This window comes from Curtobacterium sp. ODYSSEY 48 V2 (assembly GCF_023712625.1).
In the GTDB taxonomy this organism is placed as follows: Bacteria; Actinomycetota; Actinomycetes; order Actinomycetales; family Microbacteriaceae; genus Curtobacterium.
Genome location: NZ_JAMAXX010000002.1, coordinates 57,672 through 113,999, shown reverse-complemented (window position 1 = coordinate 113,999; position 56,328 = coordinate 57,672). Strand labels below are relative to the sequence as shown.

54 protein-coding genes (2 of these 54 running past the window's edge) are annotated in these 56,328 nt (G+C 73.0%); 25 read left to right on the top strand and 29 right to left on the bottom strand.

Going from position 1 to position 56,328, the window contains the following annotated elements; translation table 11 throughout:
- Positions 1-1,107, bottom strand: partial view of a serine--tRNA ligase gene (serS, locus tag M3666_RS03220; RefSeq protein WP_209685589.1) — the 5' portion only. Its footprint begins 162 nt before the window's first position; 1,107 of the gene's 1,269 nt are visible here — the first part of the coding sequence; the start codon lies at positions 1,105-1,107; its stop codon lies beyond the left edge, outside the window.
- Between the two features lie 74 nt (positions 1,108-1,181).
- On the bottom strand, positions 1,182-1,643 hold the full coding sequence (locus M3666_RS03215; RefSeq protein ID WP_251154484.1) for a MarR family winged helix-turn-helix transcriptional regulator: 462 nt from the start codon (positions 1,641-1,643) through the stop codon (positions 1,182-1,184).
- Between the two features lie 60 nt (positions 1,644-1,703).
- Here M3666_RS03215 and M3666_RS03210 point away from each other — a divergent pair, with 60 nt between their 5' ends.
- Entirely contained in the window at positions 1,704-2,069 is a 366-nt protein-coding gene (locus tag M3666_RS03210) for a VOC family protein (RefSeq protein ID WP_066655875.1), read from the top strand.
- A 148-nt stretch (positions 2,070-2,217) separates the two neighbouring features.
- Positions 2,218-3,300, top strand: coding sequence for a diacylglycerol kinase family protein (locus M3666_RS03205; protein WP_066658581.1), 1,083 nt, complete (start codon positions 2,218-2,220; stop codon positions 3,298-3,300).
- A gap of 222 nt (positions 3,301-3,522) precedes the next feature.
- Here the strand turns inward: M3666_RS03205 and pheA are convergent, their stop codons facing one another.
- From pheA to M3666_RS03180, 4 genes are all read right to left on the bottom strand, one after another.
- Entirely contained in the window at positions 3,523-4,497 is a 975-nt protein-coding gene (gene pheA / locus M3666_RS03200; RefSeq protein WP_209685585.1) for a prephenate dehydratase, read from the bottom strand.
- Positions 4,498-4,611: 114 nt separating this feature from the next.
- Entirely contained in the window at positions 4,612-5,637 is a 1,026-nt protein-coding gene (locus tag M3666_RS17000) for a bifunctional helix-turn-helix transcriptional regulator/GNAT family N-acetyltransferase (RefSeq protein ID WP_307810456.1), read from the bottom strand.
- A 9-nt stretch (positions 5,638-5,646) separates the two neighbouring features.
- Positions 5,647-6,102, bottom strand: coding sequence for a hypothetical protein (locus tag M3666_RS03185; protein ID WP_251154483.1), 456 nt, complete (start codon positions 6,100-6,102; stop codon positions 5,647-5,649).
- On the bottom strand, positions 6,099-7,583 hold the full coding sequence (locus M3666_RS03180) for a molybdopterin-dependent oxidoreductase (RefSeq protein ID WP_251154482.1): 1,485 nt from the start codon (positions 7,581-7,583) through the stop codon (positions 6,099-6,101). The genes M3666_RS03185 and M3666_RS03180 overlap by 4 nt, the downstream gene beginning before the upstream one ends.
- Before the next feature lie 21 nt (positions 7,584-7,604).
- On the opposite strand from M3666_RS03180, the gene M3666_RS03175 reads away from it, so the two are divergent.
- Genes M3666_RS03175 through M3666_RS03165 form a run of 3 tightly spaced genes read left to right on the top strand, consistent with a single transcriptional unit; the run spans position 7,605 to position 10,395 of the window.
- Positions 7,605-9,062 (top strand): glycosyltransferase family 87 protein, encoded by a 1,458-nt coding sequence (locus M3666_RS03175; protein ID WP_251154481.1) that lies wholly within the window; start codon positions 7,605-7,607, stop codon positions 9,060-9,062.
- A gap of 10 nt (positions 9,063-9,072) precedes the next feature.
- A complete protein-coding gene (gene moaA, locus M3666_RS03170; protein ID WP_251154480.1) occupies positions 9,073-10,152 on the top strand; it encodes a GTP 3',8-cyclase MoaA in 1,080 nt (359 codons plus the stop codon).
- 12 nt (positions 10,153-10,164) lie between these two features.
- On the top strand, positions 10,165-10,395 hold the full coding sequence (locus M3666_RS03165) for a MoaD/ThiS family protein (RefSeq protein ID WP_245172441.1): 231 nt from the start codon (positions 10,165-10,167) through the stop codon (positions 10,393-10,395).
- A gap of 7 nt (positions 10,396-10,402) precedes the next feature.
- Here the strand turns inward: M3666_RS03165 and M3666_RS03160 are convergent, their stop codons facing one another.
- Genes M3666_RS03160 through M3666_RS03140 form a run of 5 tightly spaced genes read right to left on the bottom strand, consistent with a single transcriptional unit; the run spans position 10,403 to position 14,696 of the window.
- Positions 10,403-11,425, bottom strand: coding sequence for an ABC transporter ATP-binding protein (locus M3666_RS03160; protein ID WP_251154479.1), 1,023 nt, complete (start codon positions 11,423-11,425; stop codon positions 10,403-10,405).
- Positions 11,422-12,231 (bottom strand): ABC transporter permease, encoded by an 810-nt coding sequence (locus tag M3666_RS03155; RefSeq protein ID WP_251154478.1) that lies wholly within the window; start codon positions 12,229-12,231, stop codon positions 11,422-11,424. The genes M3666_RS03160 and M3666_RS03155 overlap by 4 nt, the downstream gene beginning before the upstream one ends.
- Before the next feature lie 32 nt (positions 12,232-12,263).
- Positions 12,264-13,097, bottom strand: coding sequence for a molybdate ABC transporter substrate-binding protein (modA, locus tag M3666_RS03150; RefSeq protein WP_251154477.1), 834 nt, complete (start codon positions 13,095-13,097; stop codon positions 12,264-12,266).
- 25 nt (positions 13,098-13,122) lie between these two features.
- Positions 13,123-14,286: a ThiF family adenylyltransferase gene (locus M3666_RS16995; RefSeq protein ID WP_251154476.1), complete on the bottom strand. Its 1,164-nt coding sequence runs from the start codon at positions 14,284-14,286 to the stop codon at positions 13,123-13,125.
- On the bottom strand, positions 14,283-14,696 hold the full coding sequence (locus M3666_RS03140) for a molybdopterin-binding protein (protein WP_251154475.1): 414 nt from the start codon (positions 14,694-14,696) through the stop codon (positions 14,283-14,285). The genes M3666_RS16995 and M3666_RS03140 overlap by 4 nt, the downstream gene beginning before the upstream one ends.
- A gap of 90 nt (positions 14,697-14,786) precedes the next feature.
- Here M3666_RS03140 and M3666_RS03135 point away from each other — a divergent pair, with 90 nt between their 5' ends.
- Entirely contained in the window at positions 14,787-16,445 is a 1,659-nt protein-coding gene (locus tag M3666_RS03135; RefSeq protein ID WP_251154474.1) for a glycosyltransferase family 39 protein, read from the top strand.
- 52 nt (positions 16,446-16,497) lie between these two features.
- Here the strand turns inward: M3666_RS03135 and M3666_RS03130 are convergent, their stop codons facing one another.
- The 4 genes from M3666_RS03130 to M3666_RS03115 all read right to left on the bottom strand — a co-directional run bounded on the left by M3666_RS03130 (position 16,498) and on the right by M3666_RS03115 (position 20,932).
- Positions 16,498-17,430 (bottom strand): 4-(cytidine 5'-diphospho)-2-C-methyl-D-erythritol kinase, encoded by a 933-nt coding sequence (locus tag M3666_RS03130; protein WP_251154473.1) that lies wholly within the window; start codon positions 17,428-17,430, stop codon positions 16,498-16,500.
- A 35-nt stretch (positions 17,431-17,465) separates the two neighbouring features.
- Positions 17,466-18,773, bottom strand: coding sequence for an O-acetylhomoserine aminocarboxypropyltransferase/cysteine synthase family protein (locus M3666_RS03125; protein WP_251154472.1), 1,308 nt, complete (start codon positions 18,771-18,773; stop codon positions 17,466-17,468).
- Entirely contained in the window at positions 18,773-19,819 is a 1,047-nt protein-coding gene (locus tag M3666_RS03120) for an LLM class flavin-dependent oxidoreductase (RefSeq protein WP_251154471.1), read from the bottom strand. Before M3666_RS03120 ends, M3666_RS03125 begins: the two co-directional genes overlap by 1 nt.
- Positions 19,820-19,903: 84 nt before the next feature.
- Positions 19,904-20,932, bottom strand: coding sequence for an alpha-L-glutamate ligase (locus tag M3666_RS03115; RefSeq protein WP_251154470.1), 1,029 nt, complete (start codon positions 20,930-20,932; stop codon positions 19,904-19,906).
- 140 nt (positions 20,933-21,072) lie between these two features.
- Between M3666_RS03115 and M3666_RS03110 the strand changes: the two genes are divergently transcribed.
- Entirely contained in the window at positions 21,073-21,573 is a 501-nt protein-coding gene (locus M3666_RS03110; RefSeq protein ID WP_251154469.1) for a hypothetical protein, read from the top strand.
- A gap of 3 nt (positions 21,574-21,576) precedes the next feature.
- Here the strand turns inward: M3666_RS03110 and M3666_RS03105 are convergent, their stop codons facing one another.
- Entirely contained in the window at positions 21,577-22,434 is an 858-nt protein-coding gene (locus M3666_RS03105; RefSeq protein ID WP_209685564.1) for a helix-turn-helix transcriptional regulator, read from the bottom strand.
- Between the two features lie 101 nt (positions 22,435-22,535).
- On the opposite strand from M3666_RS03105, the gene M3666_RS03100 reads away from it, so the two are divergent.
- Positions 22,536-23,276: an SDR family oxidoreductase gene (locus M3666_RS03100; RefSeq protein ID WP_066655912.1), complete on the top strand. Its 741-nt coding sequence runs from the start codon at positions 22,536-22,538 to the stop codon at positions 23,274-23,276.
- 130 nt (positions 23,277-23,406) lie between these two features.
- On the opposite strand, the gene M3666_RS03095 is transcribed toward M3666_RS03100, so the two are convergent.
- The 5 genes from M3666_RS03095 to rsmI all read right to left on the bottom strand — a co-directional run bounded on the left by M3666_RS03095 (position 23,407) and on the right by rsmI (position 28,208).
- Positions 23,407-23,829, bottom strand: coding sequence for a hypothetical protein (locus M3666_RS03095; protein WP_066655914.1), 423 nt, complete (start codon positions 23,827-23,829; stop codon positions 23,407-23,409).
- 70 nt (positions 23,830-23,899) lie between these two features.
- Positions 23,900-24,748 carry a 16S rRNA (adenine(1518)-N(6)/adenine(1519)-N(6))-dimethyltransferase RsmA gene (gene rsmA, locus M3666_RS03090; RefSeq protein WP_251154468.1) on the bottom strand — a complete coding sequence of 283 codons (849 nt, stop codon included), beginning with the start codon at positions 24,746-24,748 and terminating at the stop codon, positions 23,900-23,902.
- Positions 24,749-24,750: 2 nt separating this feature from the next.
- Positions 24,751-25,689 carry a TatD family hydrolase gene (locus M3666_RS03085; protein ID WP_066655919.1) on the bottom strand — a complete coding sequence of 313 codons (939 nt, stop codon included), beginning with the start codon at positions 25,687-25,689 and terminating at the stop codon, positions 24,751-24,753.
- Positions 25,686-27,266, bottom strand: a complete 1,581-nt coding sequence (gene metG / locus M3666_RS03080; protein WP_251154467.1) for a methionine--tRNA ligase — start codon at positions 27,264-27,266, stop codon at positions 25,686-25,688. The genes M3666_RS03085 and metG overlap by 4 nt, the downstream gene beginning before the upstream one ends.
- 120 nt (positions 27,267-27,386) lie before the next feature.
- Entirely contained in the window at positions 27,387-28,208 is an 822-nt protein-coding gene (rsmI, locus tag M3666_RS03075; RefSeq protein WP_066655921.1) for a 16S rRNA (cytidine(1402)-2'-O)-methyltransferase, read from the bottom strand.
- Between the two features lie 53 nt (positions 28,209-28,261).
- Between rsmI and M3666_RS03070 the strand changes: the two genes are divergently transcribed.
- Positions 28,262-29,893 (top strand): dolichyl-phosphate-mannose--protein mannosyltransferase, encoded by a 1,632-nt coding sequence (locus tag M3666_RS03070; protein WP_251154466.1) that lies wholly within the window; start codon positions 28,262-28,264, stop codon positions 29,891-29,893.
- Between the two features lie 123 nt (positions 29,894-30,016).
- Here M3666_RS03070 and M3666_RS03065 read toward each other — a convergent pair whose 3' ends face one another.
- Positions 30,017-30,676, bottom strand: a complete 660-nt coding sequence (locus tag M3666_RS03065; RefSeq protein WP_066655923.1) for a TetR/AcrR family transcriptional regulator — start codon at positions 30,674-30,676, stop codon at positions 30,017-30,019.
- Between the two features lie 162 nt (positions 30,677-30,838).
- Here M3666_RS03065 and M3666_RS03060 point away from each other — a divergent pair, with 162 nt between their 5' ends.
- From M3666_RS03060 to hrpA, 6 genes are all read left to right on the top strand, one after another.
- Complete coding sequence (locus tag M3666_RS03060) at positions 30,839-32,416, top strand: MFS transporter (protein WP_209685553.1); 1,578 nt, start codon at positions 30,839-30,841, stop codon at positions 32,414-32,416.
- 260 nt (positions 32,417-32,676) lie between these two features.
- On the top strand, positions 32,677-33,537 hold the full coding sequence (locus M3666_RS03055; protein ID WP_251154465.1) for a sulfurtransferase: 861 nt from the start codon (positions 32,677-32,679) through the stop codon (positions 33,535-33,537).
- A gap of 135 nt (positions 33,538-33,672) precedes the next feature.
- Positions 33,673-34,740 (top strand): NAD(P)-dependent oxidoreductase, encoded by a 1,068-nt coding sequence (locus M3666_RS03050; protein ID WP_251154464.1) that lies wholly within the window; start codon positions 33,673-33,675, stop codon positions 34,738-34,740.
- A 4-nt stretch (positions 34,741-34,744) separates the two neighbouring features.
- On the top strand, positions 34,745-35,275 hold the full coding sequence (locus M3666_RS03045) for an AAA family ATPase (RefSeq protein WP_251154463.1): 531 nt from the start codon (positions 34,745-34,747) through the stop codon (positions 35,273-35,275).
- 117 nt (positions 35,276-35,392) lie between these two features.
- A complete protein-coding gene (locus M3666_RS03040) occupies positions 35,393-37,222 on the top strand; it encodes a thioredoxin domain-containing protein (RefSeq protein WP_251154462.1) in 1,830 nt (609 codons plus the stop codon).
- 37 nt (positions 37,223-37,259) lie between these two features.
- Complete coding sequence (gene hrpA, locus M3666_RS03035; protein WP_251154461.1) at positions 37,260-41,129, top strand: ATP-dependent RNA helicase HrpA; 3,870 nt, start codon at positions 37,260-37,262, stop codon at positions 41,127-41,129.
- A 6-nt stretch (positions 41,130-41,135) separates the two neighbouring features.
- Here the strand turns inward: hrpA and M3666_RS03030 are convergent, their stop codons facing one another.
- Together M3666_RS03030 and M3666_RS03025 are read right to left on the bottom strand one after the other, a co-directional pair.
- A complete protein-coding gene (locus tag M3666_RS03030) occupies positions 41,136-41,729 on the bottom strand; it encodes a YbaK/EbsC family protein (RefSeq protein WP_251154460.1) in 594 nt (197 codons plus the stop codon).
- Positions 41,730-41,772: 43 nt separating this feature from the next.
- Positions 41,773-42,444 carry a DUF2461 domain-containing protein gene (locus M3666_RS03025; protein ID WP_251154459.1) on the bottom strand — a complete coding sequence of 224 codons (672 nt, stop codon included), beginning with the start codon at positions 42,442-42,444 and terminating at the stop codon, positions 41,773-41,775.
- A gap of 61 nt (positions 42,445-42,505) precedes the next feature.
- On the opposite strand from M3666_RS03025, the gene M3666_RS03020 reads away from it, so the two are divergent.
- The 3 genes from M3666_RS03020 (at position 42,506) to M3666_RS03010 (ending at position 44,801) form a co-directional block, all read left to right on the top strand.
- Positions 42,506-43,156 carry a CatA-like O-acetyltransferase gene (locus M3666_RS03020; RefSeq protein WP_251154458.1) on the top strand — a complete coding sequence of 217 codons (651 nt, stop codon included), beginning with the start codon at positions 42,506-42,508 and terminating at the stop codon, positions 43,154-43,156.
- Between the two features lie 76 nt (positions 43,157-43,232).
- Positions 43,233-43,706 (top strand): nucleoside deaminase, encoded by a 474-nt coding sequence (locus M3666_RS03015; protein ID WP_209685539.1) that lies wholly within the window; start codon positions 43,233-43,235, stop codon positions 43,704-43,706.
- Positions 43,707-43,928: 222 nt separating this feature from the next.
- Positions 43,929-44,801: a PASTA domain-containing protein gene (locus M3666_RS03010; protein ID WP_251154457.1), complete on the top strand. Its 873-nt coding sequence runs from the start codon at positions 43,929-43,931 to the stop codon at positions 44,799-44,801.
- A 196-nt stretch (positions 44,802-44,997) separates the two neighbouring features.
- Here M3666_RS03010 and M3666_RS03005 read toward each other — a convergent pair whose 3' ends face one another.
- Positions 44,998-45,723: a response regulator gene (locus M3666_RS03005; RefSeq protein WP_235426364.1), complete on the bottom strand. Its 726-nt coding sequence runs from the start codon at positions 45,721-45,723 to the stop codon at positions 44,998-45,000.
- Positions 45,720-46,997 (bottom strand): ATP-binding protein, encoded by a 1,278-nt coding sequence (locus M3666_RS03000; protein WP_251154456.1) that lies wholly within the window; start codon positions 46,995-46,997, stop codon positions 45,720-45,722. The genes M3666_RS03005 and M3666_RS03000 overlap by 4 nt, the downstream gene beginning before the upstream one ends.
- Before the next feature lie 135 nt (positions 46,998-47,132).
- Between M3666_RS03000 and M3666_RS02995 the strand changes: the two genes are divergently transcribed.
- The 5 genes from M3666_RS02995 to M3666_RS02975 all read left to right on the top strand — a co-directional run bounded on the left by M3666_RS02995 (position 47,133) and on the right by M3666_RS02975 (position 52,025).
- Positions 47,133-48,203 carry a tripartite tricarboxylate transporter substrate binding protein gene (locus M3666_RS02995; protein WP_251154455.1) on the top strand — a complete coding sequence of 357 codons (1,071 nt, stop codon included), beginning with the start codon at positions 47,133-47,135 and terminating at the stop codon, positions 48,201-48,203.
- On the top strand, positions 48,200-48,841 hold the full coding sequence (locus tag M3666_RS02990) for a tripartite tricarboxylate transporter TctB family protein (protein WP_251154454.1): 642 nt from the start codon (positions 48,200-48,202) through the stop codon (positions 48,839-48,841). Before M3666_RS02995 ends, M3666_RS02990 begins: the two co-directional genes overlap by 4 nt.
- A 1-nt stretch (position 48,842) precedes the next feature.
- Complete coding sequence (locus M3666_RS02985; protein ID WP_209685533.1) at positions 48,843-50,363, top strand: tripartite tricarboxylate transporter permease; 1,521 nt, start codon at positions 48,843-48,845, stop codon at positions 50,361-50,363.
- 180 nt (positions 50,364-50,543) lie between these two features.
- Positions 50,544-51,551: a LacI family DNA-binding transcriptional regulator gene (locus M3666_RS02980; protein ID WP_251154453.1), complete on the top strand. Its 1,008-nt coding sequence runs from the start codon at positions 50,544-50,546 to the stop codon at positions 51,549-51,551.
- 84 nt (positions 51,552-51,635) lie between these two features.
- Positions 51,636-52,025, top strand: coding sequence for a VOC family protein (locus M3666_RS02975; protein ID WP_235426366.1), 390 nt, complete (start codon positions 51,636-51,638; stop codon positions 52,023-52,025).
- 125 nt (positions 52,026-52,150) lie between these two features.
- Here M3666_RS02975 and M3666_RS02970 read toward each other — a convergent pair whose 3' ends face one another.
- Both M3666_RS02970 and M3666_RS02965 read right to left on the bottom strand, forming a co-directional pair.
- On the bottom strand, positions 52,151-52,894 hold the full coding sequence (locus tag M3666_RS02970; protein WP_251154452.1) for a triacylglycerol lipase: 744 nt from the start codon (positions 52,892-52,894) through the stop codon (positions 52,151-52,153).
- Positions 52,891-53,709 carry an alpha/beta fold hydrolase gene (locus M3666_RS02965; RefSeq protein WP_251154451.1) on the bottom strand — a complete coding sequence of 273 codons (819 nt, stop codon included), beginning with the start codon at positions 53,707-53,709 and terminating at the stop codon, positions 52,891-52,893. Before M3666_RS02965 ends, M3666_RS02970 begins: the two co-directional genes overlap by 4 nt.
- Before the next feature lie 93 nt (positions 53,710-53,802).
- Here M3666_RS02965 and M3666_RS02960 point away from each other — a divergent pair, with 93 nt between their 5' ends.
- Together M3666_RS02960 and M3666_RS02955 are read left to right on the top strand one after the other, a co-directional pair.
- The gene (locus M3666_RS02960; RefSeq protein ID WP_209685528.1) at positions 53,803-54,351 is read left to right on the top strand and encodes a dihydrofolate reductase family protein; all 549 of its coding nucleotides are present in this window, start codon (positions 53,803-53,805) and stop codon (positions 54,349-54,351) included.
- Positions 54,352-54,452: 101 nt separating this feature from the next.
- The gene (locus M3666_RS02955) at positions 54,453-55,784 is read left to right on the top strand and encodes an NAD(P)/FAD-dependent oxidoreductase (RefSeq protein WP_235426368.1); all 1,332 of its coding nucleotides are present in this window, start codon (positions 54,453-54,455) and stop codon (positions 55,782-55,784) included.
- Between the two features lie 192 nt (positions 55,785-55,976).
- Here M3666_RS02955 and M3666_RS02950 read toward each other — a convergent pair whose 3' ends face one another.
- Positions 55,977-56,328 carry the end of an NAD-dependent epimerase/dehydratase family protein gene (locus tag M3666_RS02950; protein ID WP_251154450.1) on the bottom strand. It continues 554 nt past the right edge of the window, so only the last 352 of its 906 coding nucleotides appear in the window; the start codon falls outside the window, past its right edge; the stop codon is at positions 55,977-55,979.

Here is a 56,328-nt window from a genome sequence, read left to right as displayed (position 1 = left end):
CGACGTGCGGTAGCGGGTGTCGAGGCGACGGGCCTGGAACGTCGTGCAGTTCGAGGTCGACGTGAGCTCGCGGAAGGTGCCCTGCGTCGGGACCCACGCCTCGATGTCGTACTTGCGTGCGGCGCTCGTGCCGAGGTCACCGCCGGCGACGTCGATCACGCGGTAGTGCAGGCCGAGGTCCTGCATCATCGACTCCTGCATCGCGACCAGGCGCTGGTGCTCCGCCTCGGCCTGCTCCGGGAGCACGTACGAGAACATCTCGAGCTTGTTGAACTGGTGCACGCGGAGGATGCCCCGGTTGTCCTTGCCCGCGGACCCGGCCTCGCGCCGGTAGCAGGTCGACCAGCCGGCGTAGCGGATCGGGTCGCCCGACTCCGGGAACGACAGGATCTCGTCGGCGTGGAACCCGGCGAGGGCGACCTCGCTCGTGCCGGTCAGGTAGAGGTCGTCGGCCTCGAGCCGGTAGACCTCGGCCGCGTGCTCGCCGAGGAACCCGGTGCCCGCCATCGTCTCCGGACGCACGAGCGTCGGCGTGATGAGCGGCTCGAACCCGTGCTCCACGGCGCGGTCGAGCCCGAGGTGCATGAGAGCGATCTCGAGCCGGGCGCCCAGGCCGCGGAGGAAGTAGAAGCGCGATCCGGAGACCTTCACGCCGCGCGGGATGTCGATGATGCCGAGGTGCTCGCCGAGGTCGGCGTGGTCCTTCGGCTCGAAGGCGAACTCGGGCTTCGTGCCGACGGTGCGCAGCGTGACGAAGTCGTCCTCGCCGCCCTTCGGCACGTCCGGCAGCACGACGTTCGGGATCGTACGGACCACCCGGTCGAAGGTCTCCTCGGCTGCGGTGACCTCGGCCTGGGCCTCCTTCACGCGTGCGGCGAGCGCCTGCGCCTGCTGCACGAGCGCGGGCTTCTCGTCCTTCGGGGCCTTCGCGACGGTCTTGCCGAACGCGTTCTGCTCGGCGCGCAGCGCCTCGAACGACGTGATCGCAGCGCGGCGGGCGGTGTCGGCGGACACCGCGTCGTCGACGACGGAGACGGAGGCGCCGCGCGCCTCCTGCGAGGCCTTGATGAGGTCAGGGTTGTCGCGCAGGAGCTGCAGATCGATCACCGGATCATCCTAGAGGGAGCGTGTGACCGCCGGACGGGAGGCCCGTGGCGGCCCCGCCACGGGCCTCCCGTCCGTCAGTCGGTCACGGCACCCGACGGGACGTCACGCAGGGCGGCGACCATCCCGCGCAGCAGGCGGAAGGCCGCTGCGCGGCCCGCCTCGTCGAGGTCCCGGGTCATCCGGAGCTCGACCTGCCGGACCGCCGCACTCGCCGCCTCGCACTGTCGCCGTCCGGCCGCGGTGAGCGTGGTGGGGAGCACCTTGCCCGTGGTCGGGGTGGCCGGCCGGGTGACGATGCCGTCGCGCTCGAGCTGCTGCAGGAGCGTGTTCATCGACTGCCGGGTGACGAAGGTGCCGCGCGCGAGGTCGGAGTTCGACATGCCGGGGCGCTGGGCGAGCAGTTCGAGGCACGAGTAGTGCGTGACCGTCATGCCGAGGGGACGGAGGGCGTCCTCCATGGCGGCACGCAGGGCACTGGCGGCCTCCTTCAGGACGTAGCCGACCGAGCTGTCGAGGTCGATCCGCGCTTGACGCATGTCAGGAGTCTGACACATACTGCTCGTGTCAGGCATCTGACACAGACGAAGGAGCACACCATGCCCGCCACCGGGATCGACTTCACCTCGCTGCAGGTCCGCGACCTCGACGCCTCGCAGGCGTTCTACGAGCGGTACCTCGGACTCGTCCGCTCTCCCGCCGGCCCGCCGCACGCCGTGGTCTTCCAGACCGAGCCGATCGCGTTCGCGCTCCGCGACCTCGTACCCGGGACGGACCTGTCCGCCGGGCAGCCCGCGCTCGGCGTCGCACTGTGGTTCCACGCGACCGACGTCCAGGCGATCCACGACGCGCTCGTCGCCGACGGGCACACGATCGTGACCCCGCCGTTCGACGGCCCGTTCGGTCGGACGTTCACCTTCGCGGACCCGGACGGCTACCCGGTCACGCTGCACGACCGGCGCTGAGCCGGACGGGCGGGCCACCGACTCGGGCGGTCGCCGATCATCGATGCGCGCGGTCGTGCGCCGGTACGGCCGGTCGGGTTGCCGACCCGGGCGGTCGCGCGCCGACCCGGCCGGTCGCTCGCAGGCGTCCGTCGGTAACGTCGGCAGCATGTCGACACCATCGGAGACCGCGCCCGCGGGCCAGGACGCCCTCCCCACCGAGCAGAAGACGGCCGCGGTCGTCTACAACCCGGTGAAGGTGGACCTCGAGACCCTGCAGCGCACCGTCGCGGAGCACGAGCAGGAGGCCGGCTGGGCCGAGACCCTCTGGTTCGAGACCTCGGAGGAGGACCCGGGCGGCGGCATGGCGAAGGCCGCGCTCGACGCCGGAGCCGACGTCGTCGCAGCGGCCGGCGGTGACGGCACCGTCCGTGCCGTGGCCGAGATCGTGCACGGGTCCGACGCCGTGCTCGCCCTGCTGCCGAGCGGCACCGGCAACCTGCTCGCCCGGAACATCCCGGCGCCGATCGACGACCTCGGTGCGAGCGTCCGGACGATCTTCCGCGGCGAGGACCGCCCGATCGACTTCGGTGAGCTCGAGGTCGAGCGCGAGGGCGGTGAGCGCGAGCAGTTCGGCTTCGTCGTCATGGCCGGGCTCGGGCTCGACGCCCGGATGCTCGCCAACACGAACGACGACCTGAAGAAGAAGGTCGGCTGGCTCGCCTACGTCGACTCGCTCTTCCGGTCGCTCCGCGACGCCGACGCCTTCGAGTTCCGGTACCGGCTCGACGGCGAGGGCAACCAGTCCGTGCGCGCGCACTCGCTCATCGTCGGGAACTGCGGGATGCTGCAGGCCGGCGCGACGCTCCTGCCGGACGCCGAGATCGACGACGGTGTGTTCGACATCGTCGTGATGCGGCCCCGCGGGTTCTTCGGGTGGGTCCGGATCGGCGCCCGGGTGTTCTGGGAGAACGCGATCCTGCGCTCGTTCCGCCGCTCGAAGATCGGGCAGACCCAGGTCGGCAAGCGCATCGCCACCGCGGCCCGCGACGAACGACCGCTGCGCTACATCCGCGGTCAGGAGTTCGTGGCGCGGCTCGAGCGTCCGGACGAGTTCGAGATCGACGGCGACCCGGTCGGCGAGGTCGTGGCGTTCAAGGCGCGCATCGACACCGGTGGGCTGCGGGTGCGCGTCGCCGGACCGCAGGACCAGACCCGCAACACGCGCCGGGTCGAGAACGCCCACAGCTGACGCGGGCCCCCTTCCGGCGGGAGTGCGCCTGCTGGGACGGAGAGCGGCCCGCACAACCGGAGGCACGTCGAACCACCGAAGAGCGTGGTGCGACGTGCCTCCGGTTGTTCGGCGGCACGTCGCGCCACTGCCGGACCAGCCGCTCCGCCGGGCTCGGCCGCGCGCGCCAGGCTCGGGCTCGACGTCGGGCTCGGCCGGGCTCGGGCTCGGCCGGGCTCGGGCTCAGCCGGCCTCGGGCTCGGGCTCGACGTCGGGCTCGCCGGAGACGATCGCGCGGAGCCAGTCCCGCGCCTCGACGAACGCCTCGTCCGAGTAGCGCGCGGAGACCTCCGGGCGGAAGCCGTCGGCGCGCGGGTACGACCCGAGGAACGTCACGCGGGGGCTGAACCGCCGCAGACCGAGCAGGGCGTCGGCGACCCGCTCGTCGTGCACGTGTCCGTCGAGGTCGATCACGAACCGGTAGCGCCCGAGCTCGTCGCCGATCGGCCGCGAGGACAGCAGCCCCATGTTGATGCCCCGCGTCGCGAACTGCTCGAGCATGTCGACCAGGGCGCCGGGGTGCTCGCTCGGCAGCTCGACGATGACGCTCGTCTTGTCCGCTCCCGTGCGCTCCGGGATCGCGAGCGTGCGTGACACGAGCACGAAGCGGGTGACCGCCGAAGCGTTGTCGCCGATGGACGACGCGAGCACCGCCAGGTCGTGGTGGTCGGTGATCCCCGGCGGGGCCACGGCGGCGTCCGCGACGGGGTGCTCGTCGAGCAGCGCGGTCGCGGCGGCGACGTTCGACGACGCCGGGATGTGCCCGTGGCCGCGCAGGTTGGTCTCGAGCCAGCGGTGCGTCTGCGCGTACGCGACCGGGTGCGCGTTCACGGTCCGCACGTCCGACAGGGCGGTGCCGTGCCGGGCCACGAGCACGAAGTCGACGGGCACGAGGTACTCGCCCACGATCCGCACGCCGGGGATCCGCGCCAGGGCGTCCTGCGTGGCGCTGACGCCGCCGTCGACGCTGTTCTCGATCGCGATCACCGCTCCGACCGACCGTCCCGTCACGACGTCGTCGAGCGCCTCGCCGACGTTGTTCACGCTGCGCCACGGCTTGCCGGCGGCGGCCTCGACGAGCTTGAGCGCCGCCTCGGTGAACGTACCGGCGGGTCCGAGGTAGGAGTACGTGTCGGACGGCGTGGCACGGTCGGTCATGCGCCAGATCCTACTGGTGTACCAGTCACCCGCGACGCGAGCAGACCGACCAGACCGGCCGAACCGACCAGGCCGACCGAACCGACCAGGGCGACCAGGGCGCCGGCCCGGACGTCAGGACCGGACGAGCATCGTGTCCGAGTCCCCGTTCCGCCCGACCGTCCGGAACCCGGCCCGCTCGTACGCGATCCGCGCCCCGGTGTTGCCGTCCTCGACGCTGAGGCTGACACCCGGCCAGCCCGCGGCCCGGCCGGCGTCGAGCAACCGCGCGAGCAGCGCCGTGCCGATCCCCCGACCCCGCCCGCGCGCCTCGACGGCCATCGTGAGTTCCGGGACGTCCTCGGCCACGAACCCGTACCCGGGGTCGTCCGCCGGCAGGAACCGCGCCCACGCCACCCCGACCGGTCCCTCGCCGTCCACCGCCACGACGCCGTGGTCGCGGGCGGGGTCGAAACCGACGAAGTAGTGCGCGAACTCGGGGCGGTCGAGGTCGGCGTCCACGAAGGACGGGGCCTTCCAGTTCATCGCCGCGAGCGTCGCGTGCCGGAGCAGCCCGGTGTCGTCCGCAGTCGCGTCCCGGAAGAGCACCCCCGCCGGTGCCGCAGGCGACGCACCCGTCAGACGCTCCTCGCACAGCACCTCGCCGTCGGACCGCGGGTAGGTCAGCGCCGCGAACCGCCCCTCGGGGTCGAGCCGCCCGAGCAGCGCCCGCGTGATGCCGTCGAGCTGCCGGACCTGCTCGTCGCTCAGCGCGTCGATGACGAAGCGTCGGGCGGTCCGGACGTGGTCGGGCGCCGCCGCGACGATGGCCGCGAACCCGTCGTCGGTCAGTCGGACGTCGGTGGCTCGGCGGTCGTCGACCGAGGGGCACCGGGTGACGAGCCCGCGCTTCTCGAGCCGCGACACCACGTGCGACAGGCGCGGCAGGGACGCGTTCGTCGCCGCGGCGAGCGCCGACATCCGGAGCGTGCGCGACTCGGTCTCCGACAGCATCGCGACGACCATGTAGTCGAAGTGGGTCAGATCGGCGTCCCGCTGGAGCTGCTGGTCGAGCGCGGCCGGGAGGAGTTCCATGACGGCGACCAGCTTCATCCACGCGCGGAGCTGGTCGCGCGTGAGCCAGGGCGTCTCGTCCGTCATGCACTCATGCTAGCCATTGGTTGTCGATGCAACCAGTGGTCGTGGGGATCGTCGTGCACGGACGACGCCGACCACGAGTGCGACCACGACGACCGCGAGCAGCAGCCCCTCGACGACGAGCAACCGCGCGGTGTAGTCGAACGGCAGCACGGTCGGGTTCTTCTGTCCGTGCTGCTTCGCGGCGATCTCCGGGAGCACCACCAGGGCGAGCACGCTCCCGAGCACCACCGCGGTCTGCACGACGACGAGCACCCCGGCGCCGAGCGTCCTGCCGGTCCGACGGAGCAGGAGTCCCGCTCCGACCACGAACGGCGACAGCACGACGTCGTGCAGCACGACCGCGCCGAGCAGCCACGTCGCCAGGCCCCAGATGCGGTTCGGTCGGACGGTCGTGACGAGCACGTACGCACCGAACGCCATCACGAGCACGCCCACGACGACGAGCACGATCCTCGCGGCCCTCATCGGATCACCTCGATCTTCCCGATCCACTTCGTCTGCAGCACGCCGGGTCGTCCCGGCGCGATGACCCGGGCGGGGAACCCGTGGTCCAGGTCGAGCGTCTTCCCGTTCACCTCGAGCGCGAGGAGCGTCGTCGGGTCGGACGCGTACTCCGGGCCCATCTCGGTGACCCGGTACCCGCCGCTCTTCTCGAGGCTCGTCATCCGCAGCGCCGACGCCGGGTCGGCCTGCACGGAGGCGAGCAGGTCCCGCATCCGGACACCCCGCCACGACGCCACCTGGCTCCACCCCTCGACGCACGAGATCGGCAGGTCCGCGGTGGCGGTGCCGAGCGCGACGAGCTCGGCGCGGGAGAACGTCCGCGTGACGTCCGGACCGACCACGGTCAGCGTCCAGTCCGCCGCGGTCGCCGTCGCCAGGACCCCGGCGGCGCGAGCGGTGCGGTTGACCGGCAGGTCGTCCGGTCCGATGTACCGCTGACGGGCACCGAACACGTTGAGCGGTTCGAGCAGCCGGTTCGACTGTCCCGCGGTGAGCGCGACGACGCCGACGGTCGCCGCCGTCACACCCGCCACGAACCCGCGGCGGGCGATCCGCTGACGGGGTCCGGGGAGCGCGTCGTCGTGCTCCGGCCGGGAGGCGCGACCCGCCTCCGCCCCGCCGGCGCCGTCCCCGAGACTCGGCTCCGCGGACGTGTTCGCGGTCCCGAGACCGCGAACCTGTCCGCCAGGGCGAGTCTCGGCGGCGCCCGCCGGCGCAGCCGGCGCAGCCGGCGCAGCCGGCGCAGCCGGCGCAGCCGCGCCGTCCACCCACCGCAGCAGGCGGCCGGTCAGGCCACGGGGGTACGCCCCGGCCGTCTGCTCGGCCGCGGGGCGTCCACCCACGGCGGGGCGGGCCTCCCGGCCGTCCGGCAGCAGCTCGCTGCCCACCGTCGGGTCCGCGACGAACCGACCCTCGGCGTCGTAGGCGTCCCGCGCCCGCCAGTAGCGCGCGATCACGGGCAGCTTCGACGCGATGTGCACGACGAGCGAACCGATGATCAGGTACGACATGGCGTAGTGGACCTGGCGGAACGGGAACGGCCACGGGTACCACTGGTACGTGTTCAGCAGGCCGGTGCCGACCTGCACGATCGACGCCGACACGAGCACCGCGATCGACAGCCGCTCGAGCAGGTGCAGGACCCCGCGCACCGGCGGGACCTGGGCCAGCGCGGGCATGACGACGTTCAGCTTGGCGAGCAGCAGCGGGATGATCGCGATGCCCGCGGTGATGTGCAGGCCCTGCGTGAACTGGTAGAGCTGCGTCGGCCGGGTCGGGAAGCGCATCCACGGCAGGGGGTCCTGCAGCAGGTGGCTGTAGACGCCGGTCCCGAAGCAGACGACGAACGCGATGCCGAGCAGGCGACCCCAGACGACGGCCGAGCGGGCGTTGCGGTTCGGGGACGCCATGGTCGCGCGTGCGTCCAGCAGGACCCGGCGCACGATCGGTAGCCTCGGGGAACCATGAGCAGACGACCGCGCGCCGCCTCCGTCCCGACGACCGCGGTCGTGTCGACCGTCCTGTCCGTCGTCGGCGTGCTGGCGCTGGCGGGTGTCATCGCCTTCGGCATCACGCATCTGGGGTTCCTCCGTGCCGGTCATCGTGCACCATTCGTTGCCTGGACGCTCATCGCTTGGGCGGTCTTCGCGGGAGCAGTGGTCGCCGTGCGGTTCGTGCCCCGCGAGTGGACGACCCGGATCGTCCTCGGTGGGGCGGTCGTGGTCGGCATCGCGGCGCTCGTCGGCCCGCCGAACACCAGTACCGACTCTGCCCGGTACGCCTGGGACGGCATCGTGCAACACGCCGGCATTTCACCGTACGCCCACACGCCGCAGTCGAACGCGCTGGCCGACCTGCGTCCGGACTGGCTGTTCCCGGACAAGATCGACGGCACCTGCAAGCCGCTCGAGCCGCGGATGCGCGGGCTCGGCGACGGAGCCGACGGGCACTGCGTCGCCATCAACCGGCCGGACGTGACCACGATCTACCCGCCGATGGCGCAGCTGTGGTTCGCCGGTGTGCGCGCCTTCGTGCCCGCGACCGCGCAGTACATGCCGTTCCAGGTCGCGGGACTCCTCGTCTCCCTCGGCGTCACGATCGGTCTGGTCGCGGTGCTCCGTCGCGTCGGCCGCCCGACCTGGTGGGCCGCGCTGTGGGCCTGGTCGCCGCTCGTCGCGTCCGAGGCGGTCACGAACTCGCACATCGACGTCGTCGGTGCCGCCCTCGCCACGGCGGGCGTCGTGCTCGTCGCCTTCGGTCGGCCGATCTGGGGCGGGATCGCCCTCGGTGCGGCGACGGCCACCAAGCTCATCCCGGCGATCGTCTACCCGCCCCTGCTCGGCCGGTGGCGGTACTGGTGGGCGGTCCCCGTCGGCATCGCCACGTTCGCGCTGCTCTACGTGCCCTACGTGCTCACGACCGGCGTGAAGGTCCTCGGGTACCTGCCCGGCTACCTGTCCGAGGAGGGCTACGAGGACGGCTCCCGGTTCGCCCTGGTCTCGTCCGTGATCAAGGGCGATGCGGCGACGATCGTCGTCGGGCTCGTGGTGCTCCTGGCCGCCGTGGTGTCCTGGCGCCTCGCGGACCCCGCACGGCCGTGGTCCGCCGAGGTGTTCATGATCGGTGTGACCTTCCTCGCCGTGACCCCGCGGTACCCCTGGTACGCGCTGCTCCTCATCCCCTTCGTGGTCCTCTCGGGTCGGTGGGAGTGGATGGCCCTGAACCTCGCCATCGCCCTGCGCGGGGTCTGGCCCTCGGCGCCCGCGTTCCGGTGGTGGCTCCTCGCCGCGGTGCTCGTGATCGTGGTCGTCACGCTCGTCCGCACCCGGCGCGAGGACTGGGTGCGCTGGGGACGACGACTCGACCCCCGTGGGTGGCGGTCCGTGGACCCCCGCACCCGCGACCGCATCGACGCGGGGTAGCATCACGGGGATGACGGCGCGGATCCTGCCCTCGACCGGCCTGCTGCGCCGGGTGCGCAGCGAGTCGCCGGCCATCCCTCCTCGACCCGTCGACGACCCCGGGCTCGTCGACCGGTTCGCCCGGCGCGCCGTCGACCTGCGGGTCTCGCTCACCGAGCGCTGCAACCTCCGATGCACGTACTGCATGCCGGCGGAGGGGCTGCCCGTGATCCCGTCGGACGCACTCATGACGGCGGCGGAGATCGACCGTCTGGTCGGCCTCGCCGCCGGCACCCTCGGCGTGCGCAAGGTCCGCTTCACCGGTGGTGAGCCGCTCCTGCGCGCCGACCTCGTCGACATCGTCCGTCGGTGCTCGGCCCACGACGTCGAACTGTCGATCACCACGAACGCGATCGGCCTGGCGAACCGCGCGCAGGCCCTGGCGGACGCCGGACTGCGCCGCGTCAACGTCTCGCTCGACACCGTCGACCCGGACGTCTTCGCCGAGGTCACCCGGCGCCCGTTCCTCGACCGCGTGCTCGAGGGCATCGCCGCCGCGGCGGACGCAGGCCTCGGGGTCAAGGTCAACGCCGTGCTGCTCCGCGGGGTGAACGACCACCTCGCCGTCGACCTGCTCGCCTGGTGCCTCGAGCGCGGGCACGAGCTGCGCTTCATCGAGCAGATGCCGCTCGACCCCGGGCACGCCTGGGACGGCGCCACCATGGTCACGGCGGAGGAGACCCGCGCCCTGCTCGGCGAGCACTACCACCTCGAGCCCGACGAGGCGCCGCGTGACGGCGCCCCCGCCGAGCGGTACCGCGTGTCGACGCTCGACGGCGAAGCGCTCGGCACCGTCGGTGTGATCGCGAGCATCACCGAGTCGTTCTGCGCCGACTGCACCCGCACACGCCTGACCGCCGAGGGACACGTGCGCTCCTGCCTGTTCTCGGACGACGAGGTCGACCTGCTCGGCCCCCTGCGCGCCGGCGCCGACGACGACGTCCTGCTCGACACCTGGCGACGCGCGATGTGGGCGAAGCCGCGGGACCACGGCGACGACGCGGACGGGATCGTGCACCCGTCCCGCGGCATGAGTGCGATCGGAGGCTGACCGGTGACGACGATGCGGTTCTTCGCCGCGGCCCGCGCGGCCGTCGGCCAGGACGAGACCACGGTGGCCGCGACGACGCTCGATGCGGCACTGCGAGGTGTCACGGCGGCAGATCCGGACCGGTGGACGGCGTTGCAGGAGCGGTGCTCGTACCTCGTCGACGGGGTCACGACGCGCGACCGCTCGACGTCGCTCGACGGCGTCGCGACCGTCGACGTGATGCCCCCGTTCGCCGGCGGCTAGGCCACCGTCACGCGGGCGCGGCGACGCTGACCTCGTCCGGGTCGACAGCGACCCGCACGGCCACGCCCGGCTCCAGACCGAGGGCCGCGGCCGACGCGACGGTCACGTCGGCCACCAGGTCACCCGCGTGCACCCGCACCAGCCCGTCACGCGGTTCCACCGCGGTCACCGTCCGTGCCAGCCCCGGCCCGTCACGGCGCACGCGCGCCGCGGTCGGGTGCAGGGCCGCGACCGCGGGTCGGCCGGGAGGCACGGTGTGCGTCGCGGACGCCAGCTCACCGCCGCCGTCGAGCGCGATCCCGGTCGGCGTGGCCGTCCCGGGGACGAGCACCAGTCCGGAGAAGGACGCCGAGAACGGCGTGCGCGGTTGCCGGAGGACGGCCTCGGTGCGCCCCTCCTCGACGACGCGGCCGTCCTCCAGCACGACGACGCGGTCGGCGAGCGTGACGGCCTCGAGCGGGTCGTGCGTGACGAGGAGGGTCGGGCGGCCGCGCAGGGCGGCGCGCAGGGCCGCGCGGACCTCGGTGCGGGCGTCGACGTCGAGCGCCGTGGTCGGCTCGTCGAGCAGCAGCAGCGCGGGCTCCGTCGCGAGGGCACGGGCGACCGCGACACGCTGCGCCTGCCCGCCGGACAGCGTGGTCGGTGACCGGTCGGCGAGACCCGACGCACCGACGGCGGCGAGGGCCGTGGCGGCGCGGTGCCGTGCCTCCCGGCGACCTGCCCCGGTGGCACGCGGACCGAAGGCGACGTTGCCGACGACCGTGCGGTGGGCGAAGAAGTCCGGGCGCTGTGCGACCAGGCCGACCCGGCGGCGGTGCGTCGGCACGGACGTCAGGTCGCGGCCCGCGAGCACGACGCTGCCGTCGCGCGTGCGGAGGAGGCCGGCGAGGGCCTCGACGACGGTCGACTTGCCGGCGCCGTTCGGCCCGACCAGCGCGACGCACTCGTCGAGGCCGATCGTCAGGCGCACGTCGACGTCCCGCTCGGGCACGAGCACGTGCGCGACGAGCCCCGCTCCACCGCCCGTCACGTCGTCACCGGGCGGGTGCGCACCGTCGTCGTCCCGATCACGACGAGGGCGACCACGACGAGGACGAGCGCGAGCGCGACGGCGGTGTCCGGGTCGATCTCGCGCTGCAGGTAGACCTCGAGCGGGAGCGTCCGGGTGACCCCCTGCAGGCTGCCGGCGAAGGTGAGGGTGGCGCCGAACTCGCCGAGCGCCCGCGCCCCGCAGAGCACCAGGCCGGAGGTGATGCCCGGGAGCACGCGCGGCGTCGTGACGGTGAGGAACGTCCGGGTCGGTCCGGCGCCGAGCGTGGCGGCGACCCGTTCGGCGCGACCGCCGCCGGTGCGGAGCGAGCCCTCGATCGACGACACCAGGAACGGCATCGACACGAAGACCTGCGCCGTCACGACCGCCGTCGTGGTGAAGGCGATCCGGAGCCCGTGCTCGTCGAGGAACGCGCCGAGCACGCCGAGCCGCCCGAAGGCCGCGAGCAGGGCGAGACCGCCGACCACGGGCGGGAGCACGAGCGGCAGGAGGACGAGCGCACGGAGGACCCCGACCCAGCGGGAGGTCGAGCGGGCGAACAGCACCGCCAGCGGGTAGCCGAGGACGAACGCGGCCCCGGTGGCGGCGGCCGCGGTGCCGAGGCTCAGCCCGAGCGCGGTGGTCGACGCGGGTGCCGTGACCAGGGCGACGAACGACGACCAGTCGACCCGACCGACCATCGCGGCCACGGGCACGACGACGAACAGGCCGCCGAGGACCGCGGGGACCGGGAGCCACCACGGCACGGGGGTCCGCTGGTGGCGCTGGGGCGTCCTGCTCGTCATCGTCCTGGTCGTCCGGTGCATCGCGGTCGTCGTCAGGGTGCGCCGAAGCCGGCGTCCGTGAGCACCTTGCGTCCGGCGTCGGAGCGGACGAACGCGGCGAACGACGCGGCGGTCTCCGGGTTCGCGGAATCCTTGAGGACACCGATCGGGTACGTGTTCACGGCCTCCGACGACTCCGCGAACGGGACGCCCTCGACCTTCCCCCCGGAGCCCTCGACGTCGGTGACGTAGACGAGCCCGGCGTCGGCCTGCCCGGACTCGACCTTCCCGAGGACGTCGGTGACCGACTGCTCCTCGCTCACCGGTCGGAGCTCGACGCCCGCGGCCCGCTCGACCTCCGCCGTCGCCGCACCGCACGGCACGGGGGCGGCGCAGGTGACGACCTGCAGGTCGGACGCGGTGAGGTCGCGGAGGTCCGCGACGCGCTCGGGGTTCCCGGGCGCGACGGCGATCTCGAGGGTGTTCGTCGCGAAGTCGCGGGGCCACCCCGTCGCCAGGTCGGTCGTCGCGAGCTTCGCCATGGTCGCCTCGTCGGCGGAGGCGAACACGTCGGCGGGGGCGCCGTTGCGGATCTGCGAGACGAGGTCGCTCGAACCGGCGAACGAGAACGTGACCGTGGTCCCCGGGTGCCGCCGCTCGTACTGCTCCCCGAGCTCCGTGAAGGTGCGCTGGAGCGAGGCGGCCGCGAAGACCGTGATCGACCCGGTCGGGCCCGTGCTGCCCGTGGCGGTGCCGCTCGCCGAGGTGCCCGTCGCGCTGCTCCCCGTCGCGCCGCCGTTGGCGGGCCGGGTCGTGCACGCGGCGAGGCTCGTCCCGACGGCGACCACGAGCGCGATCGCAACAGAGGTTCGCAGGAGCGTCTTCACGGGGCGATCCTAGCCGCACCTGCGGTCAGGAGGTGATCGGGTGACCCTCCTGGCCCCACGCGGTGATCCCGCCGTCGAGGACCGTGACGGACGGCGCCCCCGCCGGACGGTCCGCGATGACCTGTCGTGCCCAGGCGGTGGCGCGCTTCCCGGACGCACACACGACGACCAGTTCGTCGACCGCCCCGGAGCCGCCGAGGTCGTCCGGGGTCCGCGAGCCCGGGATCACCCCGGTCGCGCGCTCCGCCTCGGTCCGGACGTCGACGAGGACGATCCGGTCGCCGGCGACGTCGTCCGCACCGTCGTCACCGAGTCGTCGTGCCAGCTCGGCGGGGGCGATCCGCGGCGGCTCCGCGACCGCCGACGGCGCGGGACGGACCGATCCCGGGCCGCGACGCAGGACGCTCTCGGTCCAGCGCCACCGACGGGCGTCCACCGTGAGCACCCGGCCGAGCAGCGGCTCGCCGAGCCCGGCGACCAGGGCGGTGACCTGCGCCGCCATCACCGCGCCCACCGCGCCGCACAGGGCGGGCAGCACGCCGTCCGCGGCGCAGGAGCCCTCGTCCGGCAGCGCCTCGGGGTGGAGGTCGTGGAAGTCGACCGGGTCGGCGGCGGCGTCGTGGAAGACGGAGACCTGTCCGTCGTAGCCGAGCGCGGTGCCCCAGACGAAGGGCACGCCCGCCGCGGCGCACGCGTCGGAGACGGCACGGGTGACCTCGACGCTGTCCGCCGCGTCGACCACCACGTCGTGGTCGACGACGTGCTCGGGGCGGAAGCGCTCGGTCAGGGCGACGACCTCGACGACGGCGTCGACGCCGCGCACCCGGTCGGCTGCGCACGCCGCCTTCGAGCGCCCCACGTCGGCGGCAGCGAACAGCGTCTGTCGCGCCAGGTTCGACGTGTCCACCGTGTCGTGGTCGACGATCGTGATCCGGCCGAGCCCGGAGCCGGCCAGGTACGTCAGGACGGGTGCGCCGAGCCCGCCCGCTCCGACGACGAGGACCCGGGCGCCGGCGAGCGCGTCGAGCGCCGCCTGCCCGGCACCGTCGAGCGCGGCCGTGCGCGAGGTGCTCCGCCGCCGGGCGGCGAGCGCTGTGGGGTCGGGCGTGGCCGGGTCGGGCGTGGCTGGGTCGGACACGGCGGGGTCGGACACGGCGGGGTCGGACACGGCGGGGTCGGGCGTGGTCACCGTGCGCGCTCCGGCTGCTCCGGCACCTCGACGGTGACCATCGTGGCCTTGACGGACGCGACCGCGACGGAACCGACCTCGAGCCCGAGGTCGCGGACGGCCTCGGCGGTCATCAGGGACACCACTCGGTTCGGGCCGGCCTGCAGCTCCACCTGGGCGACCACCCCCTCGACGACCAGGTCGGTGACGATGCCGACGAAGCGGTTCCGCGCCGAGCTGCGGACACCGGACGGGTCGTCGAGCCCGCCGTCACGACCGCGGACGTACGCGGCGAGGTCCCGCCCCTCGACCACCGTGCGGCCGGACGGGTCCTCGGAACGGGGCAGCGTGCCGGCGTCGACCAGGCGCCGGACGGTGTCGTCGCTGACGCCCAGGTACCGCGCGGCGTCTCGGATGCGGAGTGTCGTCATGGTGTCCGTGACCCTACGGCATGGCGAACTCTCACGGAGGGGACAGCGGTACGGGGCACGCGCCCAGCCGTGCGCGCTACCGTCGCGGGCGTGACTGCACCACAGACCGGCACCATCCACGTCCCCGCCTCCGCCGGGGTCGCGCCGGTCCGTACCCGCCTGCGGTCCGCGTCCACGGCCCTGCGTGTCGCAGCAGTCCGGACCCCCGAACTCACCGTGGGTGCGCTCGGCGTCGTCACGGGCGCGCTCTTCGCCTGGGTCCCCTCGCTCTGGTACGACGAGGCCGCGACGGTCACCAGCGCCACGCGCAGCTGGCCGCAGCTCTGGGCCGAACTCCACAACGTGGACGCCGTGCACGGCCTGTACTACGCACTCATCCACGCCTGGTTCTGGCTCGTGGGGTACACGCCGTTCACCCTCCGCTTCCCGAGCGCACTCGCCATCGGCGTCACCGCCGGGCTCGTCGTCGCACTCGGACGCCGCCTGGGTGGTCGTCGGCTCGGCATCGTCGCCGGGCTCGTGTTCCTCGCGATCCCCCGCGTGCAGTGGGCCGGGTCCGAGGGCCGCCCCTACGCGACCGTCACGACCCTGGCCGTCGCACTGACGCTCGTCGGCATCACGGCCGTCCGACGCACCCGGTCCGGGGCAACGCGGGCGTCGAGCATCCGCTGGTGGGTCGCCTACGGGCTGCTCGCGCTCCTGGCCGTCTGCTTCAACGTGTACCTCGCGCTCGCCGTGGTCGCACACGCGGCGGCCCTGGCCTGGACGTGGCTGGCCGAGCGCCGATCGCGTACGTGGACCCGGCGGCCGGACGCCGGTGACCCGCTCGTGGGCCGTGTCGTCCTCGTCCGCTGGGTCGTCGCCGCCGCAGCTGCCGCGCTCCTCGCGTCGCCGCTCGTGCTCGAGGTCACGGAGCAGTCCAAGCAGGTCGCGTGGATCTCGGGCATCACGCAGCGCACCCCGCGCCAGGTGTTCGCCACCTCGTGGTTCGGCGGGATCGACTCGTACGCCGCGGTCGCGTGGACGCTCCTCGTCATCGGTGTCGTCGTGTCCCTGGTCGCCGCACACCGCCGCGTCCCCACCGTCCGCGCGCTCCTCCGGGCACAGTCGGTCCGGATCGCCCTGCCGCTGGCACTGCTGCCGACCGGGGCACTGCTCGCCGCGACGGCACTCGGCAAGCACCTCTACTCCCCCAAGTACGCATCGCTGAGCATGCCGTTCGTCGCGCTCCTCATCGCGCTCGCGATCACCGCCCTGCGGCGGAAGGCCCTGATCGCCGCGCTGCTCGCGGTCTTCCTCGTCATCAGCGTCCCGAGCGCGATCGACGTCAAGACGCCCCGGTCGAAGCAGGAGTCGACCTGGGCGAACGCCGCGTCGATCATCGCCGCCGAGCGTGGGGCGAACACCGGCGCCAACGAGGGCGTCGTCTTCGGCAGCGTCTACGGGCACCCGACGTCCACCGCGGAGATCATCCGCGTCTCCTACCCCTGGGCGTTCACCGGGATGACCGACCTGGGCATCCGGAAGAACGGCGCCGAGACGGGCGTGCTCTGGAACGAGAACGGCGACCTGGCGTCGACGATCCCGGCACGCCTCGGTGACATCGACACCGTGTGGTTCGTCGGCGGCACCCCGAAGGCCCGCAACATCCAGCCGGAGACGACCGAGGTGCTCGCCGAGCACGGCTTCCACGTCGAGCAGAAGTGGCGGACCGGTCGGGTCGTCATCACGGAGTTCGTCCGCGACTGAGCCCCGACGGCACCGTAGGTCCGGTGGTCAGTCGGCACCGCGGGTCCGGTGGTCAGTGCACGACGCGGGCACCGTGCACCGGGCCGGTCGCCCGGAGCGCGACGAGCCCGGAGGCGCTGAGCTCGACCTGCACCTCGAGCGCAGCATCGCGGTCGGCGACCAGGAACGCGACCGTCGGGCCGCTCCCCGAGACGATGCCCGCGAGCGCGCCGGCCTTCTCCCCCGCCTCGATCGTCGCCGCGAGCCCCGGCTGCAGCCGCATCGCGGGTGCCTGCAGGTCGTTGTGCAGGCAGTCCGCGAGCAGGTCCGCGTCGCCGGCACGGAGCGCCTGGAGCACGTTCGCCTCGACGACGGGGGTCGTGGGAGCCGGGCGGATGTCGGCCCGGTAGCGCTCCCGGTGCTCGTCGAGCGCCCGGTAGACAGCAGGGGTGGAGAGACCGTCCTCGCTGAGCGCGAGGACCCAGTGGAACTCCCCCTTGGCGAGCGCCGGGCTCAGCTCGTCGCCGCGACCCGTCCCCACGGCGGTGCCGCCGGCGAAGGCGAACGGGACGTCCGCGCCGAGTCGGGCCGCGAGCCGCAGCAGCTCGTCCCGCCCGAGGGCGGTGCCCCAGAGGGTGTCGCACGCGAGCAGGGTCGCCGCGGCGTCGGCCGATCCCCCGCCCATCCCGCCGGCGACGGGGACCTGCTTGTCGATGGTGAGCCGGACGCCGCCCCGGTGCCCGGCGGCCTCGGCCACGAGACGCGCGGCGCGGATCGCCAGGTTCGAGTCGTCGGTCGGGACCGCACTGGTGTCGATCGGTCCCGTGAAGCGCACGGAGAAGTCGTCGGCCGCTTCCGCGGTGACGTCCTCGTACAGCGACACCGCCTGGTACGCGGTCGCCACGTCGTGGTAGCCGTCGTCCTGCAGCGCGCCGACGGACAGGAACACGTTGATCTTGCCGGGAGCGCGCACCCGCACGCGGGTCGGTGCGGCCAGCGAGGTCATGCGTCCAACCTATCCTCCCCGCGCCGGGCCGCGGACTACGCCGAGGTCCCCGCCGCCGCGAACCCGCGAGCCAGGTCGGCCAGGATGTCGTCCACGTGCTCCAGACCGATCGACAGGCGGATCATGCCCTCCCCGACGCCGGCGGCCGCGCGTTGCTGCGGGGTCATCTGCACGTGGGTCGTCGACGCGGGGTGCACGACGAGCGACCGGACGTCGCCCAGGTTCGACACGTGGTCGAAGAGCTCGAGCGCGGCGACGAACCGGCGACCGGCAGCGACCCCACCGGCGAGGTCGAACGCCAGCACGGCCGACGGCCCCTTCGGCACGTAGCGCTGCTGCAGGTGGTGCCACGGCGACGAGGGCAGCCCGGCGTAGTGCACGTGCTCGACCTGCGCGTGTCCGTCCAACCACGAGGCGACCGCGGCCGCGTTCGCCACGTGCCGGTCCATGCGCAGCGACAGCGTCTGGATGCCCTGCAGGACGAGGAAGGCGTTGAACGGGGCGATCGCGGGGCCGAGGTCGGCGGACAGCTTCGACCGGGTGCGCTGGATGAACGCGCGGCGGCCGAACTTCTCGGCGAAGGCCGTCCCGGCGAACCCGGACTGCTCGACCGTCGTGAGCTGCGGGTACTTCTCCGCCTGCGCCGCCCAGTCGAAGTTCCCGCCGTCGACGATGATCCCGGCGACGGCGCTGCCGTGGCCGGCGAGGTACTTCGTCGCCGAGTGCACGACGATGTCCGCGCCGTGCTCGATCGGTCGCACGAGGTACGGCGTCGCGATGGTGTTGTCGACGATGAGCGGCACCCCGGCGTCGTGCGCGACACCGGCGACCCCCGCGAAGTCGAGCACGTCGCCACGCGGGTTCGGGATGCTCTCGCCGAAGAACGCCCGCGTCTCCGGACGGACCGCGGCGCGCCACTCGTCGAGGTCCGTCGGGTCCTGCACGAAGGTGAACGAGATGCCGAGGTCGCTCAGCGTCGAGTGGAAGAGCGTGTAGGTCGCACCGTAGAGCGACGCCGACGAGACGACGTGGGCGCCCGCCCGCGCGACGCCGAGCACCGCCAGCGAGGTCGCCGCCTGACCGGACGCCAGCGCCAGTGCTCCGACCCCGCCCTCGAGGTCCGCGACGCGTCGCTCCAGGGCCGCCGCAGACGGGTTGTTGACGCGTGTGTAGGTGTGTCCAGGTGCGTCGAGCATGAAGCGCGCCGCCGCGTCCTCGCCCGAGGGGTACACGAAGGCCGCGCTCTGCGCGATCGGGGGCACGTTCGCCCCGAAGCCGGGGTCGGCCGTGAAGCCGGCCCGGATCTGCCGCGTCTCGAACGCCCAGTCGTCCTCGGCCGCCATCAGGCGACCGGCTCGGCGGGGACGGCGGCGCGGACGAGCGGGATGACCTGCTCGCCGAAGCGCTCCATCTCCTCGGCCTGCGGCGAGAACTGCAGCAGGAGCGTGTCGACCCCGGCGTCCTCGAACTCGCGGATCCGGTCGGCGACCTGCTGCGGCGTACCGACGAACCCGGGGCGCAGACCGCGGTTCGACACCGAGTAGTCCTCGAGCGACGGCACGTGCTCGAGCTGCGACTTCGAGATGAAGTCCTGGTACGACTCGTACGCCTTCCCGTGGCGGACGTCGGTGATGCGGGCCAGCTCGGCCTGCGCCTCCTCCTCGGTCTCGCGGACGATCACGTACGCGGCCATGCCGAATGCCTCGAACGGCGCGGCGCCGGCGTCCTCGCGGCGACGCTTCATCTCGTCGATCTTCGTGCGGAGCTCGTCGACGGTGCCGCCGTGTGTCAGGTACGCGTCGGCGAAGCGGGTGATCGAGCTCTTGCCCGCCTCGCTCTCGCCGCCGGCGTAGATGCGCGGGGTGACCCGCGGCTTCGGCTCGAGGTGCGTGTTCTGCACGTCGTAGTACTCGCCCGTGAACGAGAACGGCGTCTCGGCCCAGAGGCCCTTGAGGATCGCGACGAACTCCTCGGTCCGCGCGTAGCGGTCGTCGTGCTCGGAGAAGATGCCGCCGTATTGACGGGCCTCCTCCGCCCACCACGCGCTCACGACGTTGAACGTGAAGCGACCACAGGAGATCTCGTCGATGGTCGCGGCCTGCTTCGCCGTCACCGCCGGCAGGTGGTAGCCCGGACGCATCGCGGCCATGATCTCGAGCCGCTCGGTCGTCGCGGCCAGCGCGGCCGCGAGCGCCCACGCCTCGAGGCTCTGCGCGGCCGTCCCCTTGATGTCGTTGAGGTTGAGCTCCGGCACGAGCGTCAGATCGAAGCCGATCCGCTCGGCACGCTGCGCCAGCCGCTTCACGTAGTCGAAGGTGACGGGCATGTCCTCGTCCTCGACGTTGCGCAGCCAGCCGCCGAAGAGCGGGGTCCAGTATCCGAATCGCACGAGTGGTTCCTCAGGTGTGTCGTGACGGCCGGGAGGCGCGGGGCGGGCCCGCCACGAGCCTCCAGGCCGGTGGGTGGTGTCGTCTCAGGCCGTGGTCGCCGACGTGGCGTACGCCTGCTCGAGGAGCGCGCCGGTGAAGCGCGCGATCGCGCGCGGACCGGAGACCGGCGCGACCGCCTCGACGGCGGGGTTGTAGTTCGTGTTCGTGTTCACGTCGTAGACGACCGTGCGGCCGTCCGTGGTCTCCATGAACTCGACACCCGCGACCTGGATGCGCTGGTCGGCGAGGAACGTCCGGAGCTGCTGCACGAGCGGGTGGTGGGCCGTGACCTCGGCACGGATGCTGAAGGCGGCCGGTGCGCCCGGTGCCCCGGTGCCGGTCGTCTCGGCGCCGGGCACGTCGCAGACGGCGCCGGCGATGGCCTGGGGCACCTCGCACGCGTCGGCCGGGCAGAGCTCGAAGCTGCCGGCGCTCGTGTCGACACGGACCGCGTAGACGAACTCGCCGCCGACGAACTCGGCGCGGGTGATGAACGGCTCGCGGGCGGTCAGCAGCTCCTGGAGCAGCGTGATGCCGTCGACCGGGGCCTCGAACTCGGGGCTGTCGACGTACGCGTCGAACTCGGCGAGGGTGTCGAAGCGGCGGACGCCGAGGCCCTTGCCGCCCTGGTTGTGCTTCGTGATGAACGGGACGTCCTGCCCTCCCGTGAAGGTCCGCGCGGCGTCCTTGAGGGCGGCCGACCCGAAGACCGCGGTCGTGCGGGGCACGTCGAAGCCGGCGTCCCGGAGGAGCCCGTGCTGGGCGACCTTCGACACCTCGAGCTCGAGCACGTGGCTGCCGTTCACGACCGTCGCACCGGAGCGCTCGAGCCAGCCGAGCAGCGCGCGGGCGTACTCCTTGCTGTGCTCGTTGCCGCGGGTGTGGCTCGACGCGGACATCCGCGACCAGTAGACGCCCGGAGCCGGCTCGGCGGTCAGGTCGATGCTGCCCAGGGCACCGCCGTCGGTGAGCAGGAGTTCCTCGACCGGCACCCCTTCTGCCGCGAAGGCAGCGGCGAACGGCGGGAACCACTCGGGGTTCTCGTGGATGACGTACACGCGCGGAGTTGTCACCGGGCCACCCTAGGCACGCTCCCCCTGGGGGTGCCAGGTGTGTGACGCGGGATTGCGGCGTGCGTCCGCGCGCGGTCGCCTCGTGCCATCGCGGCGGGGTCACCTCGTGCCGGAGCGCCGGGTGTGCGAGGGTGGAACGCATGTCCTACCCCGCGTACGAGGAGACCGTCCGTTCCGGCCGTGTGATGACCGTCGTGGGGTGGGCCGTGATCGCGACCGCCGTCGGGATCGCGACGCTCGTGCTCGCGGTGCCGGCGGGGTGGCAGGACCAGCCGCCGTCGGCGTCGGACGTCGGCGTGCTGGTGGTCACCCTCGCCGTCACGGTCGCGCTCGGCATCGGGATGATGACCATGCGGATGACGGTGCGGGTCGACGAGGTGCTCGAGGTCCGTGTCCGCCCCTGGTGGTACCGGCGGCGCGTCGCCCCCGAGCAGATCACGTCAGCCGAGGTCGTGCACATGACGGGCGGCAACTCCGGCGGGCTCGGCATCCGGCTCGTCCCCGGCGGCACGGCGGTGCTGCTCGACGGCGGACCCGGCGTGCAGGTCGCGATCCGCGGGGCGCGGTCGCTGCGGTTCCGGTGCAACGACCCCGAAGCCGTCGTCGCGGCCCTGCGGGCACGGGGTGCGTCGGCGGACTGAGGATCAGCGCGCGACGCGGTCGGCGCCGAACTGCTGCGTGCCGACGACGCCGAGGAGCTCGAGCTTCTGCGCGTCCTCGCTCCCCGCGGGCGCGGTGAACAACAGGAGCGCCTGCGCCTGGTCGTCCGTGTGGAGCACCTGGCAGTCGACGGTGATCCGGCCGAGCTCGGGCTGCACGATGGTCTTGTCGTCCGACCAGCGGGTCGCGACCTCGTGGCGTTCCCAGAGCTCCCGGAACTGCGGGCTGCGACGCTGCAGTTCGGCGACGAGCTCCGTCGCCCGACGGTCGCTCGGCCCCGCGAGCCCGACGGCCGCGCGGAGCGACGCGACCACCACCCGACCGAGTCGTTCGTGCTGTTCGGGCGCGTACTTCGCCTGCTCCGTCCCCGAGACGAACCAGCGCCACGCCTGGTAGCGCTCGTTGCCCGGCAGGTCGACGGATCCGCCGAGCAGTGCCCGAGCGAGCCGGTTCTCGACGAGCGTCTCACCGAGGTGGCTCACGACGATCGCCGGGGTGTCCTCGAGCCGGTCGAGCACACGCAGGATCGCGGGGTCCACGTGGTCCGCGCGGTGCATCCGGACCGGCGCCGTGTGCCCGGCGAGGTGGAACAGGTGGTCGCGTTCGTCGAGGCTGCACCGGAGGGCCCGGGCGATCGCCGCGACCATCTGCTCCGACGGCTGCGGGCCCCGCTGCTGCTCGAGCCGCGTGTAGTAGTCGACGCTCATCCCGGCGAGTGCGGCGACCTCCTCGCGACGGAGTCCGGGGGTCCGCCGACGGGGACCGCTGCCGAGGCCGACGTCCTCGGGGCGCAGCAGCTCGCGGCGGCGGCGCAGGAAGTCGGCGAGCGCGGGGCGGTCCATGCCCCCATCGTGCCGTCTCGGCCGGAGCGGAGCCAGGGACCGCCGGTCCCCCGATGCCCGCGCCCTGGAGGAGCCCCGTGCGCAGGAGCATCGTGGTCGGCATGGACACCACGAACAGCACCGTCTTCATCTCCGGCGCGACCTCGGGCCTCGGGCTCGCCCTCGCGCAGCGCCTGCAGGCCGCCGGCAGCACCGTCGTCATCGGCGGCCGCCGCCAGGACCGTCTGGACGCCCTCGCCGCCGAGCACGGCTTCGGTACCGTCGCGATCGACGTCGCCGACGCGGACTCCATCGCGAGCGCGGCAGCGGACGTGACGACCCGCTGGCCGGAGCTCGACACCGTCGTCACGATGTCGGGCATCATGCGCAACGAGGACCTGCGCGACCCCGGACACATCGACGACGCACTCGCGACCGTCCAGACCAACCTGGTCGGGACGATCCGGCTCATCGACGCCTTCCTGCCGCACCTGCTCTCCCGGCCGGCGGCGACGCTGATCACGGTGTCGTCCGGTCTGGCCTTCGTCCCGCTGACCGCGACCCCGACCTACAGCGCCACGAAGGCCGCGGTGCACTCGTACACGCAGGCGCTCCGGCAGCAGCTCGTCGGCAGCTCGGTGGCGGTGCTGGAGCTCGCCCCGCCGGCCGTGCAGACGGACCTGATGGGTGGCGCCGACTTCGGCGGGATGCCCCTCGACGCCTTCACGGACGAGGTGATGGGTCTGCTCGACTCCGGTGCCGCGCCGGAGATCCTCGTGCAGGACGTCCAGCCGCTGCGCTGGGCCGAGCGCGACGGGACGCACCAGCAGATCCTCGAGGCGATGGCCGGCCGCGGTCACTGAGCCACGCACCACGGGCGGATCAGCCCCGGGCGAGGAGGCGTGTGCACGTCGACCGTCAGGCCGGGGTCGGGGTCGGGGTCGGGGCCGGGGCGGGCACCGGTGCCGGCGCCGGCCGGAGCACGCTGCTCCGTCAGTCGACCTCGCCGGCGGCGCGCCGACGCCGGATCCGCGCGTCGAGACCCCGGTTCAACGCCCAGAGCCCCAGCACGATGGCGGTGACGAGGAGCGACTCGGCCAGCGTCCTGTCCAGCGGCCCACGGAGCACCCAGAAGGCACCCCCGGCCAGGACGGCGACCATCGCCAGGGTGCCGATGGAGCTCCTCGCAGCCCGCGGCTCGGCCCCGGTGGACGCCCCGTCCTCGTCCTCGTCCGCGAGCTGGTTGAACCAGAGTCCCCACGCCGCCAGGCCTGCTCCGAACAGGGCGGCTGCCCAGGCAGCATCGTCGCCGGCGTCACGGACGAGGGCGACGACGGCGACGACCACGACCAGTGCACCGCCCGCGAGGAAGAAGAGCGTGATCGCCAGGGCGAGACGGGAGGTCGGAGCGTGCACGCGGTCAGCCTAGGGCTCCGTCGCCGACACGACGACCACCGGGCCGGAGCGGTGACACGACCGCCTGCCGTCAGGCGGCGGCGAGGACCGTCCGTCCGAGGCGCACGAAGTCGTCCGGCGACAGCGCCTCACCCCGAGCGGTCGGGTCGAGACCGGCCGCGGTCAGCAGCTCCGACGCACGGGCGCTGGAACCCAGGACCCCGGACAGGCTCTGCCGGAGCATCTTCCGGCGCTGCTGGAACGCCCCGTCGACGAGCTCGAAGACCTGCGCCCGCAGCGTCTCGTCCCCCGGGCGCTCACGACGGTCGAACCCGACGAGCACGCTGTCGACGTTCGGCACCGGCCAGAAGACCTGGCGGCTGATCTGCCCGGCGGTCGACCACGACCCGTACCAGGCGGCCTTGACGCTCGGCGCCCCGTAGACCTTGCTGCCCGGCCCGGCGGCGATGCGGTGGCCGACCTCGGCCTGCACCATGACGAGCACCCGCTCGATGGTCGGGAAGGTCGCGAGCAGGTGCAGCAGCACGGGGACGGAGACGTTGTACGGCAGGTTCGCCACGACGTGCGTCGGAGCCTCGGGCAGGTCGTCCGCAGTCACCGCGAGCGCGTCCTGGTGCACGACCCGCAGGCGCGCGTCCGGCTGCATCGCCGCGACGGTCGCGGGCAGCTGGGCTGCGAGCCGACCGTCGATCTCCACCGCCGTGACGGACGCGCCGGTCTCGGTCAGCCCGAGGGTCAGGGAGCCCAGGCCCGGTCCGATCTCGAGCACGCGGGAGTCCGACGTGACCCGGCCGGCCGAGACGATGCGGCGCACGGTGTTGGCGTCGTGCACGAAGTTCTGGCCGAGCTTCTTCGTCGGGGTGACGTCGAGCTTGGCGGCGAGGTCCCGGATCTCCGCCGGGCCGAGCAGCGCGCCCACGACTACTGGTCCACCGTGACGGGCTCGGCGTCCCACGCACCGTAGACGAGCTCGGTCGTCGAGGCGATCTGCGCCGCGAGCATCGACGGGTCGGTACCGAGGGTCTCGGCCATCGACCGGAGCGTGAGCGGGATCAGGTACGGCGCGTTCGGCCGGCCGCGGTACGGCGTCGGCGTGAGGAACGGGGCGTCCGTCTCGATCATGACCAGGTGCCGCGGCGCGACCTGCAGGGCGTCTCGGAGCGACTGGGCGTTCTTGAACGTGACCGTGCCGGCGAAGGACATGTACCAGCCGCGCTCGGCGCAGAGCCGGGCGAGGTCGGGACCGCCGGAGAAGCAGTGGAAGACGGTCTTCTCGGGAGCGCCCACGCGGTCGAGCACCTCGACCACGGCCTCGTGCGCGTCACGGTCGTGGATCGTCAGCGCGAGGTCGTGCTCCTTCGCGATGCGGATGTGCTCCTCGAACGAGCGGACCTGTGCCGCGCGGCCGTCCTCGCCGGTGCGGAAGAAGTCGAGACCGGTCTCGCCGATCGCCCGGACGCGGGGCAGCGCCGCGAGCCGCTCGATGCCGGCGAGGTGCTCGTCGAGCAGCCCCTGCTCGTCGAGCACGGGCGCCTCGTTCGGGTGCAGCGCGACGGCGGCGAGCACGCGGGGCTCACGCGCGGCGATCTGCGCCGACCACTCCGACGTCGCCAGGTCGGTGCCGACCTGCACGACGCCGCGGACCCCGACGCTCGACGCACGGTCGAGGTGCTCGCGGTAGTCGAGCGGACCGTCGCCGCCCTCGCCGACGCCGTCGGCGATCTCCATGTGCGTGTGGTTGTCGTACACCGGCACCACGAGCGCCTGCGGCAGCGGTGGGTAGCTCAGGTCGCGCTTCGAGCCGCCGGACGCCCCCTCGCCACGCGCCCGGACGTGCGAGCCGTCCGCCGCGTCGGTCACGCTGCGCCCTGCTCGGGCTGCTGCTCGATGCGCGGGAACAGGCCGGACCCGAGCGGCACGACGGTTGCGGCGCCCTGCCACTCGTAGGCGCGGTCGACACGCTGCTCGGTCACCGATCCGCCGGCACCGATCGACGCCCAGAGCTTCTCCGTCGCCTTCGGCATCACCGGGGACACGAGGACGTTCACGGTGCCGAGGCCGCGGAGGGCCGTCGCCAGGACGGTGCCGAGACGCTCGCGCGCCGACTCGTCCTTCGCCAGCGCCCAGGGCTCCTGCTCGGTGATGTACCCGTTCAGCGCGTCGACGAGCTCCCACACGGCGGCGATCGCCTCGTGCGGCGCGAAGGCCTCGACCGCGGCGTCCGCACGCTCGGTGACGGACACCGCGAGCGCGTCGATCGCCTCGTCCGACGGGGTCAGCTCGCCGCGCGACGGCACGGCACCGTCGAAGTACTTCTGCAGCATCGCGACGAGACGCGAGGCGAGGTTGCCGAAGCCGTTCGCGAGGTCGGCCGAGTACCGGGCGGAGATGTCCTCCCAGCTGAAGTTGCCGTCCTGCCCGAAGGTGATGGCGCGGAGGAAGTAGTAGCGGAAGGCATCCGAGCCGAAGGTGTCGGTGATCTCCGACGGCGCGATGCCGGTGAGCTTCGACTTCGACATCTTCTCGCCGCCGACGAGCAGCCAGCCGTGACCGAACACGCGCTCCGGCACCGGGAGACCCGCCGCCATGAGCATCGCGGGCCAGATCACCGCGTGGAAGCGGGCGATGTCCTTGCCCACGACGTGCACGCTCGGCCAGAGGCGCTGGAACGCCTCGTCGTCGTCCGACCCGTAGCCGAGGGCGGTGACGTAGTTCAGCAGGGCGTCGAACCACACGTAGAGCACGTGGTCGTGGTCCCAGGGGATCGTGATGCCCCAGTCGAAGCTCGAGCGCGAGATCGACAGGTCGCGCAGGCCCTGCTTCACGAAGGAGACGATCTCGTTGCGGACGCTCTCGGGCTGGATGAACTGTGGGTTCGACTCGTACAGGTCGAGCAGGCGCTGCTCGAAGTCACTCATGCGGAAGAAGTAGTTGCGCTCGGCGAGGACCTCGACGGGGATCGAGTGGATCGCGCAGACCTGCTGGCCCTCGTAGGGACCGGTGCCGGGCACGAGGTCGCTCGGCTGCTTGTACTCCTCGCACCCGACGCAGTAGAAGCCCTCGAACTCGCCGGCGTAGATGTAGCCGTCGTCGTACAGCTTCTGCAGGAACGCGGTCACGCCGCGCTCGTGCCGTTCGTCGGTCGTGCGGATGAAGTCGTCGTTCGCAACGTCGACCGTGTCGAGCAGGGGCTTCCACGCGTCGGTGACGAGCCGGTCAGCCCACTCCTTCGGGGACACGTCGTTCGCGCTGGCGGTCCGGAGGATCTTCTGGCCGTGCTCGTCGGTCCCGGTGAGCAGCCAGGCGTCGTCGCCCCGCTGCCGGTGCCACCGTGCCATGAAGTCCGCGGCGACCTCGGTGTAGGCGTGCCCGATGTGGGGCACGTCGTTCACGTAGAAGATCGGCGTGGTGATGCTGAACGAGGACCCGTCGGACATGCGGACCATCCTACGGGCGGGCCGGAGCCGCGTGACGCGCCCCGCGCGCCGCCTGTGGAGAACCGGACGGGAGGCGGGTGGCGGGCCCGCCCCGCGCCTCCAGACCGACGGTGGTCGGCCCTACCGCGCGGCGAGCGCGCCCTCGTACAGGTCGCGCTTCGACAGGCCGGTCGCGTCCGCGACCGCCGCGGCGGCCTCCTTCATGCGCGACCCGGCGGCGACCCGCTCGAGCACGAGCCGCACACCGTCCTCGATGCTCGTCACGTCGAGCGCGCCGGTCGAGCCCTCGACGACCACGCAGATCTCACCACGCACCCCGTCGGCTGCCCAGGCGGCGAGCGCGGCGAGCGAGTCGCGGCGGACCTCCTCGTGCAGCTTCGTGAGCTCGCGGCACACGACCGCGCGGCGGTCGTCCCCGAAGCCCGCGGCCATGTCGGCGAGCGTGTCGGGGAGCCGGTGCGGTGACTCGAAGAACACCATCGTCCGCTGCTCACCGGCCAGGGACGCGAAGAGACGACGGCGCTCCCCCGCCTTGCGGGTCGGGAAGCCCTCGAAGCTGAACCGGTCGGTCGGCAGGCCCGACACGGCGAGCGCCATGAGCACCGCGGACGGCCCGGGCAGGGCGGTGACGGTCACCCCGGCGGCCGCCGCGGCCTCCACGAGGGGGAAGCCCGGGTCGCTGATCGCGGGCATGCCCGCGTCGGTGAGGACCACCACGTCCTCGTCGCGGGCGAGCTCGACCACCTCGGCGGCCTTCGCGCGCTCGTTGTGCTCGTGGAGGGCGATCAGGCGCGGGCGGTTCTCGATGCCGAGCGCACGCATCAGGTGGATCGCGGTCCGGGTGTCCTCGGCGGCCACCACGCTCGCGTTCGAGAGGGTCTCGACGAGACGACGAGACGCGTCGCCGAGGTTGCCGATGGGCGTTGCTGCGAGGACGATCACCTCCCCATTCTGGTGCCAGGTCCGCCGTGGCGGCGATCCGTAGGATGCAGGCGATGACCAGCGAGCTGACCGACGACCGCACCGCCCTCGTCGACGGACCGGCCGGCTCCCGCCTCGACGACTGGTGGGGTCGGGTCCTCTCGACGTCGCGGCGGGTCGCCGTGTGGCGCTGGACGGGTCCGATCGCGGTGACGCTGCTGGCGGCCGTGCTCCGTCTGGTGGGACTCGGACACCCGCACTCGCTCGTGTTCGACGAGACGTACTACGTCAAGGACGGCTGGTCGATCGTGCACCTCGGCTACGAGGGCACCTGGCCGGCGAACTCCTCCGACGACGGCGCCCCGACGACCGACCAGCGCTTCGCGGACGGCGAGACCGACCTGTACTCGAGGGCGGCGGAGTTCATCGCGCACCCGCCGCTCGGGAAGTACCTGATCGGCCTCGGGATGCTGCTGTTCGGCGCCGACAGCTCGTTCGGGTGGCGGTTCACGGTCGCCGTGCTCGGCACCGCGACCGTGTTCCTGACCGCGGTCATCGCCCGCTCGCTGTTCCGCTCGACCGCGATCGGGACGCTCGGCGGCTTCCTGCTCGCGATCGACGGCCAGGCGATCGTGCTGTCGCGCGTGACGCTGCTCGACGGCATCCTGACCTTCTTCGTCGTGCTCGGCGCGGGTGCGCTGCTGCTCGACCGGCGGTGGACACAGCGGCGGCTCGACGACTGGGTCCGACGCCGGGCGGACGGCGGCGGTGACACGCTCTGGGGGCCGGTGCTGGTCTGGCGGCCGTGGCTCGTCGCGATGGGCGTCGCCCTCGGTCTGGCGTCCGCGACGAAGTGGTCCGGCCTGTACTTCCTGGCGTTCTTCGCCCTGTACTCCGTGCTGAGCGACATGGTGATGCGCCGCCGGGCGGGCGTGACGTTCTGGTCCTCGAGCGCCTTCCTGCAGCAGGCGCCGGTGACGTTCCTGCTCACCGTGCCGGTCGCTGCCGTGACCTACCTGGCGTCCTGGACGGGGTGGTTCCGGACCTCCGGTGGGTGGGACCGGAACTGGATCGCCTCCGGCGGCGAGCGGTGGACGGGACTGCTCGCGTGGGTGCCGGACCCGTTCCAGAACTGGTGGCACTACCAGTCGGAGATCTACGGCTTCAACATCGGCCTGCACACCCCGCACTCGTACCAGGCGAACCCGCTGCTGTGGCTCGTCATGCAGCGCCCCACGTCGATGTACTACGTCGGGACGAACCGCGGCCAGGACGGCTGCTGGGCGGACCGCTGCGGCGAGGCGATCACCGGCATCGCGAACCCGTTCGTCTGGTACGCCTCGGTGATCGCGGCGGTCGCGCTGCTCGTGCTCTTCGTGCTGCGGCGCCGGTGGGAGTACGGCTTCGTGCTCATCGGTGTCGCGGGCGGGTACCTGCCCTGGCTGCTGTACACCGACCGCACGGTGTTCCAGTTCTACACGGTGGCGTTCGAGCCGTTCCTCGTCATGGCCCTGGCTGCCGCGATCGGACTCGTCGCCGGGTCCCGGACCGACCCGCGGCCGCGGCGGACCCGGGCGTTGGTCTGGGTCGGCGTGTACCTCGGTGTCGTCGTGCTCGCGTCGGCGTACTGGTACCCGATGTGGACCGGCTTGCAGATGCCGTGGGACTTCGTCCGGTCGCACTACTGGCTGCCGAGCTGGCTGTAGCGGTCCGGCCCTGAGGACGCGACCGCGCGGGACGCCGGTGGCGGCCGATCCGCCGACGGCCTGGAGGCGCGGTGCCCGGCCGCCACGAGCCTCCCGCCCGGCGCATACCGCGTCAGGCGAACGTCAGGGCTGGCCGTGCAGGGCGCGCTCGATGGCGGTGCGGTCGAGCGGGGCACCGACCATGGGGTCGGTGGTGCCGCCGGGCAGCACGCCCTCGAGCACGACCTCGGCGTAGCGGCGCCAGGCGTCGGGGTCGTGGGCGCGTGTGGCGTCCGCGACGGCGCCGACCATCGTCGTGAGCATCGGCAGGTCGGCGTAGCTGAACCCGGCCCGCACCACCCCGGACGCCGCCGCTCGCTCGATGATGGTCGCGACCTGGCGCTCGAGCCGGTCCCGCTCGTGCACGATCGACGGCCGCGCCTTCCCCGCGCGGACGATGGCGTCCGCCAGGGCACGGTCGCGCGCGCGGAACTCGAACACGCCCGTCAGGTAGACGCGGAGGGCCTCGCGCGGATCGGTCTCCTGCGCGGCTCGGGCGGCGGCGGCGTTCATCGCCTCGAACTTGGTGGCGAGCAACGCCTCGATCAGGGCGTCCTTGTCGGCGAACCGGCGGTAGACGGTGCCGACGCCGACCCCGGCCTCGTGCGCGATGTCGTTCAACGTGACCGACAGGCCCCGCTCGGCGAAGCACCGGCGCGCGGTCTGCAGGATCAGCTCGCGGTTGCGCGCGGCGTCGGCGCGCAGGGGGCGCTCGAGGTCGTGCGCGGTGTCGGTGGTGCTCACGACGTCGACGGTAGTTGACGATTCTGGGAACAAACGGATGCGGTGGCTCCGTTTCGGTCTACACTCGACACAAACGGATGTACCACATCCGGTTCCACCTCCTCGCGAAGCGCTCGACGGCGCGTGCTCCGCCACCTCCACCCTTCTCCGAAGGAGGCTGCCGTGACGGCAGAACAGACCGTGCCGACCCCGACCGGGTCGGCACCGACGACGACCGGCCGTGCTGCCGGCACCACGACCGGCTCCGGCTCCGGCTCCGGCTCCGACAGGCCGAACCACCGCTGGATCGCACTGGCGGTCATCGCCCTCGCCCAGCTCATGGTCGTGCTCGACGCGACCATCGTGAACATCGCCCTCCCCTCGGCGCAGGCCGATCTCGGCTTCGGCACCGACCAGCGGCAGTGGATCGTCACCGCGTACTCGCTCGCGTTCGGCTCCCTGCTCCTGCTCGGCGGTCGCCTCGGTGACCTGTTCGGCCGGAAGACCACCTTCATCGTCGGCCTGGTCGGGTTCGCCCTGGCCTCGGTGCTCGGTGGTCTCGCCGACTCGTTCGGCCTGCTCGTCGCCGCCCGCGCACTGCAGGGCGTCTTCGGTGCCCTGCTCGCCCCCTCGGCGCTCGGCATGCTCACCACGACCTTCCGCGATCCGAAGGAACGCGGCCGGGCGTTCGGCATCTTCGGGTCCATCGCCGGCTCGGGTGCGGCGATCGGCCTGCTGCTCGGCGGCGTGCTCACCGAGTACGCGTCCTGGCGCTGGTGCCTCTACGTGAACGTCGTGTTCGCGGTCCTCGGGGTCATCGGTGCGCTCGTGTTCATGGCGAAGCCGCCGAAGGTCGAGCGTCCGCGCATCGACGTGGCCGGTGTGCTGACGATCACCGCGGGCCTGGTCGGCATCGTCTACGGCTTCTCGAACGCCGAGTCGAACGGTTGGGACGCCCCGCTCACCATCGTCATGCTCGCCGCGGGCGTCCTGCTCGTCGCCGCGTTCGTGGTCATCGAGACCCGCGTCGCGCACCCGCTCCTGCCGCTGCGCGTCGTCCTCGACCGCGACCGCGGCGGTGCCTTCATCGCGATCGGCCTCGTGGCGATCGGCATGTTCGGCATCTTCCTGTTCCTGACGTACTACCTCGAGCAGACCCTCGGCTTCAGTTCGCTGCAGACCGGTCTGGCGTTCCTGCCGATGCCGCTGTCGATCATGGTGTCGGCGACGCAGATCGGCGGGCGGCTGCTCCCCCGCGTCGGCCCGAAGGTCCTGATCTTCGCGGGCGGTCTCGTCGCGGCGACCGGGCTCCTGCTGCTGCTCCGCACCGACGTCGACAGCACCTACGCGGGCACCGTCCTGCCGGCGCTGATCGTCATCGGTCTCGGCATGGGCACGATCTTCTCGTCCGCGATGAACACCGCGACGACCGGTGTCGCACGGGCGGACGCCGGCGTGGCCTCGGCGACGGTCAACACGATGCAGCAGATCGGCGGCTCGATCGGCACTGCCCTGCTCTCGACGATCTTCGCCGACGTCGTGAAGGACAGCCTGTCGGGCCTCTCGGCAGCACCGACGAAGCTGCAGCAGGCCCAGGCGGTGATCGACGGGTACCACGTCGCCTTCGGCATCTCGGCCGGGGTGCTCGTGCTCGTCGCCCTCGCCGGCGGCCTGCTCATCAACCGGCAGTCGGTGCGACTCGCGAAGCTCGAGCGCGCGGCGTCCGCGACCACGGGCAGCATCCCGGCAGCGGCGCACTAGCCGCCCCGCTCCCGCGACCCGAGCCGCTCCGCGCCCGGTCCGCCCCCGGTCCGCCCTGCCCTGCTCTGCCCCCGCTCTGCGACATCCCACGCGTCGATCGACGCGTGGGATGTCGCGTCCTCGGGGCTGGCCGAAGGAACGACCGACCCCGGCCGTTCCGGTGCGCACGGATTCGGCACACCCCGTGGTCGGGACGGCGGCGTTGCGCACTGTGTCGGTCCTCCTGCGGCACATCAGTGGCCCCGGTTACCCTGAGCGCCATGGCCCCCGTCCTGACCTCGCCGCTCGTGTCGACGCAGTGGCTCGCCGACCACATCGGTGCCGACGATCTCGTCGTCCTCGATGCCTCGGTGCACACCACCGGGGTCGGCACGGCGATGCACTGGCAGGCCGCCCGCGACGCGTACGAGCAGCACGGGCACGTACCGGGCGCCCGGTACGCCGACCTGGTCGACGACTTCTCGACGCCCGACGCGGACGTGCCCTTCACCCGCCCGACAGCGGAGCGGTTCGAGTCCGCCGCGCGTGGACTGGGCGTGACCAACGGCTCGACCGTGGTGGTCTACGACGACAGCGTCGGTGAGTGGGCGGCACGGCTCTGGTGGATCTTCCGCGCGTTCGGCTTCGACGACGTCGCGGTGCTCGACGGTGGGTTCGCCAAGTGGCGGGACGAGGGACGACCCGTCCGCGTCGGACCGCTCCGTGGCAGCACCCCGTCGCCGTCCGCCGAGCCGTTCCTGGCCGGGGAGGAACGTCCCGTGTGGGCCGACCACGACCGTGTCCTGCGCGCCGTCCGCGGCGAGGAGCCCGCGGCGGTCGTCCTGGCGGCTCCCCCGTCGGCGCTGGGATCCGACCACCCCGGCGTGGTCCCCGGCAGCACGGCGATCACCACGGACGACGTGGTCGACCCCGACACCAACACCCTCCGCCGCGGCCCGGCACTCGCCGAGGTGTTCGCGCCGGTGCTCGACGCCGACGAGATCGTGACGTACTGCGGCGTCGGCAGCGCGGCCTGCGTCGACGCGCTCGCCCTGACGGTGCTCGGGCACGACCAGGTGAAGGTCTACGACGGCTCGCTCGCCGAGTGGTGGCGCCTCGAGCCGGAGCTGCTCGCGTCCTGACGCCACAACGTCGGCCACGCCGACCGCGCCGGCCGGGCCGACCGGGCTGGCCGGCCCGACCGGGCTGGCCGGGCCGACCGGGCTGGCCGGGCTGGCCGGGCGTCCGGGCCGTCCCCGCGGCACTAGCGTTGGCGCATGAGCACCAGACGCGCGGTCGTCCTCGGCGGTACCGGCGGGATCGGGTCGGCGGTGGTCCGAGACCTCCTCGACGTCTCCGGCCGCGGTGGCGACGACTGGCAGATCGACGTCGTGGCACGACACGGCGGTCCCGCAGCCGATGCGCTGACGGCGGCCGGCGCCTCCTTCGTGGCCGGTGACCGCCGCGACACGAGCGTGCTCCGCGAACTCCTGCGCCCCGGCGCCGACCTGCTCGTCGACACCGTGGGCGCGACCCGCGACGACGCCCTGCAGCTGCGACCGTTCCTCGACGACGTCGGCTCGACGGTGTTCGTGTCCTCGAAGGCGGTCTACGTCGACGACCGAGGGCGCCACGCGAACTCGGTCGGACGGCCGGTGTTCGGCGGCGCGGTCACGGAGCTCCAGCCGACCGTCGTCGCGGGCGACGGCGACCCGACCTCGCGCGAGGGCTACGGCGCCGCGAAGGTCGCCGCCGAACAGGTCCTGCTCGACCACGGCGCTCCCGTCACGGTGCTGCGCCCCTCGAAGGTGTACGGCGTCGGGATCGGCCGTCCCCGGGAGTGGTTCGTGGTGCGTCGCGCGCTCGACGGCCGGGAGCGGATCCTGCTCGCGGACCACGGACGGGGCGTCGACCACACGACGGCGGCGAGTGGGATCGCGTCACTCGTGCGCCTCGTCGCCGACGCTCCGGACCGCCGGATCCTCAACGTGGCCGACGAGACCGCGCCCGACGTGCTGGAGATCGTGCGGACCGTGGCCGGACTCGTCGACCACCGCTTCGACGAGGTCCTGCTCGACGAGGACGCCCCCGCCTTCGTCGGGACGACCCCGTGGAGCTCGCCGTCGCCGTTCGTCCTCGACACGACGGCGGCACGGGCGCTCGGCTGGCAGCCCCCGCGGTACGCCGACGCGGTGCGGCCCGAGGTCGACTGGCTGCTCGAGACCGCGCACGCCGTGCCGGCCGGTGGCGACGTCCCCTGGGCGGAGGACCCGTTCTGGGAGCGGATGTTCGACTACGGCCCGGAGGACGCCGCCCTCGTGCTGCTCTCGCTCGGCAGGGGCTGAGCCGGTGCCCCGCTCGGAGGTCCTGTTCGTCGGCGGGCGTTCGGGCGTCGGCAAGTCGACCGCGGCCGAGGCGCTCCACGACCTGCTGGTGGCTGCCGACGTCCCGCACGCGGTCATCGAGGGCGACCTCCTGGACCTCGCGCACCCGGCTCCGCACGTGGCGCACCCCGCCGTCCGGCTCGCCGAGCGGAACCTGCGCGCGATGTGGGCGGCGTACCGCGAACTCGGGCACCACCGGCTCGTCTTCACGAACACCGTGTCCGTGCTCGAGCACGAGCGGCTCGCCGCCGCGATGGGCGACGACCCGGTCGTCACCGCGGTCCTGCTCCGCGCCTCCGACGCCACCACCGCCGCGCGTCTGGCCCGGCGGGCGGGCGGCACGGTCCCGCATGCGCAGCTCGCCCGCAGCACGGCGACGGCCGGGAGGCTCGACTCGGCCGTCGCGGACACGGTCGCCCGGGTGGACACCGACGGCAGGTCCCCGCTCGTGATCGCGCGACGGCTCGCGTCGCTCACGGGCTGGCTGCCCGGCTGACCGCCGGCCCGGGCACGGTGTCCCGGACTCCCCGCCTGCGCCTGTGGACGAGCACGACCTGTCCACCGGTCACCGGATCGTCAGCACCGTCCAGCGCCCGCGGGGCAGGCTGGACGCATGAACGACAACCGGCTCGGGACCGCGGTCAGCCCGTACCTCCGTCTGCACGCCGACAACCCGGTGGACTGGCGCGAGTGGGGACCCGACGCGTTCGCCGCGGCACGGGAGCGCGACGTCCCGGTGCTCGTCTCGGTCGGGTACGCCACGTGCCACTGGTGTCACGTCATGGCGCGCGAGAGCTTCTCCGACCCCGAGATCGGCGAGCTGCTCCGTCGCGACTTCGTCGCCGTCAAGGTCGACCGAGAAGAGCGGCCCGACGTGGACGCCAGCCTCATGGCCTCCGCGAGCGCCTTCACGCAGCAGCTCGGGTGGCCGCTGACCGCGTTCACGACGCCCGAGGGGCGGGTGTTCTTCGCGGGGACCTACTACCCGCCGACCCCGGTCGGCCAGGTCGGGTCGTTCCGCCAGGTCCTCACGGCGGTGCTCGATGCATGGACCCAGCGGCGGCACGAGGTGGACGCGAACGCGAGCGCGATCGCCGCGGCGATCGCGCAGGGGGCGCAGGCCGACGCCACCGCCCGGGGTGGCGAGCGGTCCGACGCAGACACGCCGCGCCTCCCGTCCGTCGACGCGATCCGCTCCGTGACCGCGCAGCTCGTCTCGGCGGAGGACACCACGTACGGCGGCTTCGGCGGTGCGCCGAAGTTCCCGAGCGCGCCGCTCCTCGAGTTCCTCTCCGACGTCGCGGCCGACGGTGACGCCGCCGCACGCGGGTTGCTCGAGCGGAGCCTCCGGGCGATCCGGACGACCGAGCTGACGGACGCCGACGGCGGCGTGTTCCGGTACGCGACCAAGCGCGACTGGAGCGTGCCGCACTACGAACGGATGCTCTACGACAACGCGGGGCTGCTCGCGATCGCCGGGGCGGAGCAGGCACGGGGCATCGCCGACTTCCTGCGCGACACGCTGCGACGGCCCGACGGCGCCTTCGTCGCGGCGCAGGACAGCGAGTCGACCATCGACGGGCGACGCGTCGAGGGCGACTGGTACCGGCTGCCACTCGACGAGCGCGGGCGGTTCGACGCACCGCCCCTCGACGACCAGGTGCTGACGGGGTGGAACGGCCTCGCGATCCGCGGGCTCGCGCGTGCTGCGGCCCGGAGCGGTGACGACGAGTGCACCGCCCTCGCGCAGGGTGCCGCCGACGCGGTCCTGGCCGCCCACGTGCGCGACGGACACGTGGTGGTCCGGTCGAGCACCGCCCACGGCACGTCCGCGGCGCCTCCCACGATCGAGGACGTCGGACTGCTCGCCGAGGGGCTGCTCGAACTCGCGCTGCTCAGCGGCGAGGTCCGGTACGCCGAGACGGCACGCGCGCTCGTCGACGACGGCCTCGCCGGTCGCTTCGAGGTTGATCCGGTCCTGCGGGCAGCCGGAACGACGACGGGTGAGCAGCCGCAGACGGCACTGCGGTCCGGCACCGTCGCACTGGCTGCGACCGCGGCGACACTGGCCGCACTCACCGGTGACCGGGCACTCCGGGACGCCGCGACGCGGCTCGTCGCCGACCGTGCACGCACCGGTACCGAGCGGCCGCTCGGCCACGCCGACGCCCTCGGGGTCGCGCTCGCCCTGCAGCGTCCCTCGCGTGAGGTCGTCGTCGTGTCCGGCCGCGACGACCCGATGCGGTGGACCGGCCTCGCCGCCCGCCGGCCGGGCACCGTGGTCGCGACCGTGACCCCGGACCAGGCACGGGCGTGGGCCGCCGCCGGGTTCTCGCTGTTCGCCGGGCGGGACAGCGCAGCACCAGCCGCCTACGTCTGCCACGACCACGTCTGTGCGTTGCCGGCCCGGAGCGACGCCGCGCTCGCCGAGCAGCTCCGCTGACGACAGCCGCCGCACGGACCGCTATCCTGGAATGCTCATGTCTGCCACGCCCGTCATCACGTACCCGCCCGAACTGCCGGTGTCGCAGCGGCGGGACGACATCGCCGCCGCGATCCGTGACCACCAGGTCGTCATCGTCGCCGGCGCCACGGGCTCGGGCAAGACGACGCAGCTGCCGAAGATCTGCCTGGAGCTCGGCCGCGAGTCGATCGGGCACACCCAGCCCCGCCGGATCGCCGCCCGCACCATCGCCGAGCGCGTGTCCGAGGAGCTCGGCAGCGAGCTGGGCGACCTGGTCGGCTACCAGGTGCGGTTCACCGACAAGGTGAGCGGGAACACCCGGATCAAGCTCATGACCGACGGGATCCTCCTCAACGAGATCCACTTCGACCGTGACCTGGAGCGCTACGACACGATCATCATCGACGAGGCCCACGAGCGCTCGCTGACGATCGACTTCCTGCTCGGGTACCTGAAGCGGCTGCTCCCCCGGCGCCCCGACCTCAAGGTCATCATCACGAGTGCGACGATCGACCCAGAATCGTTCTCGCAGCACTTCGGCGGCGCTCCGATCATCGAGGTGTCCGGCCGGACGTACCCGGTCGAGGTCCGCTACCGGCCGCTCGTCGCCGACGACGCGGCGGACGGTGACACCGGTGCGGACGAGGGCGACGACACCGACCCGCGGACCGACGACAGCGGTGGCCGCGGTGGGAGCGCGGACGACCGCGACGTGCTCCAGGGCATCACCGACGCGCTCGACGAACTCGCGCGCGAGGACCCGGGCGACGTCCTCGTGTTCCTGTCGGGCGAGAACGAGATCCGCGACGCGCAGGAGGCGATCGAGGGCAAGCGCTACCCGGGCACGGAGGTCGTGCCGCTCTACGGCCGACTCTCCGCCGCCGACCAGCACCGCGTGTTCGAGCGCCGGACCACCCCGGGTGTCCGTCGCCGCGTCGTCCTCGCCACGAACGTGGCGGAGACCTCCCTGACGGTGCCGGGCATCAAGTACGTGATCGACACCGGTACCGCCCGCATCTCCCGGTACTCCCCGCGGGCGAAGGTGCAGCGGCTGCCGATCGAGGCGATCAGCCAGGCGAGCGCGAACCAGCGCTCCGGACGCGCGGGTCGCACCAGCGCGGGCATCGCGGTCCGGCTCTACTCCGAGGACGACTTCACGCGCCGTCCGGAGTTCACCGACCCCGAGATCCTCCGCACGAACCTCGCGGCGGTCATCCTGCAGATGATCTCCCTCGGCTTCGGCGACATCGAACGCTTCCCGTTCCTGCAGCCGCCGGACTCCCGGGGCGTCAAGGACGGCCTCGACCTGCTGCGGGAGCTCCGCGCGGTCGACCGCGACGGCCGGATCACCAGGTCGGGCCGACAGCTCACCCGGTTGCCGATCGACCCGCGGCTCGGCCGGATGGTGCTCGAGGCCGGTCGCCAGGGCGTCGGGCGCGAGGTCATCGCGATCGTCAGCGCCCTGAGCATCCAGGACCCACGTGAACGACCGCTCGAGAAGCGTGCCCACGCCGACCAGCTGCACGCCCGGTTCGCCGACCCGACGAGCGACTTCCTCACCCTGCTCAACCTCTGGAACCACATCGAGGACAAGCAGGAGGAGCTGTCGTCGAGCGCGTTCCGCCGCCTGTGCAAGGCCGAGTTCCTCAACTACTTGCGGATCCGCGAGTGGCAGGACCTGTACCGGCAGCTGTCCCGCGCCGCGAAGCAGGTCGACGTGCGGGTGGGCCAGTCGCGCTCCGAGGACGGCGACGCGGTGCACCGTTCGCTGCTCGCCGGGCTCCTCAGCCAGATCGGGCTGCGGGACAAGGAGAAGCGCGACTACCTCGGCGCGCGCAACGTCCGGTTCGTGGTGTTCCCGGGCAGCGTCCTGGCGAAGAAGCAGCCCGACGCCGTGATGGCCGCCGAGCTCGTCGAGACGAGTCGGCTGTTCGCCCGGACCGTCGGCCGGATCGACCCCGCGTGGGTCGAGCCGCTCGCCGGTGACCTGCTCAAGCGCACCTACGGCGAGCCGCACTGGGAGAAGAAGCAGGGTGCGGTCGTCGCGTACGAGCGCGTGACGCTGTTCGGTGTCCCGATCGTGCAGCGTCGCCGCGTGCAGTACGGGCGCGTCGACCCCGAGCACTCGCGCGAGCTGTTCATCCGCCACGCCCTGGTCGAGGGCGAGTGGGACGCGCAGCAGGCCTTCGACCGCGCGAACCGGAAGCTCCGTCGCGAGCTCGAGCAGCTCGAGGAGCGCACCCGCCGTCGCGACATCCTGTTCGACGACGAGCGTGTGTACGAGTTCTACGACGCACGGATCCCTGCGGACGTCGCCACCACCCGCGACTTCGAGGGGTGGTGGCGGACGACCCGTCGCGAGCAGCCGGACCTGCTCACGATGCGGCGGCAGGACCTGCTCGACGAGGACGCCGCCGAGGCCGCCCAGGACGAGCAGGAGTACCCGACGCAGTGGCGTTCCGGTGACCAGCGCCTGGCGATCAAGTACCGCTTCGAGCCGGGCGCGCAGGACGACGGCGTCAGCGTGCAGGTGCCGCTCGCGCTGCTCCCCCGCATGCGCGAGGAGGGCTTCGACTGGCAGGTCCGTGGCCTGCGGAAGGAACTCGTCACCGCACTCATCAAGTCGCTGCCGAAGCAGATCCGGAAGAACGTCGTCCCCGCTGCCGACTGGGCCGAGAAGATCGTCGCCGAACTGCCCGACGACGCTCCGACCGAGCCGACGGAGTCCTTCCGCGCGACCCTCGCCGCGGCGATCCAGCGGATGACGTACGTGCCGGTGACCGAGGCCGACTTCGACCTGTCCCGGGTGCCGGCGCACCTGCTGCCCACCTGGGCGGTCGTCGACGAGCGCGGCCGTCGGGTCGAGTCCGGCAAGGACCTCGCGGCCCTGCAGACGAAGCTGAAGGACCGGACGCAGCAGAGCGTCGCCTCCGCGACGGCGAGGGCAGCGGCCCGGCCGGGAGGCGCGGCGCGCGTCGCCGGGGCCTCCTCCGGCACGCAGGTGGAACGCTCCGGCCTCACCGCCTGGCCGTCCGACGACCTGCCGCAGGTCCTCGACACGAAGCAGGCCGGTGGCGTCATCCGTGCCTACCCGTCGCTGGTCGAGGAGGGCGACGGCCCCAAGGCGACGGTCGGTGTCCGCCTCCTGGCGACGCCCGGTGACCGCACTGTGAACATGCCCGCCGGCGTCCGTCGGCTCGTCATGCACGCCGTGCCCTCGCCGGTGTCGTACGTGCAGTCGCACCTCACGGCGCAGGAGAAGCTCGCGCTGGCCGCGAGCCCGTACGCGTCGACCGCGGCGCTGTTCGACGACGTGCTGGCCGCCGTCGTGGACGCGGGCATCCGACGCACCCACCCCGACGGTCTGGTCTTCACGAAGGCCGACTTCGAGGCGGTCCGCGATGCCGTGTCCGCCACCGTCGTCGACACGATGTTCACCGCCGTGTCCGAGGTCGCCGCCGTGCTCACCGCGCAGCGTGCGGCCGACAAGGCGATGAAGCAGGCGAACTCGATGGCGCTCCTGCCGGCGCTGACCGACATGCGCCAGCAGGTGGAGCGCCTGGTCTTCCCGGGCTTCGTCGCCGTCGCCGGGCTCGACCGGCTCCGGCGGATCCGGGTGTACCTGCGGGGTGTCGAGGCCCGCGTGCAGAAGCTCCTGCAGAACCCCGGACGTGACGCCACGTGGATGCGTGAGGTCACGGTCGCCACCGACCGCTACACCGACGCCGGTGGCGTGTTCCCGCCGTCGGTCGGTGCGCATCCCGAGCTCGTGCACGCACGGTGGATGCTCGAGGAGTTCCGCCTGAGCCTGTTCGCCCAGGAGCTCGGCACCGCCGAGACGGTCTCGCTGCAGCGGATCACGAAGACCCTGGCCGCCGCCCGATGACGGGGCTCAGCCGAGGTCGGTGGGGTCGGGGGCGTCCGGGGTGTCGGGGGCGTCGGCGGCCTGGTCCTCGACGGCCAGCCCCTCGACCACGGTGACGTTCGGCAGCGCCGCCAGGGTCCGCCCGGGCAGGAACACCTTCGCCCCGCGGAGCCCGGCGCCCACGACGACCTCCGGAGCACCGAGCACGCGGGCGTCGACGTACACCGGCCAGTCCGCTGGCAGCCCGATCGGGGTGATCCCGCCGTACTCCATGCGGGTCAGCTCGACCGCCTGGTCCATCGGCGCGAAGCTCGCCTTGCGGACGTCCAGCAGCTTCTTCACGACCCGGTTCACGTCGAGCTTCGTCGACGCGAGCACCACGCACGCCGCGTGGCGGACCTCGTCGCCGCGCTTCCCCACGACGACGATGCAGTTCGCGCCGCCCTCGAGCGGGTAGCCGTACGCCTCGGAGAACGCTGCGGTGTCGGCGAGGGCCGGGTCGATCGGCGCCGCCTGGATCGTCGACAGCAGGTCGCTCGGCAGTGCGACGAGCGCCTGGGCGACGGGGATCGCGAGGAACCCGGTGGCGACGAGGGCAGGGGAACGATCGAGCGTCGGCATGCCCCGAGCCTAGGGAGCATCCGACGGACGGGCGATCAGGCGGTCAGGCGCGCTCGTCGATCGACCGGGCTCCCGGCACGGGCGGCGCCGGGTCGTCCGAAGCCTCCGGGTCGTCCGCCCGTGCCCACTTCACCGTCCACCGGACCAGCGGCTGCACGCGGTCCCACGCCGCGGTGATGTCGTCGAGGGAGCTCTCCAGCGGCAGGTGCACGAGCGCCGCGTAGTGCTGCATCCGGAGCAGGTCGATCCGCGGGTGGTCCACGTCGTACCCGCGCGGGGCGGTCTTCAGCGGCGGTCCGGCCAGCTCGTACCCGGCATCGGTCAGTTCGCCGAGCTCACGCTGCAGCGCGGCCGCGGCCTGCGGGTGCTCGTCGATGGTGGTGCGCGCTGCCCGCAGCTGTGCGCGGGACGGTTCGTAGAGTCCACCGCCGACCTGCAACCCGTCCGCTCCGGCACTGAGGTACGTGCCGCCCGCGGTGAGACCGGTGTCCTCGCGGTAGGGCCGCTCGTCCGGCGTGAAGCGCAGGTCGCGGTGCTGCCGGAGCACCCGTCCGGCACCGTAGCGGCGCTCGGCCTCGTGCAGGAGCGCCTCCATCGGCTCCTGCACGTGCCGTTCCCAGTCGTCGCGGTGCTCCTCGAACCACGACTTCTCGTTGTGCGCGGCGAGCCCGCGGAAGAACGTCGCGAGCGCTGGTGAGAACGGCGTCGAGGGCATGCACCACTGAACCCCCGTCCGGTGCACGCGCGTCGGGAGTCCGGGGGACGAGACTGGCCGGGTGGACCGACTCCGACCGATCGACCTCGACCAGTGGCCCCGCGCCGAGCACTTCGCGCACTACCGGCGGGAGCCCTGTGCGTGGGAGATGACCGTGGAGGTCGACGTCACCGCCTTCGTCGACGCCGCCCGGGCCGCCGGCGCGAAGACGTACCCGTCGCAGATCTGGGTGCTCGCGACGGTCGTGAACCGGCACGACGAGTTCCGGATGCAGCTCACCGAGGAGGGCCGGCCCGCGGTGTGGGACGTGGTGCACCCGACCTTCACCGTCTTCCACCCCGACACCGAGACCTTCTCGGTGCTCGTCACCGAGTACGACCCCGACGCACGGGCGTTCCACGACGCCGTGGTCGCCACGACCGAGCGGTACCGCGACGACCACCGCATGTTCCCGCAGGGCACCGGTCGCACCGACCTCTTCGACGTCTCGACGCTCCCCCGCACGTCGTTCACCGGCTTCGCGCTGCACCTGACGGGCGCCGAGGACCACCTGGCGCCCGTGATCACGCTCGGGCGCTACCGGCAGGTGGAGGGACGCACCCGCATGCCGATGGCGCTCCGGATCAACCACGCGGCGGTGGACGGCTTCCACGCCTCGCGCTTCGTCACCGAGGTCGAGGAGCTCTTCGCCGACCCGTCCTGGCTCGGCTGACCAGCACCGCGATCCGATCGTCCCCGTCCCCCGGACGCACACGCGACGAGCACCGGCCGGGAGCACCGTGGCCGGCATGCACGACGACGAACTCACCGCCCTCGCGGTCTCCCGCGCCCTCGACAACGTCCACGACGGTGGCAAGCCCTTCGCCTGCCTGATCGTCCGCGACGGCGAGGTCGTGGTCGAGGCCGTCAACCACGTCGCCCAGACCGGCGACCCGACCGCGCACGCCGAGATCCGCGCGATCCGCGCCGCCGCCGAGCAGGGCATCACCGACCTCACCGGCCACGAGGTGTTCGTCACCGCGTACCCGTGTCCGATGTGCCTCGGCGCGCTGTACTACGCCCAGCCGGACCGTGTGGTCTTCGCCGCGACGCGGGAGCAGGAGGGCGAGCACTACGAGGACGGCAACCGCTTGATGACGCTCGCCACCTTCTACGACGAGTACGCGAAGCCCGTCGCGGAGCGCGCCCTTCCGAGCGAGCAGGGCCGGGTCGACGACCCGACGGCCCCGTTCCGCGAGTGGACCGCCCGCCACCCGTCTTGACCGAGGTGACGTCTGTCTCCGAGCCGGGAACCGCGCCGACGGTTCCTGGCGACCGAGCGAACTACCGAACCAGGAGTGCAGCGGCTACGGTCATCCTGACCATCACTCATTCAGGAGTCTCCAATGTCCGCACCGTACGCCCCGGGTACGCCGCAACCGCCCTTCGCACCGCAATCCGGAGACCCGAGAAATCGGACCGTCCCGCTCGCAACCGCGTCCCTGGTGCTCGGGATCATCGGCCTCGCCATCGCCTTCATCCCGGTTCTGCTCCACTTCGGGTTCATCCTCGGGGTCCTGGCCCTGGTCTTCGGCCTCGTCACACTGCGTCACCGCCTGCAGAAGTCGTTGGCTGGCGTCATCCTGGGCGGTGCTGCTGTTGTCGTCTCCCTCCTCTTCGGGACCATCTACGGGGTGGCGTCGCTCGGTGCTGCCAGCGAGACGGCGGCTTCGTCGACCTCCGCGACCGAGGCCGCCGAGGTCGCGGAAGTTGCGCCAGTGGAGGTGCCTGACGTCGTCGGGAAGACCTTCGACGAGGCAACCGACCTGCTCAAGGCCGCTGGTTTCAACGTCGGTGGGGGCGGCGAAGCTGCCGACACGGTCGCTTCACAGGCACCCGACGCCGGAGCGAGCGTAAAGCCGGGTACCACCGTCCTCTTGACGCCGGCAGCCGATGACGGTTCGAGCGCCGCCAACCCCGCTCCGGCCGGAACCAAGTTCGAGATGACGAGCACGAACCGCCTCGACGGGTCGTCCGCCGACTACACGCAGTGGGTCGACGGCTACAACGACAACTTCACGTCGTCCAACCAGTTCGAGCAGCCGGACGCCGGGATGAAGTACGTGCTCCTGATCGTGCACGTCACGGCCACGACCGCGGGAGTCGAAGCGGGATCTGTCGCCTACGACCTCGCGCTTGCTGGCACGGACGGCTCCGTTTACGACTCCGAGTTCATCACCGGCGCGAAGTCGATGCCGAGCGTCACACTCGGTGCCGGCCAGAGCGCGAGCGGAGAGGTCGTCTTCCAGGTCCCGAACACCTTCCACGGCGGAATCGTTTCCTTCGGTGACGGCAGCGTGTTCGCAAAGACGAACTGAGCTGCGCCGCCTCATTCCGCGAGTGGACCGCCCGCCACCCGTCCTGACCGGACGCCCGCCCGCCACGGATGCGTCCGTACGGCGGGGCGGCACCACGCGACGCGCGTGACCCGGTGACGGACGGGAGGCCCGTGGCGACGCCGCCACGGGCCTTCCCTCCGTCACGGATCGCGACCCGGCTGCCGTGGCCGGGCCTTCAGGGAGCCGGCGTCAGCCGGTAGAGCACCTGCGGACGGCCTCGACGGCCGTACCGGTGCGCCAGGTCGATGGCGCCCGTCGCGACGAGGTGGTCGAGGTACCGGCGGGCGGTGGCCCGCGAGGTGCCCGTCGCTGCCGCGACCTCGTCGACCGAGCGGGCGACCACGGGGTCGAGCGCCGTCACGACCCGACCGAGCGTGGTGGCGCTGACGCCCTTCGGGAGGGCGTCCTCGGGCGCTCTCGTCGCCGTGCGGTCGGGTCCGACCACGCGCACCGATCCGGTGGCGAGCAGCCGGTCGACGTCGCCCTGCCCCATCGGGACGTCGCGCTGCGCGTCCTCGCGGGACCGACGTTCGGCCGCGTAGGCGCGGAGCCGGTCCTGCAGGGCCTCGCGGTCGAACGGCTTCAGCAGGTACCCGACCGGGTGCGCGGCGAGCGCCTGCCGGACGGTGACCTGGTCGCGGGACGAGCTGACGACCAGCACGTCGGTGTCGTCGACGCCGGCGACGTGCATGCGGTGCAGGACCTCGATGCCGCTGATGTCGGGCAGGCGCATGTCGAGCAGCACGAGGTCGACCCCGCGCTCCACGGATGCCAGCGCGGCGCCGCCGGACGCGACCGCCCCGACGACGGCGAACCCCTCGGTCGCGGCCACCCACCGGGTGTGGAGTGCGCGAGCGCCGGCGTCGTCGTCGACCACGAGCACGCGGAGCGCCGCCGTCACGATCCCGCCGCCATCTCGACGTCGAGCCGGGCACCGCCGAGCGCTGCCGACCGTCCGACGACCACGGATCCGCCGCGGTCGGTGGCGGTGCGTCGGACGAGTGCCAGGCCGATGCCGCGCCCGAGGCCGCTCTCGTCGGTCTTCGACGACCACCCGCGGGTCAGCACGCGGTGCGCGTCGGCCGGGTCGATGCCCGGTCCGTCGTCCTCGACCGTCACCGTCACACGCCCGTCATGCGAGCCGATGGTGCAGCTGACGGTGGCCGCCCCGGCCTCGGCGGCGTTCCGGCACAGGTTGGCGAGGACGAGCAGCACCGCGTCGTCGAGCACGACGTCGTCGGCGATCCGCAGGTCGAGCGTGGTCCCGGCCACGGCGAGCTCCGAGCGCACCGCCGCGACCGACGCCGTCGCCACCGCACCGCGGCGCGGCGACCCGGCACCGCCGCCGCTGGTCAGCCCGGGTGCCACGGCGTCGATGTAGGCCATCGCGTCCTCGTCGTCCCCCTGTTCGACCAGTCCGCGCACCACGTGCAGACGGGTGCCGAACTCGTGTGCCTGCTCGCGCAGCGCCTCGGTCGTCCACCGGACCTGCCGGCTCTCCGCGTCGACCGCGTCGGCTCGGCGGAGCCGTCGGGCGATCACGAGTGACAGGAGCACGCTCGCGAGCGTCGCCGCGACGAGCGCGCCGGTGCTCCACGGGAGCAGGGTGCCGAGGGCCCGTTCCCGGTCCGCCGCGATGGTGGACTCGAGCACGCCGACCGCCACGACGCCGACGACCTCGCCCTCCTCGCCGACGACGGGCACCTTCGCACGCAGGGTCGTCCCGGTCGGGCCGGTCTCGGTGCCGACGAACTCCGCACCGCGGAGCACGGGCGCGATCGTCGTCTCGACGGGCTCACCGCGTTCCGCCGGGTCCGGGTGGGTGATCCGCACGCCGTCGTCGTCGGTGACCACGACGTACGAGACGCCGGCGGCACCCTCGACGAGCGTCGCGATCGGTTGCAGTGCCGCGGTGGCGGAGGCGAGGTCGTCGGCGTCGGCGAGCGCGCCGGGTGCGCCTCGGTCGGCGACCGACGCCACCGCGTCCCGCACCTCGGGCAGGTCGGCCAGGCTCGACGCGACGCCGGACACCTGGTCGACCACGGACGTGCGGATGGCGCGCTCCTGCACCACGGCCGCGACCCCGGTCGTGACACCCGTCGCCGCGAGCACGATGACGCTCGGCAGCGCGAGCACCGCGGTCCGCCGCAACCGCCCGAGACGAGCCCTGGTCACCGTGGCGTCCCCCTTCGGCCGCGACGCCGTGAGCGTCAATGAGCACATCTCCGCCGCCGGGTGCTCGCCCGGTCGGCGGCTGCCATCGTACTTCTCGACCTGCGGCACGACGACGTGCGCAGGAGGGAGCCAGCAATGCCAGAGCAACCAGTGCAGCCGGAGCAACCCGTGCCCGCGGAGCAACCAGTGCCGGAGCAGCCGACGACGGGGACGCCGGGTCCGCCGCGTGCCCGTCGCCCCGTCGCACGCGTGGTCGGGACAGCCGTCGCCGCGGTGTCCATCGCGGTCGCGGCCTTCGGCTCGGTGACGTCGGCAGCGGCCGGGGGTGACCCGACCCGGTCGGTGACCCTCGTGGCGCCGGCGGCGGCCGGCGGCGGTTGGGACGGCGTCGCACGGTCCATGCAGCAGGCGCAGCGCGCGAACGGCATCGTCAACTCGGTCCAGGTGGTCAACATGCCGGGCGCCGGTGGCACCATCGCGCTCGGGAACGTCGCTCGGCTCGCCGGACAGACGGACACGCTGCTCGTCGGCGGGACGGGACTCCTCGCGGCCGAGATCCAGTTCGGCTCCGCGGTCACCCACGACGACATCACGCCACTCGCGGTCACCGTCGAGGAGTACGACGTCCTCGTCGTCCCCGCCGACTCGCCGTACGAGACGCTCGACGACCTCGTCAGCGCCTGGCGCGAGCGACCCGGCTCGGTGCCGTGGACGGGCGGCGGCTCGTTCGACCAGCTCGTCGTCACCGACCTCGCCGTCTCGGCCGGGATCGACCCGAAGGACACGAACTACATCCCGTCGGACGGCGGTGGCGAGGCCATCCAGGCGCTCCTCAACGGCACGGCGGCGGCGGCCTCGGGCGGGTACCCGGACAACATCGACCAGATCGAGTCCGGTCGTCTGCGCGCACTCGCGCTCGTCGCGGCGGAGCCGGTCGAGGGCATCGACATCCCCACGGCGGTCGAGCAGGGGCACGACGTCACGCTGACGAACTGGCGCGAGATCGCCGCACCGGGCGGCCTCGACGACGAGCAGCGGGCGCAGCTCACCGACATCGTGCTGGACACGCTCGACACCCCCGAGTGGGCGGACGCCGTGGAGCGGTACCACTGGACCGAGCGGATCATCACGGGTGACGAGCTCGACGCGTTCATCGACGAGGAGCGCGAGCGCATCACCGGGCTGTACGAGGAGCTGGGCCGATGAGCCGTCCGAGCAACCCCACGTCGTCCTCCGCGGTCGTCGGACAGCGGCTCACGCTGCGGGCCGACCCCGGCCGCGTCGCCGCGGTGGCGAAGGAGCTGACCACCCCGGCGCTCTTCACCGCCTTCGCGGTCTACCTCGTCGTCGGCATCGTCACGATGGAGGTCCCCGACGGAACCGCGTTCCCCGGGCCCGCGGTGTTCCCCGGCATCGTCGCCGCCGCACTCCTGCTGCTGGCCGCCCTGCTGGTCGTCCGGTCCGTCCGGGCTGCGCGCGGCCGACGGGTCGGGTCCGACGGCACACCGTCGGAAGCCCGCACCGACGCCGCCGTCCGCGCCGACGCGCACACCGCCGACACTGGAACGACCGGCACCTCGGTCGAGCAGCGCTCGGTCCGCGTCGACTGGCGCTCCCTGGCCTGGGTGGTCCTGTCCTTCGCCGCCTTCGCCCTGCTGCTCGGCGTGCTCGGGTGGATCGTCGGTGCCGGACTGCTCTTCCTCGGTGTCGCGAAGGGGCTCGGCGCCCCGGGGTGGCTGCGTCCGCTCGTCGTCGGGCTGACGGTGAGCGCGATCAGCTACATCGCCTTCGACATGCTGCTCGACCTGTCGCTGCCCTCGGGCATCGTCGGATGGGAGTTCTGACGTGGACGTGCTCGGTCTCCTCGGTGACGGCTTCGCCGGCGCCCTGACCCCCGCCAACCTGCTCTGGGTCGTCGTCGGGTGCCTCCTCGGCACCGCGGTCGGCGTCCTCCCCGGCCTCGGCTCGTCGATGGCGGTGGCGCTGCTGCTGCCCGTGACGTTCTCGCTCGACCCGACCGCGGCGTTCATCATGTTCGCCGGCGTCTACTTCGGCGGGCTCTTCGGTGACTCCACCATGGGCATCCTGATGAACACGCCGGGCCAGGCCTCGGCCATCGCCTCGACGTTCGAGGGCCACAAGATGGCGCTGAACGGACGAGCGGCCCAGGCACTCGCGACGGCCGCGATCGGCGCGTTCGTCGGCGGCATGATCGCCTCGGTCCTGGTCGTGTTCCTCGCACCGGCGCTCGCGTCGTTCTCGTCGAGCTTCGGACCGGCGGAGTTCTTCGCCCTGGCACTCTTCGCGTTCGTCACGACGTCGTCGGTCGTCACCGACGACGCACTGAAGGGCCTCGGCTCGCTGTGCCTCGGCCTCGGCATCGCGGTGATCGGCGTCGACGGCATCTCGGGTGCGCCGCGCTTCACGATGGGCGTGCCCGAGCTCTTCGACGGCATCTCGCTCGTCACGGTGACGGTCGCGGTCCTCGCGCTCGGCGAGGTCATCTACGTCGCGTGCCTGGCCCGACACCTGAAGGACGGCCGGATGGTGCAGGCGACCGGACGCCCGTGGCTCTCGAAGCGGGAACTGCGCGAGGCGGCCCCCGCCTGGCTGCGGGGCACCGCGATCGGGCTGCCCTTCGGCGTCGTGCCCGCCGGCGGGTCGGAGATCCCGACCTTCCTGGCGTTCGGGCTCGAGAAGCGTCTCGACGCCCGCCGGAAGGACCCGCAGTTCGGCACGGGTGCGATCCGCGGCCTGGCGGCACCCGAGGCAGCCGGCAACTCCACGACCGGCATGGCGATGGGTGCGCTGCTGTCCCTCGGTCTGCCGGTGTCGGCGACCGCCGCGATCATGCTCGCCGCGTTCCGCCAGTACGGCCTGCAGCCGGGTCCGCTGCTCTTCGACCGGTCCCCCGACCTGGTCTGGGCGCTGCTGGCGTCGTTCTTCATCGCGATGGTGGTGCTGCTCGTCATCAACCTCCCGTTCGCGATGCTGTGGGCGAAGCTGCTCCGGATCCCGCGGGCGTACCTCTACGCGGGCATCGCCGTCTTCTGCGGGCTCGGCATCTACGCGACGAGCGGTTCGGTCTTCGACCTGCTCATGCTGCTCGGCATCGGCCTCGTCGGGTTCCTCATGCGGGCCCTCGACATCCCGCTCGCACCGCTCATCATCGGGATGGTGCTCGGTCCGCTCGCCGAGACGAGCCTGCGGGACGCGGCGCTGAGCGCCGACGGGGACTTCTCGGTGCTGGTGGCCGGCCCCATCCCGATCGTGCTCTACGCGGTGCTGGCGGTCGTGGTCGCGGTCACGGTGACCGGCCGCGTCCGCGCCCGCCGAGCGGCACGACGCGAGCTGGTCGACGCGTAGCCACGACCGAGCGTCGCCGGCCCGCGGCACGCGGTCCGGGTCGGACCCGCCCCGTGTCGGACGGGAGGCACGGGGCGGTCCTGCACCGCACCTCCCGTCCGTCACCGCGACGGACGGGAGGCACGTGGCGGCACCGCACCGCGCCTCCCGTCCGCCGGGTGGCGCGCTACGCTCGTCCCGATGCGCGCGACCGTGCGGGACGTGGCGGCCCTCGCCGGGGTCTCCCCGAAGACCGTCTCCAACGTGGTGAACGGCGGCGTGCCCGTGCGGCCGGCGACACGGGAGCGGGTCGAGCGCGCGGTCGCCGAGCTCGGCTACGTGCCGAACCTGTCCGCGCGCGGCCTGCGCAACGGACGCTCCGGCGCGATCGCCCTGACGCTGCCCGAGCTCGGCAGCGCCTACTCGGCCGAGCTCGCCCAGTGGTTCGTCGAACTCGCCCGCGAGCGCAGCTGGACGGTGCAGCTCGACCAGACCGGACACGACCCGGGACGTGAGCGGGACCTCGTCTCCCGGGCCCGGGCCCACCTGGTGGACGGCCTCGTGCTCAACCCGGTGTCGCTCAGCGCGAGCGTCCTGGCCGAGACCGAGGGGCTCCCGCCGACCGTCGTCATCGGCGAGGTCGAACCGGAGCACGTCGACCAGGTGCACGTGGACAGCCGCCGTGCCGCACGCGAGGTCACGACCCACCTGCTCGACCGCGGGCACCGTCGGATCGCGGTCGTCGGAGCCGCCCGTCCGACGGACGCCACCGCCACGAGCGAGCTGCGCGACCAGGGTCACGCGGATGCGCTCGGCGCGGTCGGCCTCGAGGTCGACCCCGCCCTGCGCGTGCCGCTGCCGACGTGGTCGACGAGTGCGGCGGCGGCGGGGTTCGCGACCTGGCTGGACGCGCACCCGCTGCCGGACGCGGTGTTCGCGTACACGGACTCGATCGCCTTCGGCGTGCTGCACGTCCTGGCGGCACGGGGTGTCCACGTGCCGGAGCAGGTCAGCGTCGTGGGGTTCGACGACGTCGACGCCGCAGCCTTCGCGATCCCGGCGCTGACGACGGTGTCGTTCGACCGGCGGGCCTTCGCCACGGCGGCGCTCGACCTGCTCACCCGACGCATCGCCGACCCGACGGCCGCTCCGGAGACCGTCGTCGTGCCGCACCGGATCGTCGAGCGCGCGAGCGTCGCCGCCCGCTGACCAGCCGGCAGCCGTCGCGCGTCCGTCGCGCGGCCGTCGCGGTGCTGGACCGTCCTGTCGACAGGCCCGGGTACCGTGCGCCGCATGAGTGCCGACGACCCCGCGATGCCCGTGCTGACCGCGACCGTCCTGCAGTCCCCCGACCCGGTGCGCCTCGCGCGGTTCTGGGGTGCGCTGACCGGGTGGACCGTGCACGAGGACGGTCCGACCTGGCTGCGGGTGCGCCCGGCCGACGGCGGGGTCGGGCTCTCGGTGCAGTACGACGACGCCTACGAAGCACCGACCTGGCCCCCGGTCACGGGGACGCAGGGCATGCAGCTGCACCTCGACCTGCAGGTGGAGGACCTCCACGCCGCGACCGCCCGCGCGCTCGAGCTCGGTGCGACCGAGGCGGACTTCCAGCCCCAGGACGACGTGCGGGTGCTCCTCGACCCCGACGGGCACCCCTTCTGCCTGTTCCTGCCCGGCGCCTGACCGCGGCGGCGGCGGCGCGGCACGGCCCCGAGACTCGGCCAGGCGGACGAGACTCGCGGGCCCCGGGGACGAAAGTGTCCGTCAGCGCGAGTCTCGCGCACGGCCGCCGCACGGCCTCTCGCGGCTCAGCCCGCTGAGCCCGGGCCCGCGGCCGCGTCGAGCACGACCTCGCGGGTCTGCTGCGCGCCGAGGATCCGGAAGTGCCCGCCGACGGGCACGCGCACGTTCGTGGCCCCGGCGAGCTCGCTGCCTCCCGGGATGAGCGTGTCGAAGACCCCGTAGACGGACGTGATCCGGGCGTTCACGGCGAGGTCGCGTCCGAGCGCTGCGAGCACCGGGTCCGCCGCACGGAAGGCCCGCAGGTGCGGCACGGGCGCCAGCCGGGCGTACACGGACCCGCCGAACGGCGTCGACACCGCCACCATCCGGTCGATGCGCTCCCCCTCGGGCAGGGTCATCGCGTACTTGCCGATCAGACCGCCCTTGCTGTGCGCGACGACCAGCACCCCACGGAGGTCGTGCTCGTCGAGGTACGCCAGGACCTCGCGCGCCGACTCCGGCACGGGACGCAGGTTGTGCCGCAGGACGGGCAGCACGTGCACCGGGTGTCCGGCGTCGTGCAGGGCGTCCATCAGCGGGCGCATGAAGTGCCAGGTCTCGTAGACGCCGGGCACGACGACGACCGGCTGGCCGTCACCGGTCCGGTAGTCCTCGGCGGTCGTCGGTCCGGTGCTCCGCAGCTGCCACCGCGCGGCGTACCACCAGTCGAGGGCGGCCCACCAGGCACGACGCAGCAGCGGCACACGGCCGGGAGGCACGGCCGCCGTCCCCGACGCCGCTCCCGTCCCCGGGGTGGTCCGGTCCGTCACCGTGCCGGCCCCGTCGTGGTGTCACCGGTCGACGGGCCACCGGCCGCGAGGTCCTCGACGGTCTGCACCCGCCGGAACTCGTCGACCAGCCGCGCGAACGCGACGGGCTGCCGGTCCTGCACGTGGTGACCGCCGGGGAGCTCGACCAGGACACCCCGACGCGCTGCGACCGCGAGCGCAGCAGCCCAGTCCCGTCGCCCGATCGGGTCGCGGTCGCCGCGCACGACGAGCACCGGCTGCGGGAGCTCCGGGACGGTGTCCTCGAGCCGGTAACGGAGCATCGGTCGGAGCTGCCGGACGTACTGCCGCAGGCTCCGCAGGTAGTCGGTGAGCACGACGAGGTTCATCCGCGGGTCCTCGACGAGGCAGTCGCGTCCGAGGTCCGTCGCCTGCTGCAGCAGCGTCCGCCGCGCCGGGTCCACGACGGGCCCGACCAGGACGACCGCGGTCACCGTCTCGGCGTGCCGACGGGCTGCCTCGACGACGACCTGGGTGCCCATCGACTGGCCGACGAGCACGAGGTCCCCGACGCCGCGGGACCGGACGGCTCCGACCACCAGGTCGCCGAGCTCGTGCAGGTCGAGCGGGCGGCCTGCCGGGGGGAGCCCGCCGAAACCCGGCAGGTCGACCGCGACCGTGCGGTGGGTGCGGGCGAGGTGGCGCTGCGTCCGGTCGAAGGAGCGGTGCGACATGCCGATGCCGTGCACGAGGACGACCGTCGGCGCGAGCGTGTCGTGCAGCCGCCCGGCCGGCGCGAGGGTCCGGAGCCGCACGGACAGCCCACCGACCTCGAAGGACTCCACCCGTGCGCGCACGGTGCGAACCTACCCGGCGCTCCCCGGCGCGGCATCAGCCTGATCGGCACGCGCCTCTCGACGCGGGGTCGCGGCGGCCCTGTGCTCCGCAGCATGCGCAAGGTGACCTCGGGGCTGTTCGCATCGGTCGACGGTGTGGTGCAGGACCCGTACGAGTTCCAGTACGACTCGTTCGACGCCGAGCTCGGGACCGCCATGACGGCGTGGATGGAGCGGACCGAGACGGTGTTGCTCGGCAAGCAGAGCTACCTGGAGTGGTCCGAGTGGTGGCCCCGGCACGAGGACGACCCGTTCGGCCGGTGGATCAACCCGATCGAGAAGCACGTCGCGTCGACCACCCTCGGTGACGACCTGACGTGGCAGAACGCGCACCGGATCCAGGGCGACGTCGACGACTTCGTCCGCGACCTCAAGGCCGGCGAGGGCGGCGACGTCGCGGTCACCGGCAGCGTCACGCTGGTGCGCCACCTGCTGTTCGCCGGACTCCTCGACGAGCTGCAGCTCATGGTGCACCCGGCGATCGCCGGAGCCGGGCGGCGGCTCTTCGAACCGACGGACCCGCCCACCCGCCTGCGCCTGGTGCAGAGCGTGGTGACCAGCAAGGGGAACGTGCTGAGCACCTACGCGCCGTTCGACGCCTGACGGCGGCGGGGCGTGCCTCCAGGCCGGACCGCGGGACCGCTCCATCGGCAGCCGGACGGGCAGGTGGACGGACGGGTGCCGAGACCGGCGTACCCTTCTGGGTGGCCGTCGACCGCACCACCCTGGAGAACACCATGTCCGAGGACACCCGCCCGCACGTCGTCATCGTCGGGGGTGGCTTCGCGGGGATCGCGGCCATGCGTGAACTCGCCGACGCGGACGTCCGGGTGACGCTCGTCGACCGCCACGTCTACAACATGTTCCAGCCGCTCATGTACCAGGTCGCCACCGGCGGCCTGAACGCGGGCGACGTGACGTACTTCCTGCGGAGCCTGCGGGCGAAGCAGTCGAACGCCGACTTCCGGCACGGGCTGCTCACCGGCATCGACACCGAGCACCGCATCGCGGAGATGTCGGACGGTGAGCACCTGCACTACGACTGGCTGATCCTGGCGAACGGCGTCAACACGAGCTACTTCGGCACCCCCGGTGCGTACGAGTACGCCTACTCGATGTACTCCCGCTCGCAGGCACTCCGCATCCGCGACGAGCTGTTCACCCGCCTCGAGCAGGCCGCGGCCCAGCAGGGTCCCGACGAGATCCGCGTGGTGATCGTCGGCGGCGGCGCGACCGGCGTGGAGATGGCCGGCGCCCTGGCGGAACTCCGCGACCAGGCGCTCGTCGGCGCCTACCCGGAGATCGAGCGCGGCAACATCTCCATCACGCTGGTGCACCGCAGCGGCGAGCTGCTCAAGCCGTTCGCCCCGCGCCTCCGTCGGTACGCGGCCAAGGTCCTCCGGAAGCGAGGGGTCGTGCTCCGCCTGGACACGGGCGTCGCCGAGGTCAAGGAGGACGGGGTCGTCACCGCCTCGGGCGAGTTCATCCCCGCGTCGCAGGTCATCTGGGCCACCGGGGTCGCGGCGCACAAGGAGGTCTCCGGCTGGGGCCTGCCGCAGACCCACGGCGGTCGCATCCAGGTGAACGACGACCTGAGCGTGAAGGGCGTGGAGCGGATCTTCTCGGCCGGCGACATCGCGGCGCAGGACGACGCGCTCGCGCAGCTCGCCCAGCCCGCACTGCAGGGCGGCAAGCACGTCGCGCGCCAGGTGGTGCGTCTGCTCGACGGGAAGCCGACCGAGCACTTCAAGTACTTCGACAAGGGCACGATGGCGACCATCGGGACGAACGCCGCGGTGGCGCAGCTGCGCGGCGGCATCACGATGGTCGGCCCCGTGGCGTGGCTGGCGTGGGTCGCGGTGCACATCGCCTCGCTGCTCGGCAACGGCAACCGGCTGTCGACGCTCTCGCACTTCTTCGTCCGCTACCTGTGGTTCATGCGGAAGCGCTCGATCCCGATCGTCGGGGACGTTCGGCCGGTGCGCCCGAACGGCGACCGCGAGCCCGAGCCCTGGCAGATGCAGAAGGCCGAGTAGCCGGCCGGCCGGGCCGGCCGGCGGCCCGGCGCCGGGCCGGCCCGGCCCGGCCGCCGGCCGCCGGCCCGGCGCCGGCCCGAGCCGAGACTCGGCCATGCGGACAGATTCGCGGCGGTTGCGTCGCGAAACTGTCCGCTGTGCCGAGTCTCGCAACCGTGGTGACGAGCGTGACGAGCGCGGCGGGCGCGGCCGTCAGCGCGCGGCGGCGTGTGCGTACGCCCCCGCGGCGATGTCCTCGAGCAGGGACGGCCCGACGGGCTCCCACCCGAGCAGCTCCTGCGTCGCGGTCGACGACGCCGACATCTCCGCGCCGAAGAACCCGCCGATGAACCCGAAGTGCGCCGACGCGTCCGACGGGTCGATGCTCGTGACCGGCAGCCCGAGCGCGTCGCCGATCGCTGCGGCGATGTCCCGCGTGGGGATCCCCTCCTCGGCGACGGCGTGCAACCGTGCGCCCGCGGGGGCCTGCTCGAGACCGAGTCGCACCATGCGGGCGGCGTCGTCCACGTGCACGGCCGCCCAGCGGTTGCTGCCGTCACCGACG

What these genes read in the sequence shown, in the direction of transcription:
- M3666_RS03215 (WP_251154484.1), bottom strand. Translation starts at nt 1,643, where the DNA reads ATGCGTCAAGCGCGGATCGACCTCGACAGCTCGGTCGGCTACGTCCTG.
- M3666_RS03210 (WP_066655875.1), top strand. Translation starts at nt 1,704, where the DNA reads ATGCCCGCCACCGGGATCGACTTCACCTCGCTGCAGGTCCGCGACCTC.
- M3666_RS03205 (WP_066658581.1), top strand. Translation starts at nt 2,218, where the DNA reads ATGTCGACACCATCGGAGACCGCGCCCGCGGGCCAGGACGCCCTCCCC.
- pheA (WP_209685585.1), bottom strand. Translation starts at nt 4,497, where the DNA reads ATGACCGACCGTGCCACGCCGTCCGACACGTACTCCTACCTCGGACCC.
- M3666_RS17000 (WP_307810456.1), bottom strand. Translation starts at nt 5,637, where the DNA reads ATGACGGACGAGACGCCCTGGCTCACGCGCGACCAGCTCCGCGCGTGG.
- M3666_RS03185 (WP_251154483.1), bottom strand. Translation starts at nt 6,102, where the DNA reads ATGAGGGCCGCGAGGATCGTGCTCGTCGTCGTGGGCGTGCTCGTGATG.
- M3666_RS03175 (WP_251154481.1), top strand. Translation starts at nt 7,605, where the DNA reads ATGAGCAGACGACCGCGCGCCGCCTCCGTCCCGACGACCGCGGTCGTG.
- moaA (WP_251154480.1), top strand. Translation starts at nt 9,073, where the DNA reads ATGACGGCGCGGATCCTGCCCTCGACCGGCCTGCTGCGCCGGGTGCGC.
- M3666_RS03165 (WP_245172441.1), top strand. Translation starts at nt 10,165, where the DNA reads ATGCGGTTCTTCGCCGCGGCCCGCGCGGCCGTCGGCCAGGACGAGACC.
- M3666_RS03155 (WP_251154478.1), bottom strand. Translation starts at nt 12,231, where the DNA reads ATGACGAGCAGGACGCCCCAGCGCCACCAGCGGACCCCCGTGCCGTGG.
- M3666_RS03140 (WP_251154475.1), bottom strand. Translation starts at nt 14,696, where the DNA reads ATGACGACACTCCGCATCCGAGACGCCGCGCGGTACCTGGGCGTCAGC.
- M3666_RS03130 (WP_251154473.1), bottom strand. Translation starts at nt 17,430, where the DNA reads ATGACCTCGCTGGCCGCACCGACCCGCGTGCGGGTGCGCGCTCCCGGC.
- M3666_RS03125 (WP_251154472.1), bottom strand. Translation starts at nt 18,773, where the DNA reads ATGGCGGCCGAGGACGACTGGGCGTTCGAGACGCGGCAGATCCGGGCC.
- M3666_RS03110 (WP_251154469.1), top strand. Translation starts at nt 21,073, where the DNA reads ATGTCCTACCCCGCGTACGAGGAGACCGTCCGTTCCGGCCGTGTGATG.
- M3666_RS03105 (WP_209685564.1), bottom strand. Translation starts at nt 22,434, where the DNA reads ATGGACCGCCCCGCGCTCGCCGACTTCCTGCGCCGCCGCCGCGAGCTG.
- M3666_RS03100 (WP_066655912.1), top strand. Translation starts at nt 22,536, where the DNA reads ATGGACACCACGAACAGCACCGTCTTCATCTCCGGCGCGACCTCGGGC.
- metG (WP_251154467.1), bottom strand. Translation starts at nt 27,266, where the DNA reads ATGTCCGACGGGTCCTCGTTCAGCATCACCACGCCGATCTTCTACGTG.
- M3666_RS03070 (WP_251154466.1), top strand. Translation starts at nt 28,262, where the DNA reads ATGACCAGCGAGCTGACCGACGACCGCACCGCCCTCGTCGACGGACCG.
- M3666_RS03055 (WP_251154465.1), top strand. Translation starts at nt 32,677, where the DNA reads ATGGCCCCCGTCCTGACCTCGCCGCTCGTGTCGACGCAGTGGCTCGCC.
- M3666_RS03050 (WP_251154464.1), top strand. Translation starts at nt 33,673, where the DNA reads ATGAGCACCAGACGCGCGGTCGTCCTCGGCGGTACCGGCGGGATCGGG.
- M3666_RS03040 (WP_251154462.1), top strand. Translation starts at nt 35,393, where the DNA reads ATGAACGACAACCGGCTCGGGACCGCGGTCAGCCCGTACCTCCGTCTG.
- hrpA (WP_251154461.1), top strand. Translation starts at nt 37,260, where the DNA reads ATGTCTGCCACGCCCGTCATCACGTACCCGCCCGAACTGCCGGTGTCG.
- M3666_RS03030 (WP_251154460.1), bottom strand. Translation starts at nt 41,729, where the DNA reads ATGCCGACGCTCGATCGTTCCCCTGCCCTCGTCGCCACCGGGTTCCTC.
- M3666_RS03025 (WP_251154459.1), bottom strand. Translation starts at nt 42,444, where the DNA reads ATGCCCTCGACGCCGTTCTCACCAGCGCTCGCGACGTTCTTCCGCGGG.
- M3666_RS03015 (WP_209685539.1), top strand. Translation starts at nt 43,233, where the DNA reads ATGCACGACGACGAACTCACCGCCCTCGCGGTCTCCCGCGCCCTCGAC.
- M3666_RS02995 (WP_251154455.1), top strand. Translation starts at nt 47,133, where the DNA reads ATGCCAGAGCAACCAGTGCAGCCGGAGCAACCCGTGCCCGCGGAGCAA.
- M3666_RS02990 (WP_251154454.1), top strand. Translation starts at nt 48,200, where the DNA reads ATGAGCCGTCCGAGCAACCCCACGTCGTCCTCCGCGGTCGTCGGACAG.
- M3666_RS02980 (WP_251154453.1), top strand. Translation starts at nt 50,544, where the DNA reads ATGCGCGCGACCGTGCGGGACGTGGCGGCCCTCGCCGGGGTCTCCCCG.
- M3666_RS02975 (WP_235426366.1), top strand. Translation starts at nt 51,636, where the DNA reads ATGAGTGCCGACGACCCCGCGATGCCCGTGCTGACCGCGACCGTCCTG.
- M3666_RS02960 (WP_209685528.1), top strand. Translation starts at nt 53,803, where the DNA reads ATGCGCAAGGTGACCTCGGGGCTGTTCGCATCGGTCGACGGTGTGGTG.